Raw genomic sequence first — 41,506 nt, 5'->3', positions numbered from 1 at the left:
GGCGGGACGGCTAACCCCTACTCCCCACAAGAATCATCCTCAAATTGTGCAACGCGGGTTTACCCGACCCGCCCGAATCTTATAGTTATAGCGATCGCACTTGATATTAATCGAAATCGTCCAGTCCAGGCCTGGGCATAGATGCCAATTTTTTCTCATCGTCTAGGGGCAGAAAGAAAATCGTCAGCATACCGGGAATCACAGCCAGCGCGCTCATCAAAAAATAATTTTGATAGCCGAGACTCGCCTGCAAGTAGCCGCTAAAAACGCCCGGAATCAGCACTCCTGCGGCCATAAAAGCCGTTGTAATTGCATAGTGAGATGCTTCGTATTCAGGGCGGACAGTCCGCATCAAGAACACTGTATAGGCAGCTACGCCAAGTCCGTAAGTAAATTGCTCGATCGAGTTTACGGCATAAGCCCATTCAATCCCCGGTTGATGGATTGCCAACAGCCAATACAGCACGTTAGTTGAATTTTGCAGAATAGCCGTGGGCCACATCCATTTTTTCAATCCTTGTTTAGCAATCAAATAGCCGCCCAGCAACCCTCCTATTAACAGAAACATTACCCCTAAAGTACCGGATAATAAGCCCATATCCGACGTAGAAACTGCTAATCCTCCTTTCTCAACTTTATCCATTAAAAATGGCGGAGCCATTTTAAACGTCAAGGCATCGCCTAACCTAAAAATTAAGACGTAAGCCACAATCCAACCTATTTTATCTTGCTGAAAATAGGTTTTGAATGCTTCGACAAAGCTGGTTGTTTGTTGGGGTGCACCGGATTCTAGATCGTAATTTCTAGGATAGGGAAGATACCACCGCTGAAAAAGATATATCAGCACAAACATAATCGCACAAATACCAAAGGCTGTCGCCCATCCGTAGTTAAGCGCCGACACGCTAAAATCCGAACCGAAAAGTGACAGTGGAATGTTTTGATATGTTTTTGTGTCGCCTGTATTTCCAGTGACTAAATGCTGTTCGGCCAGTTTCCCCGCTAAGAACACCAATAAACCGCTACCGGCAATGACAGCACCTCTATAAGCCGTGTTGCGAACCCCGACAAACAAGGCTTGCTGGTCTTTATTTAGAGTGTTTAAATAAAATCCGTCAATGGCGATGTCGTGAGTAGCTGACACAAAGGCGATCGCGGTAAAGATAACAAGCGATATAATAATCGGTGCCGGCGTTAATACACCAAAAGCCAGGAAAGCAAACAGAAAAGCACAAAGGATTTCGGTTGTTAAAATCCATTTGCGTTTGGTGGAATACAAATCAACAACTGGCCCCCACAAACCTTTTAAAACCCAAGGAAAAGACAAAAGACTTGTCAATCCGATCAATTCGTTGCTGGTTCCCATACCTTTCAAAAAAATCACCGACATTAAATTAACGACGGTGTAAGGGAGACCTTGAGCGAAGTATAATACTGATACCCACAATCCAGCGTTATGCTTTTTTTCCATTGCAGAGATATTTTACCTAGTTACTTATTTGATTTACTGAGTGCGATCGACAATTCCGGTCAATTCAACCCCTGGCATCACAGTATATGCCATTCCGATGCCAGCGGCAGCCATATAAATAGTGCATTTTAGCATCATTCTGACTCACAAATGTTTTCATTTTTGGAATAAGCCTGCAAAAGATGTTCTCCGTTAAAACTTAAATCTTGCACCATTGTCAAGAACAGGCAAGATGCCTGTTCCACAAAGAGTGTATTTCTTGTGGAACAGGCATCTTGCCTGTTCCTAAACAAGTAATTGACAATGGTGCAATATCTCAGTTAAAATGAACGAGGTAAGCGCGAACATTCTTGTCCCAGTCAGAAGTGTCATAAGTTCGCAGCAGTTCCAAAGCACTTTCTTCTATCTGATATGCAGTTTTTGGACTATTCACCGGACGTTCGGGACTGTCAGGATTAACAACAATTAAACCTGCATCTAGAAACTGATGCACCGTTTGGCAGCGCACAGTTTCCCGCGTGTTTGGTGTATATTTTTTACTGTACTCCTCCTCCATAAATTCCATAATTGGTGTGATTCCCCGAAGTGGAGATTTCGCCAATTCCCAAGCATCCTTTGGCTTGAGGTCAAGCAAAGCCAGAAGGGTTAAGGCGGAACGTTCGTTAAGCTGACCTTTTGGAAAACCCAGCGCTGCAAGTATTTCTAGAGATTCATCAATACGGTTCTTGATTGTGATTGGGCTATTTTCTAACGGATTTGTCGCCTTCAGCAGTTGTCTCTCGACAAGTTGATCAATCTCCCGCTGTGTAGGAAATATTTCTCCTATTTGAGCGCCAAGTAACAGTAATTGCTCTACATTAGGATACTTCAAATTGCGTAAATCCGTAGCATTAACTTGAGTGTGTCCGTTGAACAGTCGAAAAAACGCATCTACCAAACTCGAATTTAGATAAACGGCCAATCCCCGCGCTAGGGTGAGGTCTAATCCGCGTCCCTGTTGGTGAAAGTAATTCAAATGGTTCTCAAAACCAACGCGAGAACTATTAATTTTATGGGCATCCCAGACAACTGCAACAATTCGCTTTTTCTCTTCCTTTGAGGAGAAGCGCTTGCTCAAAACATAATGTTCGTTAGGTACGAGGAGTGTAGCAGTTTTTTCCGTGACAGCTAAAGCTTGATGCTTTCTCGTGGCTGTGGGATATTCAACACCGCCCGTGGAGAAGTGGGCGGGATAAATCAGCGGAACTGTACCGTTCTCAGGTTTTAGCCGCAAGTCAGAGCGAACACGAAAATCTACAACTTTTCCGGTGGAAACTGTTAAGCCTAATTCCTCTAGGGTGCAAGTAAATTGAGCCATTTGCTCGACTACTTTCTGGCTGACAGAATCCGGTAAAATCCGAATAAATTGCTCGGAATCATTGGGATTAATTAGGGCGGTATAGGGCAGTTGGTGAGATAAAATCAGGTCATCGCCCGCGCTGCTGCTTGAGGTAATTAGTACAGTATTTGGCTGTTCTATTTGTTTGGTGGCGCGCACAATAATAGTTTCTTGCAGCACTGCATCATCGCGAAATGGCAACTGTCGGGATTCAAAGATGTGTAGTTGGCGTAAAGCCATCATTTGAAGGAATACTTTGCGGAAATCTCGAAAGTATAAACCGTTGCAAAAGCTGCGGGGAGTAATCGACACTAATTCACCGTTTGGTTTGAGCAGGTGAGCAGCAGCAACTGTAAAGCCAGCGTAGAGATTGCTGGTTTCTAGTCCTATAGAACGCAGCAAGGTTCGGGCTTGGGATTTAGCGTCTATTTTGGCATAGGGAGGATTGATAATTGCATGGGTAAATTCCCGTTTTACTGGTTGTGTAAATAGATTGGGCTGCAACATATCGGCGCTGTCTTGAATAAAATCTATTTCGCGAACCTCACAGGTAAAAGATATCCCAAAACGCTGACATTCAATACTGCACAATTCTAAGGTTTGCTTGAGGTATTCAATCAAAATAATGTCAATTTCATAAGCTGTAACGTGCAGGCTGTGCGGTTTGTTTGGGCGCTGACAAAGTTCGCAAACAACGGCTGCCAACAGTGAACCAATACCAGCCCCGGCATCTAAAAGCGATATATCGGGACAGTTAAATTCAAACATTCCCGCCATCAAACTTGCGACTGAGGAAGGTGTTAAAAATTGTCCTTTTTCTCCTCTCTGGCTTTGCTGCAACTTTCGGGTTGCTTCTTGGCGCCAGCTATCTACTCGATCGAGTAAATTGCTGGCAGTTGAGTAGCTGTTACCCGGAAGGGCTAGGGTTTGAAAGTGCGGTATTATCATTTGTTCAAAAAGTGCGTTAGCGAAGCCCTCGAAGAGGATCGCCTGTTCAGTGTATTTTCGCCTAAAATTGCACCGATGTGCGAAAATGTCAAGCGCACTAGAAAATATATAACTTATCCAAAAGTATGTTGACTGTTCATATAGCTAGATCGGGAGGTAGCTAACGATGACACAAACTGAAACCAAGCGTTATGATTTTACTTAAGTATCTAGGCCTAAATCATGACAACTATCAACTGGAATGAAGTTTTAGATAGTATTTCAGAGAATGCAGAAGAGCCAGAAGTCGAAGATCGATTTGTCAAACGCCTTCTAAATGCACTTGGATTCACATCTGATGAGTGGGTACAACAGTTTAAAACAGGGAAGGGTCAGGCTGATTTTGCTGCTCGCAAGAATCACGATGAGGATAAATTTTCAGTTTCTAAGATTAACCCATACTTAATCATTGAAGTTAAAGGGAGAGTATCAGGAAAGTCAATCAATAACTTAGCAGAAGGTACTCCCACGTACAAAAAAACTAAAGAACAGATAACACGTTATCTTCTTGATCCTAAGTGCCAAACATCTCAATGGGGTATGATCACTAACTCAACAGATATCCAGCTATTCCGTAAACATGGTAAAATCGTATTGCCTGCTACTGACTGCATGAGGATAACCAAAGATAATATCATTGAGATTATTACTAGACTTAAGAAATTGCTGGAAAATCCACCCCAAGCTTTAACAATTTGCATCTATAATGATAAGGGAGGCGTGGGAAAAACTACAACGACAATCAACTTGGCTGCGATTCTTCGACTACAGCAGAAAAAAGTGCTTGTTGTTGACTTCGATCCACAACAAGGAGATTTAACAGATTCATTAGGCTTACAGGAGGGAAAAGTCAAATTATCGGATTGTCTGGTTGATGAATCATTGAATGTTAAAGAAACTATTCAACCATTTTATCTAAAGAATAAAGCTGGTCAATTAGTTAAGATGTTTGATGTAATCCCATCTGATTCAGGGTTATCTAAGTTCATGACTTATGAGTATGAAGCAAAAATTGAGAAAAGTTCAGCAAGGCTACGAGATTTACTTGATATTTTTGTTCGTAATTATGATTACATCTTAATTGATGCACCTACGAACTGGACTTTTTTTAGTAAAAGCTGTGTAATAGCTTCTGATGTAATCCTCATGCCAACAGAACACAATAACTTTTCATCTTTAAAAAATGCTGCTAAAGTGATTAAAGTATTCTTACCTGAAGTTAAGAAGCTTAGGAAGGACGGTGGCCCTATTGCCTTGCCGATATTTTTCAATAAACATAAAGAAACAGAGGCTTCACTCAAAAGAGCCAATGCAGAAATTAAAGCAATTCTTACAGTTAAGAAAGGAGATAATTATCTTATAGATACTAATTTGTTACCCTATTATTGGCCTAAATCTACAAAAACGGTGATTGACCCAACTATATTCTGTATTCCAGAATATGAAGTTGTTTCTACTGCAGCTTTTTCTCGAAAACCAGCGGTTTTTCAACACAAAAAAGCCGCTGAATATTACTTAAAATTAGCGAAGGAGTATTTTTTGTATGAGTAATTCTGAGAACATCGGTAAGTTAATGCACTTGAAGTTATCTAAAATTGAGTCAGCAGAACCCTGCTCTGAGTCAGAGTTTATCATTGCTGGAGCCGCCGAAGCCGTCTTACAAGCAGGTAATCGCAATTGGATTCCGATTATCGTTAAAGAAACAGGCGACTATCAGTATCAAGTTGTGAGCAATCACTTTGTCTATGCTGTAGCTCAACAAGCCAAATTAGATTTAGTATGGTGTATTGTCATTGACCCAAAACCATCAAATATTGAACAAGCGAAGATTCTAGCGCGAGAAGCAAATCCCACAGTCAATCTGAGTACAGCATCAAAAGATACTATTATAGCTGCACTTGAATACTTAGTTAAAGAACAGAAGTGGAAGAATGTAAAACCAGTTGAAGCTGCCAATAAAATTTTAGCTTCTAACCGGGAGCAATGGTCAGATTTTATCCCTCTGACTAAGCTACCATGTGGTTTGAGTAAGGCGAGATTAGATTGTATTACTAAAGTGTTTTCTATATCGCCACCACCACCACCACCGCCACATCCTGAAGCGGTTAGCGTGAAACGTGCATCAAGAGATGAGATTTTCGATCGCCTCAATTACTTATCAACTAATAAAATAGGCGGCTTTGAAAATATTGATGCCGAAAAAACAGCAGATGCTATTTTCAACGCAAATAAAGGCAAGTGGAAAAGCCTAACTCCAATTGCCAAACTTGAACCCGGCCTTGATACAGCCAAAATGAAAATCATTAAAACCCTATTTAGCCTGTAAAACTATGTTAAGTGGTGTAGCGGATTCAATTTACTGGCTCAACCGCTATATTGAAAGATCGGAAAATATCGCCCATTTTGCCGAGGTCAATTTTAATCTCATTCTCGACTCTCCCAGCGGTATTACTCAACTATTTACCGATCTGCCCACTTAATGTACCATTGTGCGAAAATGTCAAGCGGACGCTCAAACCAAAAGTCCGTAAAGGACTGTTAAACGCTCTCTCACACATTTCTGATGCGAAATACCAAAACATTCTTTTTGTCAAGCTTGTTCCTGATTGGCTTAACAATTAGTTTTCTGCTGACTCCTGGTTGGTTCTCCAACTTCCCATCCCGCGCTAGCGCAACTATGTCCCCGCAAACCCAAACCGCCGAATTTCGCGCTTTCTGGGTGGACGCCTTCAACCCCGGCTTCAAAACTCCTCAAGAAGTCACAAAATTGATCGCAGACGCGCAGCGGGCAAATGCTAACGCGATCGTCGCCCAAGTCCGCCGCCGTGGCGATGCTTTTTACACGAGTGCGATCGAACCCCGCACCCTCGATCCCAACGTTCCTGCAGGTTTCGATCCCCTGCAAGATTTGATTGACAAAGCCCACGCCGCAGGCATTGAAGTACACGCTTGGATGGTGACGCTGCCGGTGGTTTCGGGCACCAAAATTCCCGCCGGTCACGTTTGGCAACAACACGGGCCTTCTGCCCCCGGCAGCGACAATTGGGCAATGCTGACTTACGGTGGGGAAGCCCAAGGCTATCTCGATCCCGGCCATCCAGACGCCGTAGATTATACTGTTTCCGTCTATTTGGACTTGCTGAAGCGCTACGATGTGGACGGCGTACAGTTGGATTATGTGCGCTACGGCGGGCCGACTTGGGGCTACAATCCCACTGCGATCGCCCGTTTCAATCAGCAAACAGGTCGATCGGGCAAACCCGCACCCACCGATCCCGCGTGGATGCAGTGGCGGCGCGATCAGGTGACAAATTTAGTGCGGAAGCTTTATGTAGAAAGCCTCGCGATTAAACCGCGTGTTAAAATTACTGCCGCCACGATCGCCTGGGGAGACGGCCCAGCAAACGAGGCAGGGTGGTATCAAACGCAGCCTTACAAAGAAGTATTGCAAGATTGGCGCGCTTGGCTCGAAGAAGGGATCGTAGACATGGCGATGCCGATGACTTACCAGCGCGAGTACAAACGGCAGCAAAAACTCGCTTACGACAACTGGATCGAGTACGCCAAAGACCACCAGTACAACCGCCAAATTGCGATCGGCCCCGGCAATTACCTCAACTACATCGAAGACACTCTAGGCCAGATTCGTCGCGCCGAAGGGCCTTCTGCGAAAGGGAATAACCTAGCGGGTACGGTGCTGTATTCCTACGCTAGCAGCAACGTGTACACGAATGTGGAACTGCGATCGGGCGGCAGCGGAGATTTGCCCCGCCAGCCTTGGAAATACGTTCCCCAAAGCAACGATTTGTTCTATACCGCGCTGTCGCAGCCGAGTCAATACGTTGATGCTGCGACGGGCAAAACCTATGAAACTCAGCCTGTGTGGGCGACAACCGCAGCCGTTCCCGATATGCCTTGGAAGTCGCGGCCGACTACAGGTGCGATCGCCGGAAATTTGCAGCGGTGCGCTCAAACTTGCGACAGTGCGAGCTTGACATTGCAGTCGATCGATGATATTGGCGCGGTGCGTCAACTGCGCGCCGATGGTAAAGGATGGTTTGGGGCGATCGAGCTTTCTCCGGGAACTTATCAGTTGAAAGTTGACGGTAGTCAAATTCAACAAACAGTTAATGTTGTCGCCGGTGACGTAACAAAAATCAATCTCGGAGCATCTTAACTGCTTTACTCGTTACCAGGCTCTGCCTGGTAACGCAGATCCGGAGGCTGTGCCTCCAATTTCCATAAAAGCTTGCGAGGCAGAGCCTCTAGATATCGGTTTCCAGGCAGAGCCTGGGAACCAGTTAATATCATAAGCTAAAATAAAATCATTCCACATCAAATTATAAATTTATCAATCGAGATATGCTAACAACAGAAGCTGCTTTCACGCTCCGTAAATGGACAGTTAAAGAGTATCACAAGCTGGGAGAGATGGGATTTTTTCACCCAGAGGAACGAGTCGAATTACTTTCAGGAAATATCATCAAAATGAGTGCAAAAGGAACTGCTCACACCTCCGCTTTAGGGCGTACAGATAGCTTGCTGCAATACCTTTTTAGAAATCTTGCCTGGGTACGTATGCAAGATCCGATCGCCCTTGATGACAATTCTGAACCCGAACCAGATATTGCCGTAGTCAGAATCGATCCTTTTGACTATGCGACTCACCATCCGACGCCCTCAGAGGTATATCTAATTATCGAAGTGGCAGACAGCAGCTTAACTTTCGATCGCGAAATTAAAGCTAAAATTTATGCGCGATCGGGAATTGGCGATTATTGGGTGCTAAATGTGGGCGAAAGACAACTGCACGTTTTTCGAGAACCTGCGGAAGATGGGTATCAAAGCGAGGTTATTCTGGGAGAAAGCGCGATCGTTTCTCCGTTGCAATTTCCTACTTTTAATATCGCCATTCAGGCAATGTTGCCACCAATTATGCCATAGGTGCGCGCTGCGAAATTAATAATTTTTATTAACCGCAGAGGGCGCAGAGGGCGCAGAGAGAGAGGCAAGTATTTAATCTGTTTGTAAAACCGCCAACTATTTTGAATTCATCGGCAATTTTATTTGCCTAACAAATCGATACAATAAATCTAATAATCGCAGTCGGTTTTAACCGACTTAAGCTTTGAGCCAGGGGTTTAAACCCCTGGCGGACTGGCGAAATGGCGACATATTTACTGACAACATCTTTAAGGACTGAAGTCGTTACTACAAACCTAATCGCTTTCCAGAATGCTTGCGAGCAAAGCTTGCTGAGCGTGCATCCGATTTTCTGCCTGATCCCAAACGCGCGATTGACTGCCTTCTATCACTGCATCGGTAATCTCTTCATCCCGGTGTGCGGGCAAACAGTGCAATACAATTGCATTCTTATCTGCTAACTTCAGCAATTGTTCGTTTACCTGATATGGTTCAAACAAAGGAATCCTGATTTTTGCTTCCTCTTCCTGTCCCATACTCGCCCAAACATCAGTATAAATCACTTGAGCATTCTTCACAGCAGCTTCTGCGTCCGTCGTCACCGTAACTTCGGTTTTTCCCTGAGCAATATTCTTAGCTTTTTCCACTATCTCAGCATTGGGTCCGAAATCTTGAGGGCAAGCAATTCTTACATTCATTCCCGTCATTGCACAGCCCAACATCAGCGAATTAGCCATATTATTGCCATCGCCCAAATAAGTCAGGGTCAATCCTTCTAGCTTGCCAAAACACTCTTTTACTGTCATTAAATCCGCCAGCACTTGACATGGGTGTTCGTCATCTGTCAGCGCATTAATCACAGGAATTTTCGCATAGTTGGCAAAAGTTGCTAAATCCTTTTGCTCAAACGTCCGAATCGCCAAAATGTCTAAATATCTGTCTAAAACCCTGGCTGTATCTACCAAAGGTTCACCGCGGCTGACTTGGGTAACGTTGGGATTAAGGTCAATGACTTGCCCTCCCAATTTATACATTGCTACCGTAAAACTTACCCGCGTTCGCGTTGAAGCTTTGGAAAATAACAAGCCGAGAACTTTATTGCGTTTCAGCTTGACCATTCCCGATTTTAAACTGGCTGCTAGATCCAGCAAATAATTTAATTCGTCAATGCTTAAATCTGCCAGACTTAATAAATCTCGCCCTTTTAAGGAATCCATGCTTTCCCCCACACACAAATTTTTAACTTTGTCTTAAATCTTAGCCCGCAGAGGCTGGTTTTGTTTCTGTAATCCCTAGTTGACTCCGCCCAAAAACGGATACCGTGCCACGTACACTCATGAGGGTCGATATTAAAATTTTAGACTAAAGTTCAAGCTCCCACATTCAATGCTGCAAGTAAATCTAAAATCTAAAATCTAAAATCTAAAATCGACTGACCTCTGCGGGTAAGGTTTATGCGGGCAATTGCTCGATCGCGCGATCGATCGAATCGCAACCTTGTTCAACCGTTTCTACCACAGCCAACACGCCCCGCAATTCCCCAGCGCCGGGGAAACCCTTAGCATACCAGGTTAAGTGCTTGCGCGCTTGGCAAACACCGCTTTCACCTTTATATTCCCACAAAGCCCGCAAATGTTCCTTAGCACATTCGAGACGTTCAATTGGTGTCGGAGCTATCTTTTCCACACCAGTTTTCAAGAAATAATCAACTTCTCCCACCAAAAAAGGATAGCCCAAAGTTCCCCGCGAACACATCACTCCATCTGCACCGGTTTCTTCCAGACATCGCATTGCTGCTTCTACTGAAAAAATATCCCCGTTAGCAATAACTGGAATCGATAAAACTTCTTTCACGCGGCGAATCCACTCCCATTTTGCCGGGCCGGTGTAACCTTGCGATCGAGTGCGGCCGTGCACGGTAATCATTTTTGCTCCCGCATCTTCCATCCGCTTGGCAAATTCCAAAATATTAATTTCTTTGTCAGTCCAACCAATCCTAGTTTTAACCGTGACAGGAACATCTACCGCTTCCACAACAGCCCGCACAATTGCCTCGGCTGTTTCCGGATCTCGCAGCAGGGAAGAACCACCGCCGTTTTTAGTAATTTTGTTAACCGGACACCCCATATTAATATCAACAGTATCCGCTCCTTCTGCCACTGCTTTCTGGGCCGCTTCTGCCAAGAAATCCGGCCGGCAGTCAAACAATTGAATGCTAATCGGGCGCTCGTTCGGGTCAACTTCCATAATTCTCGGTAATTGCTTCACGTAGTGCAAACCCGTAGCGTTTACCATTTCCGTGTACATCATCGAATCCGGCGCGTAGCGGCGCACCAGGCGGCGAAATACCAAATCGGTAACGCCGGATAATGGCGATTGCAGGACGCGACTTTTAACTTCAAAATCGCCGATTTTGAGCGGAGTTGCTAACCTTTCTTTTAATTCGGGAGATAGAGCAAGCATAGTCGATCGCACTTTAATTCTAATATCTGTATATTATACTACACTTCCGATAGTTGACAGTTGTTAATTATATTTTTAGCCGATTATTGAGTGACAGCTAAAAGTATATTTAACCTGACCGCAATGCCTATTTTACACATCCAGATCGCCCGAATTTGAATATTGTGAAACCATGGCCCAAACGCCAACGCCGACTACAGTTAAATCTCTGTGGCGCTTCGATCTATCTATGGGGTGTGACCATTAATGAGGGATCTACCTACTAAGACTGTTGCCCAAGTCATATTTTTATTGTTTAATTCTGCCGAATGCTCTGACTGCCTTCTGTTCCGGCTGCCTTCAGACGATTAATGCTTAAATTTATTGGGATTATGCAAAAGCCGTACATCAGATCGTTTTAAACTACAATTGGTTGATTCCTGACGACGCCGATCGAACATTAAAAAAATTGTAGAGAATTCCTATGGACGCCGCAGCACTCTGGCAACGCTATCAAGACTGGCTTTACTATCACTCTGGATTGGGACTTTACCTCGATATCAGCCGCATGGGATTCGACGACGCTTTCGCAGCAGCACTGAAGCCCAAATTTGACAAAGCTTTCAAAGACATGGCAGCTTTGGAAGCAGGTGCGATCGCCAATCCCGACGAAAACCGGATGGTGGGCCACTACTGGCTGCGAAACCCCGATTTAGCTCCGACTCCAGAATTAAAACAAGAAATAGTCGAAGGCATAGCACAAGTCGAAGCATTTGTCAAGAAAGTTCAAAACCGCGATATTAAACCGCCCTTTGCTCCGCAATTTACCGATATAATCTCGATCGGCATCGGTGGTTCCGCCCTCGGCCCCCAATTTGTCTCCGAAGCTTTATCCCCAGACATTCCGCCCCTAGCAATACATTTTATCGACAACACAGATCCCGCCGGGATCGATCGCATCCTCAACAAAATCAAAGACAAATTAGCCAGCACCCTAGTAATTACTATCTCCAAATCCGGCGGCACCCCCGAACCCCGCAACGGCATGATCGAAGTTCAAAAAGCCTTCGCCGCCGAAAAACTGGATTTTGCCAAACAAGCAATTGCCATCACCGGAGTTGACAGCCAACTCGACAAATTAGCCAAATCCGAAGGCTGGATTACCACTTTTCCAATGGCAGATTGGGTGGGAGGACGCACTTCCGAATTGTCAGCAGTCGGACTTTTGCCAGCAGCTTTGCAAGGCATCGACATTCGGGCGATGCTCGACGGCGCTAAAGTCATGGACGAAGCTACCAGAACCACCGAAATCAAACATAATCCCGCCGCCTTGTTAGCAATGTCCTGGTATTTTGCTTGCAACGGACGTGGCGAAAAAGATATGGTAGTTTTGCCGTATAAAGATTCACTGCTATTGTTCAGCCGCTACTTGCAGCAATTAGTCATGGAATCGATCGGCAAACAGGAAGATTTAGACGGCAACACAGTTCATCAAGGAATCGCAGTTTACGGCAACAAAGGCACCACCGACCAACACGCCTACGTCCAGCAACTGCGAGACGGCGTGGCGAATTTCTTCCTAACATTTATCGAAGTTTTGCAAGACAGGCAAGGCATTTCCCCAGAAGTAGAAACAGGCGTCACTTCAGGAGATTATTTGTCTGGTTTGTTGCAGGGAACTCGACAAGCTTTGTATGAAAATCACCGAGATTCCATTACTGTCACAATTCCCCAAGTCAACCCGGAGACAGTAGGAGCATTAATCGCCCTCTACGAAAGAGCCGTAGGTTTTTACGGTTCCTTGGTGAATGTCAATGCCTATCACCAGCCAGGGGTTGAAGCAGGCAAAAAAGCAGCCGCTGCTGTATTAGATTTGCAGCAACGGGTACTGCAAGTGCTCAAAGACGCCCAAAAACCTCTTTCTGTATCAGAAATAGCCAAAAAAGCCGGAAGACCAGAGCAAATCGAGACAATTTACAAAACTCTGCGGCATTTGGCAGCAAACGGGCGCGGCGTAGCTTTGGAGGGCAAATTAGGACAACCGGCTACTTTAACTGCAAGTTATACACAGAATTAAACAGTAGAATTAAACATTAAAAGTGAAATTAGTCACTTTTAATGTTTAATTTTTAATTCCCCCATGCCATTAACTATTCTGGTTGCTGACGACGATTTCGCGACTCGGTTGTCAATTACCGATTATCTAGAAATTATCGGATACTCTGTAATCGCTGCTGAGAACGGCAAAGAAGCTTTGGGCTTGGTAGAGGAATTTGGGCCTCACTTGATTGTTACCGACATTACAATGCCCGAAATGGATGGCTACGAATTCGTGCGGCGAGTTCGGACTCGTCCCGCTTTCCGCTTGCTGCCGGTGATTTTTTTGACGGAACGCACGAGCACGGAGGAACGGATTCGCGGCTATCAGATGGGGTGCGACAATTATCTGGCTAAGCCTTTTGAACTCCAGGAATTGGGGGCGGTTATTCGCTCTTTGCTCGATCGCTACGCTCTAATCGCTCAGGCACCCTCTCGTTCCCCCGAACCCGAACCCACGCCAACAGAGGCACGCAGCAGAGCCAATGACAAGCCAGAAGCAGATTTTTTAACTCAAAAGTCATACACAGGCGATTCCCTACGGGATAGCTCCGCTTCACGGGCATCTCCCAGCCAAAATGCTCCGACTTTGACTCAGCGAGAGCGACAAGTGCTAGATTTGCTGACAGAAGGTCTTTCTAATATTCAAATAGGCTCCACACTCCACCTCAGCCCTCGAACGGTCGAAAAGCACGTCAGCAGCTTGTTCAGAAAAACCGACAGCAACAACCGAGCAGAACTCGTTCGCTTTGCGATGGAACACCATTTAGTCAGATAACCGCCAACGCGATCGGGCAAGAAAATTACCTCCACTTACCCCGCTGAATAAATAACATCATGGTCAACAATTACTTAAAAAATCAGAAAATTCTATATGCTGCAGCATTAGCAGCTTCCATACTTTTCTGTATTGCCATGACATCAATGGGAATTACCAAGTATTACAGCGTTTTACAGGGTGGAGACAACTATAACGATTTCCCTACGAGCGGTTTCAGCCTCATCCGACTTCTGATTAACGGTTCCTACTTGATAGCAACAGTTACATATATTATTTGGTTAATTCAAAAAAAACAGACAAGTTCCAGCTTTCTAGACATTTGCAAGTATGCAATCCCCTTTCTGGCACTTGCCCTCATAGCTTATCCCCAAAGCAGTGACATTTATATGTACCTGCATTACGGAGCGATGAGCTTACAAAACATTAATCCTTATTTGAATAATGCCCATACCTTAATTTCTAACGTATCTCCCTTCCTCCACTGGGGGCAAACTTCTACCTACGGCCCCGTTTCTTTATTCTTTTTTGCCCTATCAGCACTTGCTGTACCAATTAGTCCTTTACTAGCCGTTTATATTTTTAAAATAATCTGCGTGTTGGTACACGCGCTCAATGCCTACTTAATTTGGCGATTGCTAACAAATGCTGAATACCGTAACCTCATAACACTGGCCTATTTAGTCAATCCCATGCTATTGAACGAGCAAATAGCTAATGCTCACCTTGACGTTCTTCTTGCCAATACATTGATCGTTTTAATAGGATGTATTTATTACCAACGTTATGTTTTTGCAATTTTAGCAATTTGGGTAGGTTTTTTAGTAAAAACCTTACCTATAATTTGGCTACCCTTAGTTGTTGCTTTCCTCTGCAAGCAGCGTCGGTGGAGAGATTTAGCAGCATCAGTCTTGCTTTCTTTATTAATTATCGCGGTGCTCACTTATACATTTATGCCCACAGTTTCAGCTTGGAGAAGTCTTTTAAATCCGGGAACCGCCGGAGCGACCGCTCGATCTTTTCACCATGCGATCAATTTATTTCTGATTTTTTCGCCAAATGTAAGTGTTGAAATTAGGGAAAGTATTCTATCATTCCTCAAATATTTTGCGTATTTAAGCTGGATTGTTTACTATGCAGGGACGTTAATTAAATCATTCTTCCGCAAAAAAGATTCGGAAATTAATTTGGTATCAGATATTGGATGGACGACTCTCACTTTGTTTTTGTTTGCTACACCTTGGCTAATGCCTTGGTATCCATCTATTTTGCTGCCAATTGCTGCTTTGAGTATCAATTCTCCCCATTTTGTATTGACAAGTTTAACTTTTTCGTTGTCACCCAGTCTCATTTTGGGAGCGGGATCGGGAACAACTGTGATCTCCCTAGTTACGAGTTTTGTTAGCGTTGTCCCCCCTACAGCATGGCTAATATTCGGGCGGAAAAAGGCACTTTTTTAATTTAAATTGATTGCTGGCCGCCAACTCTTAATTTTTCTTGACCGATGACGTACTCCAACAAACCCGCTTGAGCGTCCAGCAGCAAATCAATTACTCGATCAAATCCCTCCGGGCCACCGTAGTAAGGATCTGGCACTTCTTTAAGGTCGTATTTCTGGCAAAAATCGCACATCAGCCGCACTTTATCTTTATACTTTCCAGCCGCATCCAGGGCAAGAATATTGCGATAATTATCCCTATCCATCGCCAGAATCAAATCAAAATTCTCAAAATCTTTCCTTTGAAATTGGCGGGCTTCGCCTAACAATTCAATGTCTCGCTTCCTCGCCGCCAATGCCATCCGCCTGTCAGGGGGGCTGCCAATGTGATAGCTAGCAGTTCCGGCAGAATCGCAGGTGATGCGATCGCTCAAACCAGCTTGTTCAATTAAGTGATTCATAATATTTTCTGCTGAGGGCGATCGGCAGATATTTCCCAGGCAGACAAACAATAATTTATAAGACATTTAATTGATAATTAGTAATTGGTAATTTTTAAGGGGAAAGAAGAAATAAAATTTTTCCTTTCCCCTTTTTCCCAAAGTCTCGTGCTTGAGAGAAATCAATCAGTCATTAGCTATAGAGCCCTTTTTAAACACAGATAGCTAATAACTAATGACTGATGACTAATGACTAACCGAAACCGGGGAGATTCAGTCCACCGGTGAGTTCTTCCATTTTCTCCCGCATCGTCATCGTAGACTTAGCGTAAGCATCCTGCATCGCCACCGTGACGAGTTCAGAAACCACATCAGCACCTTCACCGAGGGCATCCGGTGAGATTTCCACGCGGCGGGGTTCTTGGTTGCCGCTGAGAAAAACCTTAACCAAGCCACCGCCGGCTGTTCCCTCAATTTCCATGACATCCAACTCTTCTTGGAGCTTTTTAGCTCCTTCTTGAACCTGCTGAGCTTTTTTGAAAGCTTCAGTCAGTTCTTTCATTTTTCCCAGGCCGAAGCCAAATCCTTGTCCTGATTTTGTCATAACTACTTTTTGATGGTGTGTGGGCTGGCAGTCTGCCGTTTCCGTATTACTTCAATGATGCCTTAGAAGGGAAACTCTCCCAGTATTCTAACTTCTGGCTCCAACAACAGCGACCACCGCTGTTCGACTTGCTGTTGAACGTGGCGGATCACTTGAAAAATATCATTGGCCGTTGCCGACCCGCAGTTAAGAATAAAATTAGCATGACGCTGAGCCACTTGTGCGCCGCCGATCTGATATCCCTTCAGTCCCGCTTGTTCGATGAACCAACCTGCCGTCTTGGGGCCGGGGTTACGGAAGACTGAGCCACAGCTCGGTAAGTGGTAAGGTTGAGTTGTCCGCCGCTGGCTGAAATGGTCATTAGTTTCTGCCATTACTTGCGATCGATCGAATCCCGGCTGCAACTGGAAAGTCGCTTCTGTTACTAGCCGATCGCCCCCTTGCAGCACCGAAGTCCGGTAGCGGTACTCCAACTCTTGGGGAGTCAGAATTTCCACCTGGCCGCCGGGAGATAGGACGCGAGCATTGACTAGAATATCAGCAGTACAGCCTCTGTGAGCGCCTGCATTCATCACCACAGCCCCTCCCACCGTACCCGGTATGCCGACTGCCCATTCTAGACCTTTCCAGCCCCGTTTAGCCGCCAACCAAGCGAGGCGGGGAATTGACTCCCCCGCCCCCGCTGTAACTTGACCTGTTTCTGGGTTAAAATTCACCTGTTTGAGGTAGCGAGTGCCGACGACCAAACCGGACAAACCCCGATCGCTCACCAACAAATTAGAACCCGCACCCAGCAGAGTCACCGGCACCCCTTCATCGTGTGCCCAGGCAAAACTCGCTTGCAAAGCCTCCATACTGCGGGGAGCAACGTACCACTCGGCCGGGCCACCGACTCGGAAGGAAGTCAGCCCCGCCAGCGAAACTTGGGAGTTAATCTTGCAATCAGTTCCCCGCAAAGAAATAGGAGAATACACTCGCCGATTGTCCTTAACAGAGGAGTCATTCGAGATAGTCACCATCTTGAAAATCCTTAAAAATACCTTCGCTCGAAGACGTGGTTGAAAATCCATTTAGCTAACTTATGTCGCCCCTTTGAGCGAGCAGTCCGACAGAAGTTTCGGCACAACGTGCAACGCCATAATGTCGATCAACTCTACTCTGTTCGCGAGCTAATCGGGGCGATCTGCTTGTTGATAAAAAGCCATAACCTCTGGAATAATCTGATTCAGATTACCAGCACCTAAAAACAGAGCCAAATCCCCCGGTTGCAGATTTTGGGTTAAAAACTTAGTGACTGACTCCAGGGAAGGGGCAAACTCAACCTCTCGGCCTTCTTTAGCAATCAAATCAGCAACCTGCTGCCCGCTAATCTCTCCTAAATTCGGTTCCCCAGCACTATAAATATCGCAAGCCACAACCAAATCAGCATCCCCAAAAGATTGAGCAAATTCTGGCAAAAATGTCAGAGTCCGGCTGTAACGGTGGGGTTGAAAAATTGCAACCACTCTTCGGGATTTGGGATTTTTTTCGCTACCTTCGATACGCAAGCGAGCCGCCGCCAAGGTGACACGAATTTCGCTAGGATGGTGGGCGTAGTCGTCCACAAACAGGATGTCATTGTGAAAACCCCGCACCTCAAAACGGCGGCGAGCTCCTTCAAAGCCAGCAATCGCTTTGGCAATCGCCGAAAACTCTAACCCCAACAATCGGCCCACTGCTACCGCAGCTAGTGCATTGCTGAGATTGTGTGTGCCCAGCAACTTCAACTCCATTTCCCCCAGGAAAGCTCCTCGCTCCCAAATCCGAGCCTTGGTGCTTTCGGCCCCGTACTCCACGCCCGAAGCCGTGTAGTCAGCACCGCTGTCCGGCTGCAAGCTATAACTGACATGAGGCTGAAGGCAATCTTTGACGATTTGGTCGTCTATGCAGCCCACCAAGGTTTGACAGTTTTGGGCAAACACCTTAAATGTGTCTATTACCTGGTCAAGGGTATCGTAATGGTCTGGATGATCCAGTTCCACATTCGTCACTATGCCAATTTTGGCTACCAGCTTAACGAGAGAACCGTCGGATTCATCAGCCTCGGCCACTAAGTAGGGCCCTTCCCCCAAACGGGCATTGCCTTCCCAAGCATTTACCTCGCCTCCTACTACGATCGTCGGGTCTAGACCTGCAGCCATCAGCATGAAGCCGATTAAGCTGCTAGTAGTAGTTTTGCCGTGAGTCCCGGCTACGGCTATGCTTTGGTAATCTTGAATTAACGCTGCCAACACATCCGATCGATGAAAAATCGGACAGCCCAAATCTAAAGCAGCTCGATATTCGGCATTGGCTGGGTGAATAGCCGTCGAACATACTACTTGAGGCAATCCCGGAATTGCTTGGGCGCTTGAACCGTTGCCATTCAATTGGACAGCTTTGGCTGTCGCGACAGAAGTCCCTACCGTACCAGCGACTATCGAGGATACTGCCCTTTCCTGTTGCCCGCAGTCGGGACTGCTACCGTTAAGGGCCGTTTCAAATAATTCAAAATTGCTGGCGTCTTGACTCCAAAAAATATGAGCTCCCATTCCTTGCAAGCGCTCGGTTATGTGACTCGATTTAATGTCGGAGCCGTACACAGGCAACTTGCGTTTAGCTAGAATGTAGGCAAGGGCTGACATCCCAATCCCACCAATGCCGATGAAATGAAATGGTCTACCGCTAAAATCAACAGAACTCGGCATCTTTGCTCCTCACACACCACACCACGCCAATAACACGCGATATCATATCAAGAATTGTTTTTTCAGGATACAGTTCGCTAGAGATTTTGTACAAAATTCTCTGCGTGTCCCTAGATTTTAGGGACTTGTAGAGATGTTTGTCTTGTATCCTATATGACTTAGTACCGAGTAGTTTTCCGGAACAGTCACAGCTCGAAAATTGCAGGTAACAGAAAACGGGGTCTGGGGTCGGGGCCAATAGACTAATTTTGGGTGGTTGCATACTCCTGCATTCTTTCTATTTCTATCCGCCTGCTGTGCTGGGATACGGCAGCAAAAGCCCCACAACCTTTCTACCAAGATTGAGGGTAAAACCCATAAGGATTTACAAACACTACCACGAACAACAAAATTTCGCTCATTTTGTAGTCATTTATCTACTCCTACGGTCATTTTTTCTTGAAAGTTAGGGATTGACACGATCGCAACTCAACTACAGCAACTATAGATAGTCTGTATTCTCACTTAATTGTATATATACCAAGTTATGCAGTTAGCCGAATAAGTCGAAAAGCGATAGAGCTTACGGTTAAAAGTGTATAAACATAAAATTGGCGCGATGTCTCTACTAATCCTGATTTTGGGGAAATATGGCGAAAATAGCGATTTTGGGGGGGACTTTTGACCCGGTTCACTGGGGTCACGTGTTGGTAGCCGAGACGGCTGCGAGTCAATTTGCTCTCGATCGAGTCATTTGGGTACCGGATCGCTCTCCTCCTCACAAGTGGCGCCCGGATTTGGCAAGTTTTGAGCAGCGGCGGGAAATGCTTGCTTTGGCGATCGCCGATCGGCCTGACTTCGTAATTTCGCCGCGGTCGGCCAATCCCAGAGGCAGTTGTTTTGCGATCGACACCCTGCTGTATTTGCAAAAATTGTATCCCGGCGATCATCGCTGGTACTGGATTATTGGTAGTGACGCACTCCTTACTCTTCCCAAATGGCACCGGTGCGCCGAAATTGCCCGGTTGTGCGACTGGTTGGTGGCCCCACGTCCGAGTCACGGAGATCGAGAGACAGCAGAAAGCAAGGAGAGTGGGGGACTGTCCGAGTGGGGAGATTATCCGGGTGGAAAACCCCTCGATTCCGGGGGGGACAGGATGCAGGTTCAGGCAAATGCTGTGGGCCGACGAGTTGCCGAACAAATGGCTCTTGTGGACGTGGAAATTCGCTGGGAAGTGCTGTCCATGCGTGCGATCGAGATTTCGTCGAGCCACATCCGCCGCTGCTGCGCCGAAAAAATCGACCTCCGCTACTTAGTCCCGGAAGTTGTCGGGACTTATATTGCAGCCCATCAGCTTTACCAGTAACCAGCGGCAGAAAGCCTAATGCCTTATGCCTTGCAATTTCAGCCTTCTAGAAAAGTTCAAGCTTTTTTGATAAACACAAAAAGTTAGAAAGGATCGAGCTTTGCGATATGATCTGGTGTCATCTCAAAGGTGGGCGGAAACCCCGTCGTTTTAAGACCGCTTTATATTAAACTATAGTTTGGTCAATGACCCACCCGCGACGATGGATTCAGACAGCCTAACGAGCGAAGTCCAGTACAACTGGCGGCGCAGACAAATCGGTAGACCGGGAAAAGAGGATAGGGCAATGGTAAACATCCCTGGAATCAAAACAACAGATAAGAATTCCTTTTAGGTATTCGACGCATAAAAACCGCTGGGCTAGCGGGGTTAGTCTGTGGAGCGAACATAAGACCAGAAAACTCCTTGTGGGTGGAGGCAGTTGCGATGAAGCAGAAACTCAAATCGTGAGGTTTGGGAATCACCGTGGCTTTAGCCCGGTGAGAATGTCAAAAGTCAATTCTTAAATTTTGGAAAAATTTAAGCCTGAGCTAGGGGCTGCCATCGTTAGGAGGTACAAGGTGATTAGAGTCGCGATCAATGGTTTTGGACGTATCGGGCGCAGTTTTGCGCGCTGCTGGCTGGGCAGAGAAAACAGCCAGCTAGAGTTGGTAGCTATTAATGACACTTCCGATCCCAGAAGTAATGCTCACTTGCTCAGATACGATTCCATGATGGGAACGTTGAAGAATGTGGACATCAGTGCGGATGAAAATTCCATTACCCTAAATGGGAAGACAGTTAAATGCGTGAGCGATCGCAACCCGCTAAACTTGCCTTGGAAAGATTGGGGTATTGATCTGATTATTGAATCGACCGGTGTCTTCGTTGACCAAGCTGGTGCATCGAAGCATATCACTGCCGGCGCTAAAAAAGTGCTAATTACCGCTCCCGGCAAGGGTTCTGAAGTTGGCACTTATGTGATGGGAGTCAACCACCACAACTACAAGCACAGTGACTACACAGTCATCAGCAATGCTAGCTGTACTACCAACTGTCTGGCTCCTGTACTGAAAGTGCTGCACGAAAATTTTGGCATCGTCAAAGGCATGATGACCACTACCCACAGCTATACTGGGGACCAGCGCTTGCTGGATGCCAGCCACCGCGATTTGCGGCGGGCCCGGGCGGCAGCAATGAATATTGTGCCGACTTCTACCGGAGCAGCACAAGCTGTGGCTTTGGTGATTCCAGAATTGAAGGGCAAGTTAAACGGTATTGCCATGCGCGTGCCGACTCCTAATGTGTCGGTAGTTGATTTTGTGGCTCAGGTAGAGAAAAAGACTTTTACCGAGCAAGTAAATCAAGTGTTCAAAGAAGCTGCCGAAGGCTCCATGAAAGGGATTTTGGAGTACAACGATTTGCCTTTAGTTTCATGCGACTATCGCGGAAGTGATGCTTCTTCGATTCTGGATTCCAGCTTAACGCTGGTGATGGATGGCGACATGGTGAAGGTTTTGGCTTGGTACGACAATGAGTGGGGCTACAGTCAGCGGGTGGTTGACTTGGCTGAATTGGTCGCCGAACGTTGGGAAGGTTAGATCCCTGACTTCTTTCCGGCAGTCCAGCCGTCCGGCAGGGAATTCATTCCCTGGCGGACTAGGGAGTGGCCGACAGTCAGCTTAAGTAAAATCCAAAATATGTAAGTTGGGTTGAACGATAGCAAACCCAACCTACTTCTTAGTCTGCGGAGGCAGATTTTGTTTGTGTAGGATCGGTTTCAACCGCCGAATCATCAAAGTAAATAGTTTATATGAAAAAAGCACTGATTTGTGGTATCTCAGGTCAGGACGGAGCTTATTTAGCTAAACTGTTGCTCGATCGAGGTTATGAAGTTTGTGGCACCTCCAGGGACGCCCAAATGTCTAGTTTCGGGAACCTGGCCCGTTTGGGCATCCGAGACAGAGTAAAACTAGAATCCATGTCTCTCAACGATTTTCGCAGCGTCTTGCAAGTGCTTGCCAAAATAGAGCCAGATGAGGTGTACAATCTAGCAGGTCAAAGTTCCGTCGGTCTGTCTTTTGAACAGCCCGTAGAAACCCTCGAAAGCATTGCCACAGGCACATTGAATCTCTTAGAAGCAATTCGGTTTACAGGCGGCAAAATCAAACTTTACAACGCCAGTTCCAGCGAATGTTTTGGGGATACCGGAGGCAATCCAGCCGATGAAAATACGCCTTTTCGCCCCAGAAGTCCTTACGCGGTGGCGAAAGCAACGGCATTTTGGGAAGTAGCGAATTATCGGGAAGCGTACAATTTGTTCGCGTGTTCTGGTATTCTGTTCAATCACGAGTCGCCGCTGCGGCCGGAGAGGTTCGTCACCCAAAAAATTGTATCTGTTGTCTGCCGAATTGCTGCGGGTAGTTCGGAAAAACTGCATTTGGGAAATATTTCAGTGCAGCGGGACTGGGGTTGGGCGCCGGAATATGTGGAGGCGATGTATTTGATGTTGCAGCAGGAAGAACCGGACGATTATGTAATTGCGACGGGTGTAAGTTATCCTTTGGAGGAGTTTGTGCAGACAGCGTTTGTTGCTGCGGGTTTGGATTGGCAGGAACATTTAGTAACCGATGCGAGTCTCTACAGACCGACGGAGATTGCTGTAGGGAGGGGAAATCCGGGTAAGGCGAAGCAAAAGTTGGGCTGGGAGGCGAAGTATAAGATGCCGGATGTGGTGCGGATGATGGTGGAAGCGAGGATGGGTAAGGTTTGAAGAGTGTTTCAGAAAAGATAGCTCTTTGTTTGGAATAAATACCTGTTCTGAATTATCAGCGGTTGTGTACCATTTTCAAGATGTAAAAAAATGCAAGTAGTTATACTAGCCGGCGGTTTGGGTACTCGTCTCCGAGAAGAAACTGAATTTCGTCCTAAGCCGCTAGTAGATGTGGGCGGATATCCGATTCTCTGGCATATTATGAAAACCTATGCCCATTACGGTTTTCGCGAGTTTATTGTGTGTTTGGGCTATCGGGGCAACATGATTAAGGAATATTTCCTGAATTATGAAGCGATGAATAATGATTTTACTATTTGCCTGGGCCGCCAAAATCAGATTACCTATCACGAGGAGCACCGCGAGCAAGATTTTAAGGTGACACTGGCTGAAACGGGCCCGGACACCATGACTGGAGGGCGGGTGAAACGTGTGGAGAAATACATTACTGATGATACCTTTATGGTGACATACGGTGATGGAGTTGCTGATATCGATATTGGAGCTTTGATGGATTTTCATAAGGCTCATGGTAAGCTGGCAACGGTTAGTACAGTTCGTCCGATATCCCGATATGGTATTTTAGATGTGGACAGCCAAGGAAAAGTTCTCGAATTTACGGAAAAACCTCAAATAGATGGCTGGGCTAGTGCGGGATTTTTGGTACTTCACCGCAGCATATTTGAGGCTCTGAGCGGGGATGATTGTTTTTTTGAGCGAGAGCCACTAGAGCAGTTAGCGGCCCAGGGACAATTGATGGCGTACCGCCACGAAGGTTTCTTTTTTGCGATGGATACTTACCGCGAGTATAAATATTTGAACGAACTTTGGGATAATGGAGAGGCTCCTTGGAGGGTGTGGGAATGAGTGAATTTTGGCGCGATCGATCGGTATTGGTGACAGGCTGCACTGGCCTTTTGGGTAACTGGTTAGTAGCTGAGTTGCTGGAAAGAGGAGCCTTGGTAACGGGATTAGTCCGTGACTTGGTGCCCCAATCCCGACTTTATGCTGGAGAGTGGTATCGGCAAATTAATATCGTTCGCGGTTGTGTGGAAGATTTGTCAACGGTAGAACGAGCGATTAATGAGTATGAAGTAGATACGGTGTTTCACTTAGCAGCTCAGACAATTGTGGGAGTTGCAAATAGAGAACCACTCGCAACTTTTGAAACGAATATTAAAGGCACTTGGAATATTCTAGAAGCTTGTCGCCGGGTTGGAGGTGTGAGTCGAATTGTCATAGCATCCAGCGATAAAGCCTATGGAGACCAGCTAGTGTTGCCTTACAGTGAAACAACTCCGCTGCAAGGAGAACACCCTTACGATGTTTCTAAAAGCTGTGCTGATTTAATCAGTCGCGCTTATTATGTTACCTATGGTTTGCCGGTTTGCGTTACTCGCTGTGGGAACTTTTATGGCGGCGGAGACTTGAATTTTAATCGCATCGTTCCGTCTACTATTCGATCGGCCTTACGAGAAAAGCCGGTAGTCATCCGCAGTGATGGCACTTTTATTCGGGACTATTTCTATGCGAAAGATGGGGTTTTAGCTTATCTGCATTTGGCTGAACAAATGGACAGGAAAGAAGTTTTGGGAGAGGCGTTTAATTTCAGCAATGAGCTGCAAATTTCGGTGCGGGGCATGGTAGATAATGTTTTGAAATTGATGGACAAGACTCATTTAGAGCCTGTCGTATTGAATCGGGCCAAAAATGAAATCAAACATCAGTATCTCTCGGCCGATAAGGCTAGAAAAATGCTTGGTTGGGAATCTAAGTATCCTCTAGAAGAAGGGTTGAAAGAAACAATTGAATGGTATAAAAACTTTTTGATGGAGGAAAACACCTGTGTGATCAGCGTGTGAGGGAAGATTTCTGTGACTGGGGTTTTAATTTTCTTTCTCTTATTGGATAGTCAAGGGGGCTAATTCGGTGCCATCTAAATGTCGTTTTTGCAGTCACCCATTGGAGCATACTTTTGTAAATCTGGGGATGTCGCCGCTGGCGAATGCTTTTCTATCTCAAGAGCATCTGAATTGTGCAGAGAAATTCTATCCACTTCATACTTATGTCTGTGCTAATTGTTTTTTAGTGCAGTTAGAAGAGTTTGAATCCCCGGATAGCATCTTCAGCGACTATGCTTATTTTTCTTCCTATTCAGACTCTTGGCTGCGTCATGCTCAGAAATACACAGAGTTGATGGTGCAGAGGTTTGGATTTGACGAAACCAGTCAGGTAATTGAACTTGCTAGCAATGATGGCTACTTACTCCAGTATTTTCAGCAGAAAGGAATTCCCGTATTGGGGATTGAACCTGCTGCAAATGTAGCTAAGGTGGCTGAGGAAAAAGGGATTCCAACTTTAGTAAAGTTTTTTGGCGTGGAAACGGCTAAAGAGTTGGTTTCACAAGGTAAACAGGCAGATTTGTTGCTGGGAAATAATGTGTTGGCTCATGTGCCTGACTTGAATGATTTTGTGGCGGGGATGAAAATTCTCCTGAAACCAAACGGCGTCTTGACAATGGAGTTTCCTCATGTATTGCAACTAATTCAAGACAATCTGTTTGACACGATTTACCACGAGCATTTCTCTTATTTTTCGCTGTTGACGGTTGAGAAAGTTTTTGCTAGTCACGGTTTAACTTTGTTTGATGTGGAGGAATTACCGACGCATGGCGGTTCTTTGCGGATTTACGGGAGCCATGAGGATTGTGATAGTCTAGCAGTTGGCGATCGCATTTCCCAACTCAAAGCTAAGGAAGTGCAAGCAGGACTAAATCAGATTGAAATTTATGTAGGATTTTGCGAACAGGTTAAATCTACTAAACGTCAAATGCTAAGCTTCCTAATTGATGCCAAAAATCAGGGCAAATCAATTGCAGGTTACGGGGCGCCGGCTAAGGCGAATACGCTGCTGAACTATTGCGGTATCCGCACGGATTTGATTGATTATACGGTGGATTTAAGCCCGCACAAGCAGGGTTTGTTTTTGCCGGGAACTCAGATTCCGATATATCATCCAGACAAAATTCGGGAGACTAAACCGGATTATTTGGCGATATTGCCTTGGAACATTAAAGATGAGATAGTAAGTCAGATGAATTATATCCGCGAGTGGGGAGGTAAGTTTGTGGTGCTGATTCCTCAAGTGGAGGTAATCTCGTGAAGTTTACTGAAACCAAGCTTAAGGGAGCTTATGTTATTGAGGTAGAACCCATAGCAGATGAGAGAGGATTTTTTGCCCGCAGTTGGTGTCAACAGGAGTTTGCAGAACATGGTTTGAATCCTAATCTAGTGCAGTGCAATATTTCTTTTAACATTAAGAAAGGTACTTTGCGGGGAATGCACTACCAGGCTAAGCCTAACGAGGAAGCGAAGTTGGTTAGGTGTATTAAAGGCGGAATTTATGATGTAATTATAGATTTGCGCCCCGATTCTCCTACTTTTAAAGAGTGGTTTGCAGTAGAGCTAAACTCTGAAAATCGCAAGATGATATATATACCTGAAGGTATGGCTCACGGCTGTCAAACTTTGGCAGATAATACGGAAGTTTTTTACCAGATGTCGGAATTTTATTATTCTGAATTAGCCAGGGGAGTGCGGTGGGATGATTCGACTTTTAGTATTGATTGGCCAGAGATATCTCAGCGCGTCATTTCGGAAAAAGATCGTAATTTCCCCGATTTTGTGCTATGAAAAAAGTGCTGGTTACGGGTGCGGGAGGTTTTGTTGGCAGACACTCGCTCAAGACGCTGGTGGAACGAGGGTTTGAGGTTCATGCTGTCGCTTCTAAGACTTCGCCGGCTGTCAATTCGGATTGTACTTGGCATCTAGCAAATTTGTTAGACCATACATCCATTAAGGAGTTAGTTGGTCAAGTAAAACCTACACATTTGCTGCATTTTGCCTGGTGTTATACAGTACCTGGACAATACTGGAAGTCACAAGATAATTTCTTGTGGGTGCAGGCAAGTTTGGAATTGTTGAGGCAATTTCGAGAGCAAGGGGGCGATCGAGTAGTGATGGGTGGAACCTGCGCGGAGTATGATTGGAAGTATGGTTATTGCTCGGAATGTGTAACGCCGAGAAATCCAGATACTCCCTACGGTATTTGTAAAAATGCTTTGCAGGAGATGGTAAATTGCTATTCGGAGACGACAAGTCTCAGCAGTGCTTGGGGGCGTATTTTCTTTCCCTACGGTGCTTACGAATACCCCAATCGGCTGGTTTCTTCAGTGATTCTTTCTCTCTTAAAGGGAGAGCCTGCTCGCTGCTCTCACGGTAATCAAATCCGGGATTTTCTGTATGTACAGGATGTGGCTGATGCTTTTGTGGCTCTTTTGGAGAGTGAGGTGACAGGAGCGGTTAATATTGGATCGGGACAGCCGATCGCAATTAAAGATGTTGTTTACACAATAGCCGATCTAATAGGGCGATCGGATTTAGTGCAGTTAGGTGCTATTGCGTCTGCTCCGAAAGAAGCACCTTTGTTAGTGGCGGATGTGACCCGTTTATCTAATGAGGTGGGTTGGCTATCAAAGTTTAATTTGGAAATCGGATTAAGGCAAGCTATAATCTGGTGGGAAAAGCAGCTTTTGTCCTCAAAAACTGGTGTCTAAGATTCGTTACCTAAATCTAATTATAACTAGGAAAAATCATGAAATTAACGTTAGATACAGATGCCCAAAAATTAATTCAAGAAATAGACGGTGAGTGTCAAACTATCCCGCTCTATTCTAAGGAAGCTTTTGAACTCATTTCTCACTACTGGGTGAAATTAGGCTGGAATCAAAAATATACCTACAATTTCAGTTGGCTGGGACGGCCAATCATTCAACTCCCTGAAGACATGATTCGGATTCAGGAAGTTATCTATCAGGCTAAACCCGATGTAATTATTGAAACCGGGGTGGCTCACGGAGGCTCGCTGATTTATTATGCTAGCCTGTTTAAAGCAATGGGCAAGGGTAGGGTTGTAGGAATTGATATTGAAATTCGCCCCCACAACCGCAAGGCTATAGAGGAACACGAACTGTCATCGTTCATTACTTTAGTGGAAGGCAGTTCTACAGATACCACTATTGTAGAGCAAGTTAAAAAACTGGTTAATCCAGGGGAGACTGTCTTGGTGAGTCTTGACTCCTGTCACACAAAACAGCACGTTGCTGACGAGTTAGAGGCTTATTGCAGTTTGGTGACACCAGGCTCCTATATAATTGCCACCGATGGGATTATGAAGGATTTGGATGATGTGCCGCGCGGGAATCCTGAGTGGAAGTGGGATCATCCTACTGCGGCGGCTGCTGAGTTTGCAGAAAAGCATCCAGAGTTTGTGTTGGAGCAACCTAAATGGCCGTTTAGCGAGAGCGATTTGACGGAGAATGTGACTCACTGGCCAGGGGCTTGGTTAAAGCGAAAATAACAAAATTAGACTCGTTTTGGCAAGTTTTGTAAGATTTGCATGAGTTCGTTGTAAATCACTTGCCAATCACAATCATAATTGCGAGTCATTGCATCAGCGTTATTCTCATCCTCAGTGATATATTCTTTAGATATCAACACTGGCGGTACAGCATTTTCTCGATAAACAGGTGAAAATGAGTCCTCAACCGCATCATAGTAAGCCTTATTTCCATGACCTACCCCAGGCTTGCTTGCTATCCAGGTTACAAAAGTCATTCCTGTTCCAAATGGTACGGCATAAAGGTCGATTGCTTCAGCCCAGACAATGGTTTCATAAATGGGATGACCAATGGTGCTGTAAGTTGTAATTTCAGGCGGAAGGAGATTGAGAATAGGTTGTAAACAATCTTGATCTAATGCCTCGATCTGGGTCTCATTTGAGGCATTCTCTTTATCTCTTTCAGGTACCGACCAACCATCAAATACAACAGCTAAGTTAGGAAAATTTGTATGCAGGCTTTTAATAATGTTGGCTGTACCTTCTATTTGAGAGAACCAAGTTCTTTTATAGTTCCGAAGTGTAATCCACAGTAAAGGAAAGTGATTCTTAGCCCTTTCTACTTTTTCTAAAAAATCTTGAGAACATTTTTCAACAGAACTCTGATATATCTTCTTGGCTAGTTCTTCTTCTATAAAGGTGTCTGTGAGTCGGACTGCGAATAAATTATTTTCTATAATATTTTTGAAAATAACCTCTGTACAGCAGCTATCTAGGCGGATGATTTGATCGGACGGTATGCTTGGGAAAATGTCGTCAACCATAATATACTCATGGGAACCAACCAAGAATTTATCAATATTATTGAGGGTTCCATTTTTATCATAATAGTAAATTCCTGAGCATTCATTCCAGACATAATGTCCTACATTATAAGCTATACCTAAAACAGCACAAACAACTTTTTTTTCTTGATAGAGATAGGAGTTAAATTGTTGCCAATTACTCAAAACATAACTTTTGAATAAATTAATTACGCCCGTAAAATTTCCATCCGGAAAGTTGTCCAAAACAATCATCAGTTCTTGGTTAGGCAAATAAATACACTGCTTACTTCCCATCCAATCACCATACATTAAATAAAAGACTTCCTTACCAACAAAACGATATAATATAAATGGATAAACATAAAATGACTGGTTTGATCGCAGAATTTTACCCGTGAAAGGGCAGACTGAATAAACAAAACCCGTTTCTACTATGCTTTGCTGTAGATTAATAGCTTTGTCCCACTGAAAATACCGAGACATTTTGGGATGTCTTTTTACCTTTCTTGAAAGCTGAAATCCTTGGTGGTCATCAAAACTATTGATATAGATTTCCTCCAAAGCAATATTTTCTTGCTTTATCAAGCCTAAATTCTCGATGGATAAACCTAGATTTTGCAAAAGCGAGCGATCTGAATCATTTAAATTCCAAAGATTAACAACTGTATATTGACTACTATTGACAAAATATTCGTATGCTGAATTTTGACTAATTTCAGATGGGTAATACAGATTCACTGTATCAAGTGGTCTTAATTCATTTAGTCCCTCCCATATTAAATCGTATGTTTTTTGATCGTTACTTAATAAAATCTTGGGAATATTTTGGAAACAAGCTAGGGCCTCATCCATTCGGTTGGCTTCTGCCAAATAAAGGCCTAGTTGATGATAAATACTGATTGCTTCCTCATGTTTTCCCTGTGTTGTCAAAGCTTCTACTAAACCATTGTAGAAGGGGTGATGATTGGGATACAATTCAATGGCACGACGATAACAATTAACAGCTTCTTCTAAACCAACGGTCATGTAGGAACGTTTCAACAACGTCTGAAATTCTGCCAAACCCTCCCGCCAAACTTTTATCCCCAGTTCCCGACTGTGACCCGGAGTTTGTAGCCAATTAATGCAACCTTGTTTTTCCACTTCCGAAAGAGAACGTCTCAGATAAACTCTATACCATTCGACCGTATAAGTAGCATCATCTAATTGGGAGGTAGCCTGCAAAAAGGTCTGGTCATTGAGAAAACATACGGCCGGTAATTCTGGGTCAAATACTTGGTAGTCTTTATGGGTAACTTCAGCCAAGTTATATTCGGAAAAAAAGGTTTCTGGGTTCTCCATTATCCGCTGATAGATAGCTTCCCCTAGCTGGTGGTGACATTCATAGGCTTCGGGGTTCAGTTCTAGGGCGCGACGATATGTGGCGATCGCCTCATCCCACTTTTTTAGTTGTGATAGAAGCTTTCCTAACTGCTGGTAAAGTTTTTCAGTCACCCCACGATAGACAGCGAGCGCGTCCTCTAGTTTGCCTTCTTGTTGCAGTTGGTTGGCCTTTTTGACTTCTATTACAGAAATTTCTGAGTTCATCTTACTTTCCTTTTTTGGGACCTAACGATTTTTAGGAGTTGAATTTTCCAACACAGACTATAAATTTCTCAGAGGAATTATTGAGTATGGTAAGAAAAGTTGATATTTGTTGCCTTTACTTTCCACGAACAATTAAGCTCTGTTCGGGTTCAACGAATTGATAATTTTCAGAGTTTCATTGTAAACAATTCTCCAATCGAAATCATAATTTTGACAGCCTACTGATAAAATATAAGGTGAAGCTTGTTGATCGACGATACACTCAACCGGCACAAAGACCGGGGGTACGACATTTTCGCGACTATAAGTTACTTGTTCTCTCAGATGTTCTGTATTTATTGAACTGTTTGCGTGCATCACACCGGGTTTATTAGCAATCCAGGAAACGGCGGTACTTCCTGATGAAAGTGGTATAACATATAAATCAATAGCATAAGCCCAGACAACTTTCTCATAGCTCATGCTACCAATTGTACTATAAGCCTGAATATCAGGTGGTAAAATTTCTAAAATTTCTTGCTCTGTGGCTTTATCCTTAGCAATCATTAATTCTCCACGCTCATCCTCTCTTTCTATCCGAGACCAACCATCAAAGACAACTCCTAGACGCGGAAAATCCACCGCAAGATTTTTGATAATATTAACGATTCCTTCTACTTGAGAAACCCAAGATTTGTCATGGCTGCGAAGACCAAACCACAGCAAAGGAAAGTGTTGATTTTTTGCCCGATCTACCTCAGCTAAGAATTGTGGAGAACACCTTTTTAATGAACCATCATACATCCTAGTTGCCAATTCTTCTCTAACAAAAACATTGGTCACTCTAACAGCTAAATAATTATTTTCAATAATAGCCTTAAACATACTTTTTTTATCCGTAATTCTGATTGTTTTGTCAGCAATTTCGGGGAAAGCATCAGCGACATTAAAATACTCATTTGGTTCGATTAAAATTTTATCGAGTTTATCCAAAAGACCATTATCCGACAAAAATTGAAGTCCAGTTACTTCATTCCAAAAATAGTGTCCTATGTTCGTCAGTAAGCCTAAAATTGCCACTACGCCTTTTTTCTGGGGTTTTGAGATATATTTGATGCTGTGTTGCCAACAACTAACCATAGAGCCTTTTAATCGGTTAATAATTGCTTGTTCAGAACCTTGGAGAAATGGATTGAGGTGAATAATTAGCTCTAAACGGGGAAAATAAATAAACATCTTTGGTCCCCAAAAGTGTCCCACGATTAAATAATAAATTTCAGTTCCAACAAACCGATAACTCATCATGGGTAGCCATGCTACATCGTAAAAGGATTGTTCTGACCTAATAACCTGACCACTCACCGGACAAACTGAATAAATATAGCCTGTTTCCACGATACTTTGTTGATAAATATTCGGTGGATTCAAATGGGATTGATATATAAATTGATAATTAGTTTGCTTGGGTAATTGTTGAGAAAGCCTAGTATTTCTATCCTCGGAAAAATAATTGATATATATTTCTTCTAAGGTGACATTATCTTTAGCAATTAACTGCAAATTGGCTAGTAAAAATCCCTCTTTTTCTAGGAGAGCTTTGTTCTCTTCGGTTAAACACGAAAGGTTCATAATAGTATATTGACTGGTTTGACCGAAGTAGTGTTCAATAGCTTCAGGTTGAAGGTCAGTGGGATAATAGGAATCTGAGGCTTCCAGGGGAGCCAATTGATTTAATCCTCGCCAAAGTATCTCGTACATCTTTCCTTCCTGAAGGGGTGGATGGGTAGCTTGTTGAAAACAGGCTACTGCTTCAGCCATCTGGCCCGCTTCGGCTAACTTGAGACTTAACTGATGGTAAAGAACGAGGGCTTCCTCATGTTTGCCCTCTTCTGTAAACATTTCTGCTAAGCGATAGTATGATGAATGATGATTGGGATACAATTCAATGGCACGACGATAACAATTAACAGCTTCTTCTAAACCAACGGTCATGTAGGAACGTTTCAACAACGTCTGAAATTCTGCCAAACCCTCCCGCCAAACTTTTATCCCCAGTTCCCGACTATGACCCGGAGTTTGTAGCCAATTAATGCAACCTTGTTTTTCCGCTTCCGAAAGAGAACGTCTCAGATAAACTCTATACCATTCGACCGTATAAGTAGCATCATCTAATTGGGAGGTAGCCTGCAAAAAGGTCTGGTCATTGAGAAAACATACGGCCGGTAATTCTGGGTCAAATACTTGGTAGTCTTTATGGGTAACTTCAGCCAAGTTATATTCGGAAAAAAAGGTTTCTGGGTTCTCCATTACCCGCTGATAGATAGCTTCCCCTAGCTGATGGTGACATTTATATGCTTCAGGATTCAGTTCTAGGGCACGACGATATGTGGCGATCGCGTCATCCCACTTTTCTTGTTTGACGAGAAGTTCCCCTAACTCCTGGTAATATTCCTCACAGGGTGATAGTTCCACTAGGCGACGATAGGCCGCGATCGCGTCCTCTATCTGTTCCTGTCTCACTAAAGCCTGGGCTAACTGTAACAAAACTTCTTGGTTGTCCGGTTCTAACTCTAGCAGTTTTTGGTATTCTGAGATGTTATCGCGATTGTCTTCGATCGCCTGTCGATAACGTTTGATAGCTTCTTCTCGGTCTTCGGTAGGCTCTAAAGTCGAGGCTTTTTCCTTTTCCTGTTCGCTGAGTTGAATCGCTTGACGGTACGCCGCGATCGCCTCTTCCAGTTGTCCCAATTTGGCGAGACACTCTCCTAAGCTGTAGTACGCGGTCTGATTCTGGGGATTATGTTCGATCGCACGACGATAAGCAGCGATCGCTTCCTCTAGTTTTCCCTGTTGTACCAAAGTATTTCCCAACTGCAACCAGAGTTCCCAGTTATCGGGTTGAAGCTGCAAAAGATTTTGATAAGCTTCTACGTTGTCTGGATTGAGTTCTATCATCTGGCGATAGGAGGCGATCGCTTCTGCTAAAGCGGACTGATTTTGCTGTTGCACTGCATTTGCCAACGCAGAATGAATCCAATCAGCATCAGGGTTCAACTCACTTGCACGGCGGTAAGCGCCGATCGCCTCATTCAGTTGACCCAATTTTGCTAAACTATTACCTAGCCCCACATAAGTCCCAAAATGTTCGGGATTGAGTTCAATCGCCTTGCCGAAGGCTGTAGCCGATTCTTCCCACTGTTGTTGTTGAGCGAGGGCATCCCCTAAGTGGTGGTAACTCCAAGAAAAATCCGGTTTGATTTCTATGGCATGGCGGAAGGCCGTGACGGCTTCATCGAACCGACCTAGTTTGGCTAAGGCTTCGCCCATGTGGTGGTATGCCCAGGAATCGTTGCTATTGAGCTCAAGTTTCCGATTGTAAGCAGCGATCGCTTCTTCTAGAGTACCTTCCTCTTGCAGTTGCTTGCCCTTGTGGAATTCGCTCATAGCCGTCTCATCCTTATCTCTGCGATTACTTTTTTTATACAACTATCAAGTTATCAGTTTAAACTCAATGGCGCTACGCTTCGCAGCACAGGCTTGTCTATATTACCTGGTTTTGCCACAGCATCACCACTTAGAGGGGAAATTATGGCTGTTATTGGGGAGCAGAATTAAACGATCGCGCCCGATCGAAAAACCATTTAATTTCCCGTACAAATCTAAAACTCACCGCCTCCTCGCTACTAAAGCAAAGCACGGCCCGTGAGGAGTGTGAGGCTGATCGAAGTTGATGCGGATGTCGGTTAACCCAAAATAGGTCAAACATGACATGATATCTTCACGGCTCATCCAGTTACTAAATCGACTGCTGCCGCCGCAAAAACCAGCAGCTTTTACTTCACCTTTGTATTCCCCATATTCCTGACGGTAAAGCATATGTTTAAAGCCTTGATACTCAGCCGCAGTCTTCTCGGCAAACCTTGGGGAAAGGTAAGGAGTGCTGCGGATTATATTCTCGTCATAGTAGTGAGTCCATATAAAAACTCGGTCTGAAACTTTAGCAATCAAGCCGATCAGCTCCGCAGGGTTTGTCATGTGGTACAGTATGCCGCTGGCGAAGCAAGTATCAAACTTACCTGGATTTGACCGCAGATATTCTACACAATCGCCACAAAGAAAGCGGGCATTGCGAAGTCGTACAACTTCTTTAACAATTAGGCATTTTAGATAAGCGCGAGTGCTGGCCTCAACTGCCGTAATTGATGCTGCTCCGAGTTGCTCTAGCATATAGGTGTGTCCCGCTTCTAGTGGGCCTAGTTCCAGGATTGTTTTGCCTTTAACTCCCCCTAATTGCTCTACAGCCCAACTGACGCGACCATCTTCAAACAGCGTACTTTGTCCTGCATTTAATAATGACAAATCTCCTGGCAACTTAGATGCCCACTCACCTTGAAAAATATCTAGCGCATTTTGTACGCTGGGTACAGATTTGACATAATAATCAATGATTTCCATAAGCTTACTGTTTTAAGTTAATTTTTTGTGTGCCGAGTCCAGTGCTTCACTCTGATGCCGAAGTTGGGCTTTGAGTCAATGGCACGCGGATACAGCCCGATCGACCTTTCTAGTTTACCCGATCGCGCGGGGAATGTCGATCGCTTGAGTGCGATCGGCTGAGTTTATTTTTGGGATAATATTTATGGTAAATTTGGTGGTTTGTGGTTTGGGGGCGATCGGCCATATACAATACCTGATTTTGTGGGAGCATCCTCAGAGGTCTGAAGTCTGGTATCCTTGGGAATGAGGCGGCTTGAGTTTAGTGGGGCGATCGGGCAAAACTTACCTTATGTAGTAAGATGGAATATAAAAGCCCGATCGCCACTCGGGTAAATTATTTTTGATTTTTTGGGCAGATGTGATTAACTCAAGTACAGATAATCTTCTACAATACAAAAAAACCATATAATTATGGAAGCAGAATATCCTACAGCTAATGATTGGTATAAATCTCATCGCCGGGAGTTAAAAATATATCGGGGTGAGTGGATTGCTTATACTAACAAAGGGGTGATTAGTCACGATCGCGATTATCGAAAGATGAAGGATGCGATTCCGACTGATGTGCCTAATTTAAGTTATGTAATCGGTCGTATATATGAAAGCGAGTTTGTTGAACCAGTCAGGTTTTATCCTGTTAGAATGAGGGCATTAAAGGCTCATGATTGGCAGCCAAGATATGAACTGCATCTAACAGCTCAAAACTCCGCAAGAGTCGAAATGCTGGTGGATTCTGGAGCCGAACTCAGCTTAATTACTAAGCAGCTTGGTGAAGATTTGGGTTTGAGTAGAACTGCTAGAGAGATTATCAGTAAAGCTGAGGGAGTTGGCGGCAGTATTGAATATCTGTTACGAGATATTGAAATGGAGTTGGATGGTCATATTTTTACGGCTCCTGTAGCTTGGGCACAAACTGATTTTTGTCAAGAGGTTCTTTTAGGGAGAGAGGTAGTATTTGACTTGTTTGATATAGAATTTAAGCAAGCTGAGGAGACGATTATTTTTAAGCGGCGATCGCAGTGAACTGCCTCGATCGACTTTAATTTAATTTTTTGTGTGCCGAGTCCAGTGCTTCACTCTGATGCAGAAGTTGGGCTTTGAGTCAAGGACACGCGGGTAGAACCCGATCGACCTTTCTAGTTTACCCGATCGCGCGGGGAATGTCGATCGCCTGAGTGCGATCGTCTTCGTGTGTTGATTTTTCGGGTAATATCTATTGTTAAGCTCGATGGCAAGCGGGCTTGCGGGCGACCGGCCATCTATAATACCAGGTGCGTGCGGGAACATCCTCAGAGGGCTGAAGTCTGATATCCTTGGGAAAGCAACGGCTTGAGTTGATTGGGAGTTCATTGGGGGCGATCGGGCAAAACTTACCCTATGTAGTAGAATGGGATACAAAAGCCCGATCGCGACAAAAGTAAATTATGTTTGAGAAAATTTTGTAGCGACAGATATCATTAACCCAACGATAGATGATTTTCTAAAATACAAGAAAGTGATTTAATTATGGAACCAGAGTATCCTACAGCCAATGATTGGTATAAAGCTCATCGACCGGAGTTAAAAAAATATCGGGGTGAGTGGATAGCTTATACTAACAAAGGGGTGATTAGTCACGATCGCGATTATCGAAAGATGAAGGATGCGATTCCGACTGATGTGCCTAATTTAAGTTATGTAATCGGTCGTATATATGAAAGCGAGTTTGTTGAACCAGTCAGGTTTTATCCTGTTAGAATGAGGGCATTAAAGGCTCATGATTGGCAGCCAAGATATGAACTGCATCTAACAGCTCAAAACTCCGCAAGAGTCGAAATGCTGGTGGATTCTGGAGCCGAACTCAGCTTAATTACTAAGCAGCTTGGTGAAGATTTGGGTTTGAGTAGAACTGCTAGAGAGATTATCAGTAAAGCTGAGGGAGTTGGCGGCAGTATTGAATATCTGTTACGAGATATTGAAATGGAGTTGGATGGTCATATTTTTACGGCTCCTGTAGCTTGGGCACAAACTGATTTTTGTCAAGAGGTTCTTTTAGGGAGAGAGGTAGTATTTGACTTGTTTGATATAGAATTTAAGCAAGCTGAGGAGACGATTATTTTTAAGCGGCGATCGCAGTGAACTGCCTCGATCGACTTTAATTTAATTTTTTGTGTGCCGAGTCCAGTGCTTCACTCTGATGCAGAAGTTGGGCTTTGAGTCAAGGACACGCGGGTAGAACCCGATCGACCTTTCTAGTTTACCCGATCGCGCGGGGAATGTCGATCGCCTGAGTGCGATCGTCTTCGTGTGTTGATTTTTCGGGTAATATCTATTGTTAAGCTCGATGGCAAGCGGGCTTGCGGGCGACCGGCCATCTATAATACCAGGTGCGTGCGGGAACATCCTCAGAGGGCTGAAGTCTGATATCCTTGGGAAAGCAACGGCTTGAGTTGATTGGGAGTTCATTGGGGGCGATCGGGCAAAAATTACCCTCCTTTGTGGTAAGCTTCTGAGAAACCATTTTGGGGGTAGGTTGTCTTAGGGCGACTGGAAGTTAAAAGTAGAATATTTATTAGATAGTAATCTCTGGAATCAGAATCATAAGGAGGATCGCTGATGCGTGTAGAAGCTTGTTGTCAAAGAATTTTAAGCTACGTTCTTCCCTTGGTAGACGAAAAGCGAGAAGGCATTTGTATTGATGTTGGCGTAGGAACATTTGCATTTTATTGCGAGATGTTTTCCATGCTGGGATTTAAAACTATCGCCGTTGAACCCCTCCCTGTGGAAGGAGTGCGGGTTTTGTGTCAATATGACAGCATCACTTTGATAGAAGCTTGCCTATCAGATGTCAACGGCACTCAAACTATTCATTTAGGAAATGTGGCTGCTGGACTGGATAGTAATTATGCTTCTCTTGAACCGGACTGGTTTGGTGTTGCTACAGAGACACGAGAAGTACAATCATTGACCTTATCTAAATTACTGTTAAACATAAATGCTCAAAAAGTAACTTGTTTAAAGCTAGACATAGAAGGTGCGGAGTCTACGGTTCTTACTCAATTGGGGGAATTACCCAAAGCTTGGCAGCCAAGCGTAGTTATGTTTGAATATGGGGGTGGCGGCTCTCGGGAAAAAGGTCAATATGGTTGGTCTCCCAAGTATGTGAGCGCTACTATGGAGTGTATCAGAGCCTTGAAGGAGTGCGGATATAATTGCAGCATTATGATAGATAATGCCCTAGACACAGAAGCCCGAGTATTTGAATTGCAATCATCTACTTTAGAACCCGATTCAATATTTTATCCGAACGGCGGCTACGGAAACATTATTGCTTTTCGTGATTTTAATATAGCCCAAGATGAAGTTGCAAAAGTTTGCGCTCCCTATCATGAAACAACCCCCCCAAGCGATGGTTCAGGAAACAATAAAAATGTAATAACAATATCGGGAACAGAAGAATTAGAGCTGTCTAAGTTTCAGTTGCACCAGACTAGAGAGGAGTTGGAACAGTGTAAGGCTGTGCTGCAACAGATTCAGGGGGAAGCGCAACAGTACCAAAGTCAACTGCATCAAACTCAGGAAGTATTGGAACAATTCCAAGATCAAATGCAACAAGCTGAGACACTGTTGCAAGAGTATCAAGGTCAACTGCATTCGACGCAGACAGAGTTGGAGCAATCTCAGTCACAACTGCATTCGACGCAGACAGAGTTGGAGCAATCTCAGTCACAACTGCATTCGACGCAGGCAGAGTTGGAGCAATCTCAGTCACAACTGCATTCGACGCAGGCAGAGTTGGAGCAATCTCAGTCACAACTGCATTCGACGCAGGCCGAGTTGGAGCAATCTCAGTCACAACTGCATTCGACGCAGGCCGAGTTGGAGCAATCTCAATCACAACTGCATTCGACGCAGGCCGAGTTGGAGCAAGCTCAGTCACAACTGCATTCGACGCAGGCCGAGTTGGAACAATCTCAGTCACAACTGCGCTCCACTGAGGCAGTATTGGAACAATCTCAGTCACAACTGCGCTCCACTGAGGCAGTATTGGAACAGTCGCAGTCACAACTGCATCAAAATAGAGCAGAGTTAGCACACAAGAATTCTCAACTGCATCAGAGTGAGTGGGAATTAGAGCGAACTCGTTTTCAACTGCATCAAACTCAGGCAGAATTAGAACAGTCTCAGGCAGCATTAGCACAGTGCCACTCCCAATTAGAGCATATTCAGTTGGAAGCCGAGCGATTGATCTCTCAAATGGGACAAGTTCAGGGAGAATTAGAACAGTCGCAGTCTAAACTTCGCAGCAGCAGCATGGAATGGAAGCGATCGCACTCTCAACTTGTCCAGGTTCTAGGAGAATTGGAACAGTCCCAAGCTCAGCAGCGTCAGACAGAAGCAATATTGCAGCAGTCACAGTCTCACAAGCATCAACTTCAAAATGAATTGAAGCGGTTCTACTCTCAACTTGTCCAAGTTCAGGAAGAATCTCAGGATTATCAGTCTCAACTTGTCCAAGTTCAGGAAGAGTCCCAGCATTATCAGTCTCAACTTGTCCAAGTTCAGGAAGAATCTCAGGATTATCAGTCTCAACTTGTCCAAGTTCAGGAAGAGTCCCAGCATTATCAGTCTCAACTCCATCGTAGTCAAGAAGAGTTGGATAGATCGCATTTCCAGCAATATGCGCTTAGCTATCGAGGTGTCGAGAGTCAGATGCCGTACACACTTCTAGTGTGGGATGCCTGGTATGCTTACCAAAGTGGCGATTTGATTAAAATGCAACAGTGTTTGCAGGAGTCTTTGAAGATTACACCTCTGTCACGAACCGAGTCTGTAGTCAACTGGTTAGATAGTTTTGCTAAATTTTCATCAGAAAAGGGACATGGTTTTGATAGCTACGCATTGACCAATTCAGAAGAGTGGAAACGACTGATGCAACAGAGAGTTACTGTAAGTAAGCGCTGAGGAATGTTGTGATTAGGTAACTTCCTGATGACTACTTTTTTTTCAGTGTGTTAGGCTATAGTGGTCGCTGAGACAGCGATAACTATAACACAAAATAAAAGTTAACTAACAAATCCAAGGATTAGTGCAAAAGGGGGTTCTTGCTTTGGTTGAAATCATTTCAGTTCACTTGCCCAAAACAGCAGGCTCAACGTTCCGTCAAATCTTAATACAGGTTTATGGCTCCGAACAAGTTTTTTGTGACTATTTTTTAGATGGATTCACGGAAAAATTTGAGTCCCGGCCAGTTACCCATGCTCTGGAGTTGATTTCACCTCAGCATCGAGTGATTCACGGTCATTTTCCTGCGAGTAAGTACAAGGAATATTTTCCCGAGGCAAAATGGATAATTTGGTTAAGAAATCCTCTAGGGAGATTAATTTCATATTATTGGTTTCAGAAAGGAATAGCACCCACGGATGATTCATCCCTAGTACGCCACATACAAGAAACTCAAATGAATATATTTGAGTTTGCAGAGTTGCCTGCCATAAAATATTGGAGTGCGCCCTCAATAATTAGTGGGATGAAACTCAGCGATTTTTACTTTGTAGGGATACAAGATTTTTTTAAAGAGGACATGGAAGACCTCAAAAAAAAGCTAGGATGGTCTCAAATGGAAGTGCCTGTTTTGAATGAGAATCCATATCCAAAATATCAAAATCATTTGCAAGAAATGTTGGATGACAGTAAGTTGATGAACAACCTCGAACATATTTTAAGTGCGGACATGGAACTGTATCAAGAAGCTCTGAATCTAAGAGAGAAGCGGAGAGGAGAGTCCAAAGCCGCCAGCGTGAATCAACATAAACTAGAATTGTCGAAGAAAGAATCTTCGTTAGAGCAAATTCAGA

General features: G+C 44.5%; 31 protein-coding genes and 1 pseudogene. 21 read left to right on the top strand and 11 right to left on the bottom strand.

Annotated elements, in window-relative coordinates; translation table 11 throughout:
• Positions 1 to 106 precede the first annotated feature (106 nt).
• Positions 107 to 1,471, bottom strand: coding sequence for an MFS transporter (locus QT987_RS11200; RefSeq protein WP_333239801.1), 1,365 nt, complete (start codon positions 1,469 to 1,471; stop codon positions 107 to 109).
• Between the two features lie 316 nt (positions 1,472 to 1,787).
• Positions 1,788 to 3,797, bottom strand: a complete 2,010-nt coding sequence (locus QT987_RS11195; protein WP_333239799.1) for an Eco57I restriction-modification methylase domain-containing protein — start codon at positions 3,795 to 3,797, stop codon at positions 1,788 to 1,790.
• A 222-nt stretch (positions 3,798 to 4,019) separates the two neighbouring features.
• On the opposite strand from QT987_RS11195, the gene QT987_RS11190 reads away from it, so the two are divergent.
• The 5 genes and pseudogenes from QT987_RS11190 to QT987_RS11170 all read left to right on the top strand — a co-directional run bounded on the left by QT987_RS11190 (position 4,020) and on the right by QT987_RS11170 (position 8,780).
• Positions 4,020 to 5,387, top strand: coding sequence for an AAA family ATPase (locus QT987_RS11190; protein WP_333052917.1), 1,368 nt, complete (start codon positions 4,020 to 4,022; stop codon positions 5,385 to 5,387).
• Positions 5,380 to 6,162: a hypothetical protein gene (locus tag QT987_RS11185; protein ID WP_333239797.1), complete on the top strand. Its 783-nt coding sequence runs from the start codon at positions 5,380 to 5,382 to the stop codon at positions 6,160 to 6,162. Before QT987_RS11190 ends, QT987_RS11185 begins: the two co-directional genes overlap by 8 nt.
• Positions 6,163 to 6,166: 4 nt before the next feature.
• A pseudogene (locus tag QT987_RS11180) lies at positions 6,167 to 6,307 on the top strand (alpha-E domain-containing protein); the annotation flags it as partial.
• Positions 6,308 to 6,399: 92 nt separating this feature from the next.
• Positions 6,400 to 8,013 carry a family 10 glycosylhydrolase gene (locus QT987_RS11175; RefSeq protein WP_333239795.1) on the top strand — a complete coding sequence of 538 codons (1,614 nt, stop codon included), beginning with the start codon at positions 6,400 to 6,402 and terminating at the stop codon, positions 8,011 to 8,013.
• 185 nt (positions 8,014 to 8,198) lie between these two features.
• Entirely contained in the window at positions 8,199 to 8,780 is a 582-nt protein-coding gene (locus QT987_RS11170) for a Uma2 family endonuclease (protein WP_333239793.1), read from the top strand.
• 275 nt (positions 8,781 to 9,055) lie between these two features.
• On the opposite strand, the gene argF is transcribed toward QT987_RS11170, so the two are convergent.
• Complete coding sequence (gene argF / locus QT987_RS11165) at positions 9,056 to 9,976, bottom strand: ornithine carbamoyltransferase (protein ID WP_333052921.1); 921 nt, start codon at positions 9,974 to 9,976, stop codon at positions 9,056 to 9,058.
• A gap of 235 nt (positions 9,977 to 10,211) precedes the next feature.
• Positions 10,212 to 11,222, bottom strand: coding sequence for a tRNA dihydrouridine synthase DusB (gene dusB, locus QT987_RS11160; RefSeq protein ID WP_242724764.1), 1,011 nt, complete (start codon positions 11,220 to 11,222; stop codon positions 10,212 to 10,214).
• 463 nt (positions 11,223 to 11,685) lie between these two features.
• Between dusB and QT987_RS11155 the strand changes: the two genes are divergently transcribed.
• The 3 genes from QT987_RS11155 (at position 11,686) to QT987_RS11145 (ending at position 15,536) form a co-directional block, all read left to right on the top strand.
• The gene (locus QT987_RS11155) at positions 11,686 to 13,278 is read left to right on the top strand and encodes a glucose-6-phosphate isomerase (protein WP_333239791.1); all 1,593 of its coding nucleotides are present in this window, start codon (positions 11,686 to 11,688) and stop codon (positions 13,276 to 13,278) included.
• A gap of 63 nt (positions 13,279 to 13,341) precedes the next feature.
• A complete protein-coding gene (locus QT987_RS11150) occupies positions 13,342 to 14,076 on the top strand; it encodes a response regulator transcription factor (protein ID WP_333239789.1) in 735 nt (244 codons plus the stop codon).
• 59 nt (positions 14,077 to 14,135) lie between these two features.
• Entirely contained in the window at positions 14,136 to 15,536 is a 1,401-nt protein-coding gene (locus tag QT987_RS11145; RefSeq protein ID WP_333239787.1) for a hypothetical protein, read from the top strand.
• Between the two features lies 1 nt (position 15,537).
• On the opposite strand, the gene QT987_RS11140 is transcribed toward QT987_RS11145, so the two are convergent.
• From QT987_RS11140 to murC, 4 genes are all read right to left on the bottom strand, one after another.
• Complete coding sequence (locus tag QT987_RS11140; protein ID WP_333239785.1) at positions 15,538 to 16,041, bottom strand: low molecular weight protein-tyrosine-phosphatase; 504 nt, start codon at positions 16,039 to 16,041, stop codon at positions 15,538 to 15,540.
• Between the two features lie 166 nt (positions 16,042 to 16,207).
• Positions 16,208 to 16,558 (bottom strand): YbaB/EbfC family nucleoid-associated protein, encoded by a 351-nt coding sequence (locus tag QT987_RS11135; protein ID WP_006634273.1) that lies wholly within the window; start codon positions 16,556 to 16,558, stop codon positions 16,208 to 16,210.
• A 62-nt stretch (positions 16,559 to 16,620) separates the two neighbouring features.
• Positions 16,621 to 17,577 (bottom strand): UDP-N-acetylmuramate dehydrogenase, encoded by a 957-nt coding sequence (gene murB, locus QT987_RS11130; protein ID WP_333239783.1) that lies wholly within the window; start codon positions 17,575 to 17,577, stop codon positions 16,621 to 16,623.
• A gap of 150 nt (positions 17,578 to 17,727) precedes the next feature.
• Positions 17,728 to 19,284 (bottom strand): UDP-N-acetylmuramate--L-alanine ligase, encoded by a 1,557-nt coding sequence (gene murC, locus QT987_RS11125; protein WP_333239781.1) that lies wholly within the window; start codon positions 19,282 to 19,284, stop codon positions 17,728 to 17,730.
• Between the two features lie 629 nt (positions 19,285 to 19,913).
• On the opposite strand from murC, the gene nadD reads away from it, so the two are divergent.
• From nadD to QT987_RS11080, 9 genes are all read left to right on the top strand, one after another.
• A complete protein-coding gene (gene nadD / locus QT987_RS11120; protein WP_333239779.1) occupies positions 19,914 to 20,630 on the top strand; it encodes a nicotinate (nicotinamide) nucleotide adenylyltransferase in 717 nt (238 codons plus the stop codon).
• A 560-nt stretch (positions 20,631 to 21,190) separates the two neighbouring features.
• Positions 21,191 to 22,210: a type I glyceraldehyde-3-phosphate dehydrogenase gene (locus tag QT987_RS11115; RefSeq protein WP_333057138.1), complete on the top strand. Its 1,020-nt coding sequence runs from the start codon at positions 21,191 to 21,193 to the stop codon at positions 22,208 to 22,210.
• A gap of 212 nt (positions 22,211 to 22,422) precedes the next feature.
• A complete protein-coding gene (locus QT987_RS11110) occupies positions 22,423 to 23,382 on the top strand; it encodes a GDP-mannose 4,6-dehydratase (RefSeq protein ID WP_333239777.1) in 960 nt (319 codons plus the stop codon).
• Positions 23,383 to 23,472: 90 nt separating this feature from the next.
• Complete coding sequence (gene rfbF / locus QT987_RS11105) at positions 23,473 to 24,249, top strand: glucose-1-phosphate cytidylyltransferase (RefSeq protein WP_333239775.1); 777 nt, start codon at positions 23,473 to 23,475, stop codon at positions 24,247 to 24,249.
• Positions 24,246 to 25,244 carry a GDP-mannose 4,6-dehydratase gene (locus QT987_RS11100; protein ID WP_333239773.1) on the top strand — a complete coding sequence of 333 codons (999 nt, stop codon included), beginning with the start codon at positions 24,246 to 24,248 and terminating at the stop codon, positions 25,242 to 25,244. Before rfbF ends, QT987_RS11100 begins: the two co-directional genes overlap by 4 nt.
• Before the next feature lie 67 nt (positions 25,245 to 25,311).
• Complete coding sequence (locus tag QT987_RS11095) at positions 25,312 to 26,544, top strand: class I SAM-dependent methyltransferase (protein WP_333239771.1); 1,233 nt, start codon at positions 25,312 to 25,314, stop codon at positions 26,542 to 26,544.
• Positions 26,541 to 27,074, top strand: coding sequence for a dTDP-4-dehydrorhamnose 3,5-epimerase (gene rfbC, locus QT987_RS11090; RefSeq protein WP_333239769.1), 534 nt, complete (start codon positions 26,541 to 26,543; stop codon positions 27,072 to 27,074). Before QT987_RS11095 ends, rfbC begins: the two co-directional genes overlap by 4 nt.
• Positions 27,071 to 27,997 carry an NAD(P)-dependent oxidoreductase gene (locus QT987_RS11085; RefSeq protein ID WP_333239767.1) on the top strand — a complete coding sequence of 309 codons (927 nt, stop codon included), beginning with the start codon at positions 27,071 to 27,073 and terminating at the stop codon, positions 27,995 to 27,997. The genes rfbC and QT987_RS11085 overlap by 4 nt, the downstream gene beginning before the upstream one ends.
• Before the next feature lie 38 nt (positions 27,998 to 28,035).
• Positions 28,036 to 28,800, top strand: a complete 765-nt coding sequence (locus tag QT987_RS11080; protein WP_333239764.1) for a CmcI family methyltransferase — start codon at positions 28,036 to 28,038, stop codon at positions 28,798 to 28,800.
• A gap of 5 nt (positions 28,801 to 28,805) precedes the next feature.
• Here the strand turns inward: QT987_RS11080 and QT987_RS11075 are convergent, their stop codons facing one another.
• From QT987_RS11075 to QT987_RS11065, 3 genes are all read right to left on the bottom strand, one after another.
• Positions 28,806 to 31,193: a tetratricopeptide repeat protein gene (locus QT987_RS11075; protein WP_333239762.1), complete on the bottom strand. Its 2,388-nt coding sequence runs from the start codon at positions 31,191 to 31,193 to the stop codon at positions 28,806 to 28,808.
• 132 nt (positions 31,194 to 31,325) lie between these two features.
• Positions 31,326 to 34,616 carry a tetratricopeptide repeat protein gene (locus tag QT987_RS11070; RefSeq protein WP_333239760.1) on the bottom strand — a complete coding sequence of 1,097 codons (3,291 nt, stop codon included), beginning with the start codon at positions 34,614 to 34,616 and terminating at the stop codon, positions 31,326 to 31,328.
• Between the two features lie 222 nt (positions 34,617 to 34,838).
• Positions 34,839 to 35,627 (bottom strand): class I SAM-dependent methyltransferase, encoded by a 789-nt coding sequence (locus QT987_RS11065; protein ID WP_333239758.1) that lies wholly within the window; start codon positions 35,625 to 35,627, stop codon positions 34,839 to 34,841.
• A 453-nt stretch (positions 35,628 to 36,080) separates the two neighbouring features.
• Between QT987_RS11065 and QT987_RS11060 the strand changes: the two genes are divergently transcribed.
• From QT987_RS11060 to QT987_RS11045, 4 genes are all read left to right on the top strand, one after another.
• Positions 36,081 to 36,692: an aspartyl protease family protein gene (locus QT987_RS11060; protein WP_333239756.1), complete on the top strand. Its 612-nt coding sequence runs from the start codon at positions 36,081 to 36,083 to the stop codon at positions 36,690 to 36,692.
• 483 nt (positions 36,693 to 37,175) lie between these two features.
• Positions 37,176 to 37,787: a DUF5678 domain-containing protein gene (locus tag QT987_RS11055; protein WP_333208673.1), complete on the top strand. Its 612-nt coding sequence runs from the start codon at positions 37,176 to 37,178 to the stop codon at positions 37,785 to 37,787.
• A gap of 477 nt (positions 37,788 to 38,264) precedes the next feature.
• On the top strand, positions 38,265 to 40,613 hold the full coding sequence (locus QT987_RS11050) for an FkbM family methyltransferase (protein ID WP_333239754.1): 2,349 nt from the start codon (positions 38,265 to 38,267) through the stop codon (positions 40,611 to 40,613).
• Between the two features lie 145 nt (positions 40,614 to 40,758).
• Positions 40,759 to 41,506: sulfotransferase family 2 domain-containing protein (locus tag QT987_RS11045; RefSeq protein WP_333239753.1), on the top strand; the 748-nt coding region annotated here is incomplete at its 3' end.

It is taken from the genome of Microcoleus sp. SVA1B4 (genome assembly GCF_036700545.1).
Taxonomy (GTDB): domain Bacteria; phylum Cyanobacteriota; class Cyanobacteriia; order Cyanobacteriales; family Microcoleaceae; genus Microcoleus.
The sequence above is the reverse complement of the archived record's forward strand: the minus strand, read 5'-3'. Positions and strand labels throughout refer to the sequence as shown.

Excerpts from the sequence above, each read along its gene's own strand:
- QT987_RS11200 (WP_333239801.1), bottom strand. The coding sequence starts at position 1,471 with ATGGAAAAAAAGCATAACGCTGGATTGTGGGTATCAGTATTATACTTC.
- QT987_RS11195 (WP_333239799.1), bottom strand. The coding sequence starts at position 3,797 with ATGATAATACCGCACTTTCAAACCCTAGCCCTTCCGGGTAACAGCTAC.
- QT987_RS11190 (WP_333052917.1), top strand. The coding sequence starts at position 4,020 with ATGACAACTATCAACTGGAATGAAGTTTTAGATAGTATTTCAGAGAAT.
- QT987_RS11185 (WP_333239797.1), top strand. The coding sequence starts at position 5,380 with ATGAGTAATTCTGAGAACATCGGTAAGTTAATGCACTTGAAGTTATCT.
- QT987_RS11175 (WP_333239795.1), top strand. The coding sequence starts at position 6,400 with ATGCGAAATACCAAAACATTCTTTTTGTCAAGCTTGTTCCTGATTGGC.
- QT987_RS11170 (WP_333239793.1), top strand. The coding sequence starts at position 8,199 with ATGCTAACAACAGAAGCTGCTTTCACGCTCCGTAAATGGACAGTTAAA.
- argF (WP_333052921.1), bottom strand. The coding sequence starts at position 9,976 with ATGGATTCCTTAAAAGGGCGAGATTTATTAAGTCTGGCAGATTTAAGC.
- dusB (WP_242724764.1), bottom strand. The coding sequence starts at position 11,222 with ATGCTTGCTCTATCTCCCGAATTAAAAGAAAGGTTAGCAACTCCGCTC.
- QT987_RS11155 (WP_333239791.1), top strand. The coding sequence starts at position 11,686 with ATGGACGCCGCAGCACTCTGGCAACGCTATCAAGACTGGCTTTACTAT.
- QT987_RS11150 (WP_333239789.1), top strand. The coding sequence starts at position 13,342 with ATGCCATTAACTATTCTGGTTGCTGACGACGATTTCGCGACTCGGTTG.
- QT987_RS11145 (WP_333239787.1), top strand. The coding sequence starts at position 14,136 with ATGGTCAACAATTACTTAAAAAATCAGAAAATTCTATATGCTGCAGCA.
- QT987_RS11140 (WP_333239785.1), bottom strand. The coding sequence starts at position 16,041 with ATGTCTTATAAATTATTGTTTGTCTGCCTGGGAAATATCTGCCGATCG.
- QT987_RS11135 (WP_006634273.1), bottom strand. The coding sequence starts at position 16,558 with ATGACAAAATCAGGACAAGGATTTGGCTTCGGCCTGGGAAAAATGAAA.
- murB (WP_333239783.1), bottom strand. The coding sequence starts at position 17,577 with ATGGTGACTATCTCGAATGACTCCTCTGTTAAGGACAATCGGCGAGTG.
- murC (WP_333239781.1), bottom strand. The coding sequence starts at position 19,284 with ATGCCGAGTTCTGTTGATTTTAGCGGTAGACCATTTCATTTCATCGGC.
- nadD (WP_333239779.1), top strand. The coding sequence starts at position 19,914 with ATGGCGAAAATAGCGATTTTGGGGGGGACTTTTGACCCGGTTCACTGG.
- QT987_RS11110 (WP_333239777.1), top strand. The coding sequence starts at position 22,423 with ATGAAAAAAGCACTGATTTGTGGTATCTCAGGTCAGGACGGAGCTTAT.
- rfbF (WP_333239775.1), top strand. The coding sequence starts at position 23,473 with ATGCAAGTAGTTATACTAGCCGGCGGTTTGGGTACTCGTCTCCGAGAA.
- QT987_RS11100 (WP_333239773.1), top strand. The coding sequence starts at position 24,246 with ATGAGTGAATTTTGGCGCGATCGATCGGTATTGGTGACAGGCTGCACT.
- QT987_RS11085 (WP_333239767.1), top strand. The coding sequence starts at position 27,071 with ATGAAAAAAGTGCTGGTTACGGGTGCGGGAGGTTTTGTTGGCAGACAC.
- QT987_RS11080 (WP_333239764.1), top strand. The coding sequence starts at position 28,036 with ATGAAATTAACGTTAGATACAGATGCCCAAAAATTAATTCAAGAAATA.
- QT987_RS11075 (WP_333239762.1), bottom strand. The coding sequence starts at position 31,193 with ATGAACTCAGAAATTTCTGTAATAGAAGTCAAAAAGGCCAACCAACTG.
- QT987_RS11070 (WP_333239760.1), bottom strand. The coding sequence starts at position 34,616 with ATGAGCGAATTCCACAAGGGCAAGCAACTGCAAGAGGAAGGTACTCTA.
- QT987_RS11065 (WP_333239758.1), bottom strand. The coding sequence starts at position 35,627 with ATGGAAATCATTGATTATTATGTCAAATCTGTACCCAGCGTACAAAAT.
- QT987_RS11060 (WP_333239756.1), top strand. The coding sequence starts at position 36,081 with ATGGAAGCAGAATATCCTACAGCTAATGATTGGTATAAATCTCATCGC.
- QT987_RS11055 (WP_333208673.1), top strand. The coding sequence starts at position 37,176 with ATGGAACCAGAGTATCCTACAGCCAATGATTGGTATAAAGCTCATCGA.
- QT987_RS11050 (WP_333239754.1), top strand. The coding sequence starts at position 38,265 with ATGCGTGTAGAAGCTTGTTGTCAAAGAATTTTAAGCTACGTTCTTCCC.